Source organism: Gordonia sp. (in: high G+C Gram-positive bacteria), from assembly GCF_047600385.1.
Classification (GTDB): Bacteria; Actinomycetota; Actinomycetes; order Mycobacteriales; family Mycobacteriaceae; genus Gordonia.
This window is the reverse complement of record NZ_JASGKZ010000001.1, coordinates 1,609,134-1,664,267: the sequence shown is the minus strand read 5'-3', so window position 1 is coordinate 1,664,267 and position 55,134 is coordinate 1,609,134. Positions and strand designations below refer to the sequence as shown.

The following is a 55,134-nucleotide window of genomic DNA, read 5'->3' as shown; positions in this document are numbered from 1 at the left end:
AGCTTCCGGATCTCGTACAGCTCCTTGGCCGAACACTTCGTGATGTCGGTGCCGTCGATGTAGACCGAGCCCTGCTCCGGGTGCAGCAGACCGATCAGGTTCTTCAGGAACACCGACTTACCGGTGCCCGACGGACCGAGAAGCGCGTTCACCTCGCCGGAAGGCAGCGTGAACGTCACATCACGCCAGATGTTCTGTGAGCCGAACGACTTGGTCAAGCCCTCGACTGCGACCTCTACTCCCACTGCGTCCCTCCAGACGTGTCGTGTACACCGAGAAGCCCGGTGCGCTGTGTCCGGACCGTTCATGGAGCCACGCTCCGCGCGATGCGTCGTTGTGGCTGGGGTCACTGTAACCCAGGGCCGCATCCGACGACACCCTGCACCCGCGCATCCGGCGGGCGACGAGGACCGGACCTTACCTAGCGGTAACTTCCCGATTTTCTGAGAGTACCCAAAGAAGTCGACTTACCCAAAGTGAGACCGACGACGCCCCCGAACCCGACCGAGACCCCGCTCACATCGTCCCGCCCGGAGGATCGGCGAAGGCCGTGCACGACAACGGGATGCACGACGCAGGGGCGCGCGGAGCCGCGGATGCGCGAAGACCCGCGGGGAGTTCCCCGCGGGTCTTCGTCATGCCGTGAAGGCAGGTGCTCGCACGAGGCGAGCAGGTCTCACTTGAGCGAGACGGAGGCGCCGGCGCCCTCCAGCTTGGCCTTGGCGGCCTCGGCGTCTTCCTTGCTGACCTTCTCCAGGAGAGCCTTCGGAGCGCTCTCGACGAGGTCCTTGGCCTCCTTCAGGCCCAGGCCCGAGACGACCTCGCGGACGACCTTGATGACCTGGATCTTCTTGTCGCCCGCGCCCTCGAGCACGACGTCGAACTCGTCCTGCTCGGCAGCGGCCTCGGCGGCGGCGGCCGGAGCACCGGCGGCGGCGACGGCGACCGGAGCGGCGGCGGTGACCTCGAAGACCTCTTCGAACTTCTTCACGAACTCGCTGAGCTCCAGCAGGGTCAGTTCCTTGAACTGCTCGATGAGCTCGTCAGCGGTGAGCTTCGCCATGATGGCGTCCTTCCTATAAGTCCCTGTGTGGGGAGGCCCGCATCCCATTGGTTCGGGGGATGCCGGCCGGGTCGGTGATGCGACCGGTTCTCCGGCCGCGGGTGGTGGACGAGAGGCCTACGCGGCCTCCTCGCCCTCCTGCTTCTCCTGCAGGGCCGCGGCGAGACGCGCGACCTGCGAAGCGGGCTGGTTGAACAGCCCGGCGGCCTTAGCCAAGTTGCCCTTCATGGCACCGGCGAGCTTGGCCAGGAGCACCTCACGGGTCTCCAGGTCGGCGATGGCCTCAACTTCGGCGATGGACAGCGCACGGCCGTCCATGTAGCCGCCCTTGATGACCAGGGCCTTGTTGTCCTTCGCGAAGGTCTTGATCGCCTTGGCGGCGACGACCGGCTCACCTTCGATGAAGGCGATCGCGGTCGGACCAACGAAGAGCTCGTCGAGCCCCTCCACGCCTGCTTCGGCAGCAGCGCGCTTGACGAGGGTGTTCTTGGCGACGGAGTAGGTCGCGCCTTCGCCGAGCGAACGACGCAGCTCGGAGATCTGCGGGACGGACAGGCCGCGGTATTCGGTGATGACCGCCGCGGTCGCGCCCTTGAACTGCTCGGTGATCGTCGCGACGGCGTCGATCTTGTCCTGGTTTGCCATACTTCGCCTCCTCTCGTGTCTTAATCCTTGACGCCCTCGCGGGCGTCACGACCCAGCTTCCGTCGCCCGCTGCGAGCGGTGCGATCTTCCGGCCGGAGAAACACGAACGCCCCGTGCAGGAAGCACGGGGCGATGTCGGCGCACGGGCATGCCGCGGCGAAGTCTCCTCGTTCATCCTGCGTGGGCCGCCGAGTGTGACTCGGGCCTTCGATCGGGATCACTCCCGACGACCGACGGTCTCTGGTTGAACTCGATGCATCGGACCGGAATCCGATGAACCGCGCTCTAGGCTAGCGGTCATGACCGCTGAAGTCGAATCGCCCCGCTCCCCCGACCCCGGCACCGCCTCGATCCGGCGCGCCGAAGCCGCCGTCGACGCCCTGCGCGACCGGCATCTCCGCCGGATCGGCCACGTGGTGCCCGGCACCCGGATCGGCGTGATCACCTGGCCGCCGCCCGGCCGGATGTTCTCCAAGCAGCGGCTCACCGCATCGTGGCACTACTGGTGGCAGGCCCACCTGATCGACGTCCTGGTCGATGCCGCGCGCTTCGGCGACGCCCGCGCGGCCGGAGAGGCGAACGGGGTGGCGCGCGGGCTGCGGATCCGGAACGTCGGCCGGTGGACCAACCAGTACTACGACGACATGGCCTGGCTCGCGGTGTCCCTGGAACGGGCGGGCCGACACCTGTCCCGCGGCCGGCGGCGGCGCGCCCAGGAGAAGCTGACCGGAGTCCTGTACGACGCCTGGACGCCCGAGCTCGGCGGCGGCATCCCCTGGCGCACCACCGATCACTTCTTCAACGTCCCCGCCAACGGTCCGGCCGGCATCGTCCTCGCCCGGCGCGGCCGGGTGGAGCGGGCGGTGGCCACGGCCGACTGGATCGCGTCGAACCTGGTCCTGCCGAGCGGCCTCGTCGCCGACGGGTTCTGGCCGAACCCGGACGGGACCCGCCGGGAGGAGAACAACACCTTCACCTACTGCCAGGGCGTGGCGCTCGGGCTCTGGCTGGAGACCTACCGGCTCACCGGCGAAGAACGACATCTGGCGAACCTGTCCGCGCTGCTCGACGTCGTCGCCCGGCGGCAGGCGAGCGACGACGGGGTGCTGATCGGCCACGGCGGCGGCGACGGCGGCCTCTTCACCGGGATCCTGGCCCGCTATCTCGCGCTGATCGCCACCGATCTGCCCGACACCGCGCCCGACGGCGACCGGATCCGCGACGTCGCGGGCGGACTGGTGACCGCCTCCGCCGATGCCGCGTGGGCCGCGCGGGCCGAGGTGGACGGTCTCCCCGTCTTCGGACCGAACTGGCGCAAGCCCGCCGTCGTGCCGGATGCCCGGGGCCGAGGTCCCGAGTTCATCGCCGGCGCCGTGCGCGCGTCGCAGACCCCCGAACGCGACCTCTCGGTCCAGCTGTCTGCGGCGATGCTGATGACCGCGGCCGCTTCGGTCACGAATCGGTTGCCCGAACACACCGTGTGAGACACCCCGCTTGCCGATCTGGAACGCAGAGATGCTTAATTGGTGGTAAGAATCTCCGTGGGCTGAATCACAGCCCACGAGTCGGGGATGAGCGCCGTGGACAGCGGCGGGAAAGTGGAGAAGGCACGTGAGTGTTCATCTCGATCTCGACGGCCACGGTCCGGTACCGCACGGACGCTTCGGTCACCAGCGTGAACCGGGCCTCACCACCCCGCGGTACCGCGATCCGTCCGGCGGTCACCGTGCGGCCGTCTGGCACGAGGCGGTGTACGGCCGCAAGCCGTATCCCCGCGTGCACATCGACCGCAACGTGACCGTCACGATGTCCGACGGCGTCCGGCTCCGCGCCACCGTCGTCCGACCGGCCGATCGACTCGGGCAGGCCAGCCGGGCGCCGTTCCCGGCGATCCTGAACGTGAACCCGTACAACCGGGCGGTGCTCGACGGCTTCGACTTCTCGCTGCACGGACCCGGGATCGGCCGGATCGTCCGAGGCGCCGCGGGCACCATGACCCACGAGAAGGGCCCGCTGACCGGTATCTCGCGCCTCACCCGCACCTTCGACCGCGGCCTGTTCGACGTCTTCGGCATCAACCGCAACCTGGTTCAGGCCGGGTACGTGCAGGTGCTGGTGGACGTCCGCGGCACCGGGGCCTCGCACGGCAAGTGGGAGATCCTGAGTGCCCGCGAACAGCAGGACTCGGTCGAGCTGATCGAGTGGACGGCGGCGCAGCGGTGGTGCGACGGCAGCGTGGGCATGGTCGGCTGGAGCTACTCGGCGATCAACTCGCTGCAGGCCGCGGCGCTGCGCCCGAAGGCCCTCAAGGCGATCTTCGCCGTGGAGGGCAGCCAGGACGTGGTCCGCGACATCTACATCACCGGCGGCATGCCGTCGGCGTTCATCCCGATGTGGCTGGCGATGGTCAACGCGGTCAAGTGGGCCCCGAACCCGGCGACGGTGCTCTCGGACCTGTTCACCGGCGACTTCTACCGCTGGGCGCGGGACCGGGTCAAGAGCCCGGCCACCGAGATGCCGTCGCTGCTGTGGGGCTTCCTCACCGCCCGCGACCACCGCATCTTCGACCACCCGTACTTCATCGAGCGTTCCCCGCAGATCGCCGACATCGAGGCGGCGACCTTCACCGTCGGCGCCTGGCACGACCTGTTCGGGCGCAGCGCCACCGGGATCTACGACCAGCTCCAGATGGAGCCTGGCCGCAAGCAGATGCTGGTCGCCGACGGCTACCACCTGGATCCGGGGTGCGATCACGGCGGCGCGCACCAGCCGCCGCAGCTCGACGTCCTCGAGCGGGCCTGGTTCGACCGGTGGCTCAAGGACGTCCGCAACGGAGTCGAGGAGTACGGCCCGGTCACCATGGAGCAGCAGGGCGGGCAGTGGTCGTGCAGCGACGTGTTCCCGCGCGCCGAGGTACGCACCCGGCGACTGTTCCTGACCCCCGACTCCTCCGGCACCGCCGAGCACGCCCGGCACGACGGCGGTCTGGGCCTCGAGCCGGATCTGCGGGTGCACTCCTTCAAGACCCACCCCGACCTGCGCGGCATGCTCTCGCGGGACGCCTCGCAGGTGTTCGCCGGCCTGCCGATCGCGCTGGGCCGCAAGTTCAGCCACGACGCGTCGTTCCAGGAGCGCGGTGCGCTGAGCTTCACCAGTGAGGCGGTCGCCCGGCCCACCCAGATCTCCGGGTCCATGAACCTGCGGCTGAACGTCTCGACCGACGCGCACGAGGGCATCTGGGCGGTCACCGTGAACGACGTCGCCCCCGACGGCACGTCGACGGTGCTGACCAACGGCGCGCTCACCGTGTCGAACCGGGCGCTCGACGTCTCCCGGTCCACCTACTCCGAGGAGGGCGCACTGCTCGACGCCGTGCACTACCTCTCCCGCGAACGCCGGCTGCCGGTGCCCGCCGACGAGCCGGTCCGGATCGACGTCGACCTGGTGGCCACCGATGCGGTGCTCAAGACGGGCCATCGCCTGCGCGTGGACGTCTACGCCGCGAGTCTGCCGCGCTACCTGACCATCGTTCCCGACCTGATCAAGGCGCGCGGTCGTCGCCAGCACCTGGTGCTGGATCCGAACAAGCCGAGCTACCTCACCTTCCAGTCGGACGGCGACCTGGGCACCGAACCGGTCCCGGCCCGGACCCAGCTGCACCCGGTGTAGCCTCCCGGCTCCCGACGAGAGAAGAGCGGCCCGCCGGACGGTGGGCCGCTCTTCTCGTCTGCGCCGGTCTCCGGCGGGTCAGGCGCTGGTGGCCTGGTCGTCGAGCATCGCCTGTTCCCGCGCCCGCGTCTGGAAACACTTGACCGCGAAGTTCGCCATCGCCCGGATCGCCATGCGCGACTCCGGGAGCACCTCGATGAAGGCCTGGAAGACGTGGACCGCGCCGCGGTAGATCTCCAGGCGCGCGGGCACACCGGCTCGGGCCAGCGCGGCGGCGAAGTCCTCGGCGTCGACCCGCAGCATCTCGTGCGAGCCCACCTGGATCAGCGCGGGCGGCAGCCCGGAGAGGTCGCCGTCGAGCGGCGCCACGGTGTCGCCGTTCGGCTCGGTGTCTCGGATCATCTTGTCGAACTGGGCGAAGGCGCGGTGCGGGAACAGCGGGTCGGCCGTGCGGTAGGCGCTCTCGCGGCGCCGGGACGGCGTCGGATCGATCAGCGGGTTCTCGTAGATCATCCCGGCGGGCGGCTCCATCCCGGCGTCCCGGATGGCGATGCACGTCATCGCGGCGAGGAAGCCGCCGGCCGAGTCGCCGGCGACCACGATCTCACCGGGGGCGAAACCGCGGTCCAGGAGCCAGCGGTAGCCGTCCAGACAGTCCTGGACCGACACCGACGGCGGATGATCGGGCAGCTTGCGGTACTCCACCGCGAGGACCTGGGCGTGCGCCGCGGCGCCGATGGAACCGCACAGTCGGCGATGCGAGGCGATGCCGCCGACGACGAAGGCGCCGCCGTGCAGGTAGAGGACGGCGCGGCCCGGGACCACGTCGTGGGGGATCTGGAGTTCGGCGGGACAGTGCGGGAGTCGCACCGGTTCGCGGAAGTTGCCCGGCAACGGCGGCACCACCTTGCCCGCGACGTCGTCGAACAGATGGACCGGCCAGTTCAGGTCGGGTTTGTGCGACCACGCGGCGATCACCGGATACGCGGTGGCGCGCAGGCCCAACCACGACATCCGGCTGCGGAAGCTCCGCGTGTAGTACTCGACCCGTTCGACCTTCACCTGCTTCGACGCACCCATCGATCAGTTCCTCCTCGTACCGGACGGTCCCGGCGGACGCTCTTCCGCTTGTTGCGGAACCATTTCAGAGTAGACCCGCGTCGGTCAGCAGCACCCGGTACACCAGCGCCGCCTCCGGTCCGACGACGATGCCCGCCAACTCGATCAGCGTCTCCCGGAACTCCCGTCCGTGCACCGGTCCGGTCCCCTCGTCGAGGTGGTGAGCCAGCTCGTGCAGCACCACCAGTTCCCGCATCGCCCAGCGCGTGGCGTCGTCCGGGACGGCGATCTCGCAGGTAGGGCGCGTGTAATGCGCGGCGGCGTGTCCGCGCCGGGCCCGCACCGACACCGGGATCGACGCCCGGGCGAAGCGCTCGGACACCGCCGGCAGCGCGAGCACCCGGTCGACGTAGGCCTGGATCGACTCCACCGAGGCGAAGCGGATCTCGGCCGGAACGGTGAGGCGGGTCCCGGCCAGCTCGACGGTGTGCGATCGGCCACCCGGCCGCGCCGTCAGCGCCAGGATCAGCCGTTCGGCCTCGTAGAAGCGGGTGCGCTCGGCGTCGCGGGCGCGGGCGGTCGTCGCCTCCCGTTCGACGTCCCGCGTCACCGTTCCAGCGCCCCGCGCGCACCGCCCAGGGGCCGGTCGACGCCGATCTTCGCACGCCGTCCCGCGGTGTCGCCGGCCTTCCGCGCCGCGGACGAGTAGCCCGCGCTCGCCCGACTCGGCCGCCAGGTCCCCCGCGCCTTCGACTCGGCCCGATGGAAGTCGGCCACCTCCACGGCCTTGTGCCGCAGTGCGAGCGCCGTCGACGACGACCCGCCCGGAGCCTCCTCCCGCATCGCGTGCCGCCGCTGCTCGTCGCGCGCCCGCATCAGTCGGGCTCCGATCCGTTCGGCGAACGCGGACTGGAAGTTGAGCCGGGCGGTGATCGGCGAGAGCGTCTTCTCCTCCACCACTCGGCGGCGCCGCGGCCCGTCACCGGTGACGACCACCCGCTGCGCGGTCTCCGACCGGTAGGCCCCGGACTTGAGGTAGGCATCGCTGGCCGCGACCATCTGCACCACCAGCGACGCGTAGAGCGCCTCGACGGCATCGATGTCGGAGGCGAATCCGTAGGCGATCACATAGGTGGAGTTCGATGCGACGTCGACGGTCAGATCGTTGGCCCGGCCGATGTGGACGAAGAGCTGGACGTAGGTCCGCAGCCCGCGCTTGCCCGCCGCGCCGACGGTGATCTGCCGGGTGATCGGTGCGGCCCGACTCTTGAGCGCCGGATCGTGGTCGCGGGCGACGGCGAGATCGATCGACGCCGCGGTCGCCAGGCGTTGCGCCGCCGCCAGGAAGGCCTCGGCCTCGTGCTCGTTGTCGGTGCCCTCGGCCTGCCGGAGGAGTCCGGCGATCCGGGTCAACAGCTTGTCGTCACGCATGGTTCTCACCGTAGCCGCGCGTCGCGGGGGCACCGCCCGCGGACGGGGCGGCTTCGACACACTCGCAGACCCCTGAGCCGACGGCGAACGCAGTGAGTCGTCGCGTCGAAGGGCCTCCGCCTCCGGGCGCGACGAGGCGCGCCCGGGGTCAGAAGCCGAACCGGCGCTGCATCGCCTGCAGGGTCGCCGCGGAGGCGCGCAGCCCGGCCAGTTCGTCGGCCGAGACGGCGATCGGCAGCGTCGGCCCGACGCCCCGACGGTCCACCGGGGACGGCAGGGACAGGCAGACGTCGGAGATCCCGTGGAAGTCGGTGTGCAGCGACGACACCGGGAGCACGCGGTGTTCGTCGTTCAGGATCGCTTCGGCGATGCGCGTCGAGGCGAGGCCGATCGCGTAGTTGGTGGCACCCTTGCCCTGGATGATCCGGTAGGCGGAGCCGACCACCTCCTGGTGGATCCGGTCCCGGGAGGCGGCGTCGAGCAGCATCCGACCCTCCAGCGGCTCCCAGTCGAGCAGCGGGACCCCGCCGATCGTCGCCGACGACCAGAGCGGGATCTCGGTGTCGCCGTGCTCGCCCGCGATGTAGGCGTGGACGTTCTGCACCGCCACCCCGCAGTGTTCGGAGAGCAGGAAACGCAGTCGCGAGGAGTCCAGCACGGTGCCGGAGCCGAAGAGCTGGTTCGGCGGCAGCCCGGTGATCTTCAACGCCGCGTAGGTGATCACGTCCACCGGATTGGTCACCATGACGAAGCGTGCGTCCGGCGCCGCCTCGACGATGGGCGGCAGCGCCTTCCGCATCAGTTCGACGGTGGCCTCGGCGAGTTCGAGTCGACTCTGCCCGGGCTTCTGCTTGGCGCCCGCGGTGAAGATCACCACGTCCGAACCCGCGCACACCGACGGGTCGGTCCCGCCGATCACGTGCGCGCGCGAGACGTATTCGAGGCCGTGCGAGAGGTCGAGGACCTCGGCATCGACCTTCGACTCGTTCACGTCCATCAGTGCGACGGTCCGCGCGACGCCGCGGATCAGGGCGGCGTAGGCGATCGACGTGCCGACCGCGCCGGCGCCGATGATGCTGAGCTTGCTTCCCACGGGTTCCATACGACGACGCTAGCGCGCACCGGCGCACCCCGCAGGGCCTCTCCGGCGACGATCCGGAGAACCTTCCGCGACCGTCGGCGAGGTCAGAGCAAGGCCAGGAGGAGGACGTAGCTCAGTGTTCCGAGTACGACGCTGAGCAGCGTGCGCCGGCCGAAGGCGAGGTGCACCGCCGCGGTCACCGCCGCCGCCACGATCGCCGGGAGCACGTGGGCCGCGTCTCCCGCCGCGTCGCGGAAGGTCGCGGCGGCGAGGATCGCCAGGATCCCGGCGGGCATCCAGGCCGCCATGACGAGCACGAACCGGGAGCGACGCAGCGGTTTCAGCACGGCGAACGGCAGCGCGCGCAGCGCGAACGTGATCACCAGGGCCGTCGTCAGGACCCCGATCAGGTAGCCGGTCTCAGGCATCGTCGAGTCTCCTTCCGGTCGCGACGTACCGGACCACGAGCAGTCCGACGAACAGCAGCAGCGCGGTGAAGAGCACCGCGTCCGGGGCCAGCAGCAGCGCCGCGCCGAAGGCCACGACCGCCAGGGCGAGCGACGGCAGCTCCCGCCGGGTCCGGCAGGCGTCCAGGGTCAGGGTGACGAACAGGGCGCACAGGGCGAACTCCAGTCCCTCGATCGGACCGGGCAGCAGACCGCCCAGCAGCACCCCGGTCAGCCCGCCGCCCACCCAGTAGCACTGGAACGCGATCTGGGTGGCCAGGAGTCTGGGCTGCGTCCAGGTGCCGGGCGAGGCCGCGGTCACCGCGTACGACTCGTCGGTCAGCGCGTAGACCGAATACAGCCGCGCGAGACGGTTCCGCACCGTCGGCAACGGGAACGAGAAGGCGTAGAAGACGTGCCGGAAGTTCACCAGGAGGGTGGTCACCGCGATCGTCGCGAGCGGGGTCGCCGTCGCGATCATGCCGACCAGCAGCAGTTCGAGCGACCCCGCGTAGGCGGCGACCGACAGCGCCGGCGCCAGCCACCACGGCAGTCCGTGCTGGATCACCAGCAGGCCGAAGGCGATGCCCAGCGGATACATGCCCAGTCCCGCGGGCAGCGACAGTCGCAGCCCGGCCCGCACCTCGTCCCGGACACTCGATCCCCGCTCGGCCGCGGAATCCGTCGTCGTACTCACGGATCCAAGATTCGCACACTCGGCCGCGGCGGCGATTGCTGATTCTCTCGGCCGAACGGACTATCGTGCAACGAATGCAGCTGGATCGGATCGATCGCGCAATCATCGACGAACTGGAGTCCGACGGACGCCTGCCGAACGTGACCCTGGCCGACCGGGTGCACCTCACACCCGGGCCGTGCCTGCGCCGCGTCCAGCGGCTCGAAGCCGAAGGGGTGATCCTCGGGTACGCCGCACGAGTCGATCCCGCCGCGGTCGGACGCGGTTTCGAGGTGATCCTGGAGGTCTCCCTCGCCCGCTTCGACAAGGCCACCGTCCAGCGTTTCGAGGAGACGATGTCGGCGTACGACGAGGTGACCGAACTGCGCCGGATGTTCGGCACCCCCGACTACTACGCGAAGGTCGCCGTCGCCGATCAGACTGCCTACGAGGTGTTCCTCACCGATCGGGTGATGACGCTGGACGGCATCGCGACGGTGTCGTCGAAGTTCGCGATGAAGGTCCTCAAACCCGCGCCCTAGCCCCGCGCGAGCGCGCCGGTCGGCCGCTCTCGGGGCCCCTTCGACACGGGCCTCGGCCAAGGATCGAAGGCCAACGCCTCGGCCCGGTTCGGGGATCGAAGAGGATGGAGGACGGATGCGAGGAGGGGCACCGCCTTCCGGCGGTGCCCCTCGTCGTCGTTCTCGTGTTCTCTGCGGCGTCGACTCGGTCCGCTCACCGGGTGAGCGGACCGACTCGGCCGACGGGAGGTCAGGCCTGCGCGACCTCGGTGAAGTTGCGCGTGACCGACGGGTCGACCGGGATGCCCGGGCCCGTGGTGGTCGAGACGGTGACCTTCTTCACGTAGCGGCCCTTGGCGGCCGACGGCTTGGCACGCATGATCTCGTCGTACGCGGCGCCGTAGTTCTCGGCCAGCTGCTCCGGCGTGAACGAGGCCTTGCCGATCACGAAGTGCAGGTTGGCGGCCTTGTCCACGCGGAAGTTGATCTTGCCGCCCTTGATGTCGTTGATCGCCTTGGTGACGTCGACGGTGACGGTGCCGGTCTTCGGGTTCGGCATCAGGCCGCGCGGGCCGAGGACACGTGCGATACGACCGACCTTGGCCATCTGATCCGGGGTGGCGATGGCGGCGTCGAAGTCGAGCCAGCCGCCCTGGATCTTCTCGATCAGGTCTTCGGCGCCGACCTCGTCGGCACCTGCGGCGAGGGCCTCGTTGGCCTTGTCGCCGGCGGCGAAGACGATGACCTTGGCGGTCTTGCCGGTGCCGTGCGGCAGGTTGACGGTGCCGCGCACCATCTGGTCGGCCTTACGGGGATCGACGCCGAGGCGGACGGCCACCTCGACGGTCGAATCGGTGTTCTTCGAGGAGGTCTCCTTCGCGAGGTTCACAGCCTCCAGCGGGCTGTAGAGCGCTTCGCGATCGACCTTCTCGGCGGCGGCCTGGTAGGCCTTGCTCTTCTTGCTCATCTGCTCTGTTCCTTCTTCTCGATCCGTCCGGATCGGGAGTGAGTGGTTAGTGGGCCGAGCACGGCCCTCCCACGACGGGTGTCGACGTCGCCGACCGGCGGACCGGGTACGCGGCGTCGAACGGTTCGGGTGTCAGCCCTCGACCACGATGCCCATCGAACGCGCGGTACCGGCGATGATCTTCGCGGCGGCGTCGATGTCGTTGGCGTTCAGGTCTTCCTGCTTGGTCTTGGCGATCTCCTTGACCTGCTCCAGGGTCACCTTGCCCACCTTCTGGGTGTGCGGCACGCCGGAGCCCTTCTGCAGACCTGCGGCCTTGAGCAGCAGCTTCGCAGCGGGCGGAGTCTTCAGCTTGAAGTCGAACGAGCGATCTTCGTACACGAAGATCTCGACCGGCACGACGTTGCCGCGCTGGCTCTCGGTCGCGGCGTTGTACGCCTTGCAGAACTCCATGATGTTCACGCCGTGCTGACCAAGCGCCGGGCCCACGGGCGGCGCCGGGTTGGCCGCGCCGGCCTGGATCTGGAGCTTGATGATCCCGGCGATCTTCTTCTTCTTGGGAGGCATCTCTCTTGTCCTTTTTCTTACAGATCCGCGCACGCTGGATACGCGGAAGCCTTGACGGAGGTGGACGGCTGCCGGCCGCCGGGTCCCGACCGGGACCGCACGGGAGGCTAGAGCTTCTCCACCTGGTTGAAGCCCAGCTCGACCGGGGTCTCGCGACCGAAGATCGAGACCAGCACCTTCACCTTGCGCTGCTCGATGTTCACCTCGCTGACCGACGCGGGCAGGGTCGCGAACGGGCCGTCCATGACGGTGACCGACTCGCCGACCTCGAAGTCGACCTCCACCAGGTTGGCGGCGGCGGCCGCGGCGGCCTCGACGCTCTCCCCCACCTCGGCGGCGGCCTTGGCGGCCTTGGCCTTGCGGACCTCGGCCTGCGGCATCAGGAACTGCAGGACTTCCTTGATCGACAGCGGCGACGGCACGTTGGGGGTCACGCCGACGAAGCCGGTCACACCCGGGGTGTTGCGGACCGCGCCCCACGAGGCGTCGTTGAGGTCCATGCGCACCAGGATGTAGCCGGGCAGCACCTTGCGGTTGACCTTCTTGGGCTGGCCGTTCTTGATCTCGGTGACCTCTTCGGACGGCACGACGACCTCGAAGATGTAGTCGCCCACGTCCAGGTTCTGCACGCGGGTCTCGAGGTTGGCCTTCACCTTGTTCTCGTAACCGGCGTACGAGTGGATCACGTACCAGTCGCCCGGCTGACGGCGCAGTTCCCGCTTCTTGGCCTCGAGCGGATCCTCTTCGATCTCCGGCTCGGGCTCAGCCTCTGCTTCGACCTCGGCGGTCTCGGTGTCGTCGGCCTCGGCAGCCTCCGGAGCGTCGTCGTCCGACGGTTCCTCGACGACGTCGAACTCGGTCTCGACAGTCTCGTCGCCGGTCTCCGGCGTTTCGATCTCGTTGTCCGGGGTGCTCATCGCAGCCCACGCTCCTTCACTGCACTGTGCTTATTTCACCGCAATGTGCTTTTCACTGCCGTGTTCGTCCGCCGTCGCTCTCGCCGGACTCGATGCCCGAGGGCGTCGTCAGCCGAACACCAGGAGCATCAGCTTGGCGAAGCCGACGTCCAGGCCGGTGATGACCGCGGTGACCAGCGCCACGAACACCAGCACGCCGATGCCGTAGACCACCATCTCGCGGCGGGTCGGCCAGATGACCTTCTTCAGTTCGCCGACGACCTGGGTCAGGAAGACCCAGATGCGGACGAACGGGTTCTTGCTCGCGGAACCGGACTCCTCGCCCGCGGCGGGCTTGGCGACGCCCGCGGCGCCGGATCCGGTCCGTCCGTCGGCACTGCGGCGCTCGCGCGCACGACGCTTGCCTTGAGGCTTCAGCTCGTCGGCCTCGATCACATCGACGTCGATCCCGGCGTCGTCGCCGGTCGTCGGCTCCGCGTCGTCGTTCGGAGCCTTGCGATCACGCTTGGCCACGTGCCACCGATCCCTTCGTCTGCGTAGGCCCCCTCAGGGAGGCCGTCCCCGGTCCGCATGGCCGGGGACGTCGGGTGCAGGGGCGACAGGACTTGAACCTGCAACCTGCGGTTTTGGAGACCGCTGCTCTGCCAGTTGAGCTACGCCCCTTTGCGCCGGAGGTGAATCCGGCACGACGTCGAGCCTAACAAAACCAACGCGCCACCCTCCGGGCGGCGCGCAAGTCCAGGTAGAACCTCGACTTCACTAGTGTAGAGCACACCCGGTGCCGACGACAAAACGTCTCGGCCCCGGCGGCCCCCACTCGCGCGATCGATGCAGGTCAACGGGCCTGTATCGAGGTCTTCGGCCGGGCGGGTCCCCGCCGGGCCGCACTCAGTTGAACTGCACGACGACGTTGGCGCGCCCGAAGATCTTGCGGCCGTCCTGCTTGGCGACCAGCGCGATGGTGCCGCGCCGGGTCTCCGGGTCCAGCGACTTGATCTTGCCGGTGAACTCGAGTTCCGCGCAGGTGTCGGCGGGCACGTAGACCGGGCTGGTGAAGCGCACGTTGTACTCGCAGAAGGCCGACGGGTCACCGATGAACTCCGAGACGTAGGTGGCGCCCAGGCCCATCGTCTGCATGCCGTGCGCCACGACGTCGTCCATGCCGCCGGACGCCTCGATGACGTGGTCGGAGAAGTGGATCGGGTTCGGGTCGGCGGCCACGCCCGCGTAGTTCGCGAGGTTGCCGCGGCTGATCCGGAAGGTCTTGGGCGGCAGCTCCTGCCCCTTCTCCAGGGTGTCGAACGAGACCGCCGCGTAGGCGGCGGGCCGCTCGGTGGGATCGGGGAGCTCGTACCGGCCGCCCTCGCGGAAGACGGTCTTCCCCGGAACGCCGGTCTTGTCGATCTTCATCATCACGTGGTCGAGCGAGGCCTCCAGCTCCGGCGGCACCTGCAGGCCCGGGCGGGCCGCGAGGGACGTCCAGGTGGTCATCACCGGCTCGTCGTGCTGGTTCCAGATCACGTTCTTGGTCACCATCAGGTCGATCACCTCGGGACCGGTGCCCGCCTCGGCGTCGGCCGGCTTGGTGATCCGGCGGAACGCGTCGAGCGAGACGTCGCAGATCAGCTGGTCGCCCACCTTCATCGGCCGGTGGTACACCAGGCGCTGATCGGACTGCATGATCTGCCACAGGTCGTAGCCGGTGACGACCTCCTCGAACAGCTTGCGCTGCGCGATGATCCCGAGCACCGACACGTAGGTCGGATGCGCGACGAGGGTGTCGTGTCCCATCTCGGCGGCCGCGGCCTCGCTCCAGTGCACCGGGTGCGCCGCCTGCACCGCGGTGGCGTGCTTGCGCACCTCCTCGCGGCCGACCTCGTAGTAGTCGTCGACCGTGTAGTGGTAGCCGACCATCGACCGCGTGTGTTCGAGCAGTTCGTCGCCGGTCGGGGCGGGTTCCGCCGGCACCTCGAGGGGCTCCTGGCGGACGTCGTCGTTCAGCTCGGTCATGTCGTCTTCCTCCACACTGCGCCGGGACGGCCACCGGGCTGCGGTGGCGCCGGACCGGGCCTGGCGCGATCTGGCCTCAATCTTGGCGGTTCGGCTTCCGTTCACACATCAAACCCGTCAGATTGTCCTCGTACCACAGTGCCGAGACAAATCGAGCGGGCCATCTCACAGTGGAGATGGCCCGCTCGATGAAGCTCATCGGGTCGTCGCTGCCGACCCGGTGGAACCGATCAGCGCGATTCCTTGTGCGCCTGGTGGGTTCCGCAGTTGGGGCAGAACTTCTTGATCTCGAGACGATCGGGATCGTTCCGGCGGTTCTTCTTGGTGATGTAGTTGCGGTGCTTGCACACCTCGCACGCCAGGGTGATCTTGGGGCGCACATCCGTCGAGGAAGCCACTTCGTTGCCTACTTTCGATTCTTGCTCTGTCTTCGCACCGCTTGGGCCCACGCTCACGGGCGGGCTCGCGGGAGCGGCCGAATTGTGTAGCGGTGGGGGGACTCGATCCCCCGACCTCACGATTATGAGTCGTGCGCTCTAACCAGCTGAGCTACACCGCCCTGTTTGTTGCGGGCCGTCCTCGCGGACGTCTCGCACCAAGCGAGCCCCCTGACGGAATCGAACCGTCGACCTTTTCCTTACCATGGAAACGCTCTGCCGACTGAGCTAAGGGGGCGTGTCCCGGTTCCCGCCTCGCGGCGTGATCCAGAAGCCTTCACGAGATTACACACACGATCTCCGATTAACCAAATCCTGGTTTTCCGTTGTCCGTGAGGTGGATCCTCATGGTGGCAGATGTAGGATTCGAACCTACGTAGCTTGCGCGACGGATTTACAATCCGCTCCCTTTGGCCGCTCGGGCAATCTGCCGTCGTCGCCCTTGTGGGGCAACGCGGAATACCATACAACGGGACACCCCCGTACAACCAAATCCGCAGTTCGCATAGGGTGGAGGGCATGGCTGATTCTTCGTTTGACGTGGTGAGCAAGGTCGACCGGCAAGAGGTCGACAACGCCCTCAACCAGGCCGCCAAGGAGCTCTCGCAGCGCTACGACTTCCGCGGCACCAACACCGGCATCGAGTGGTCGGGCGAGGACAAGATCGTCCTCACCTCCGACGCGCAGGAGCGCGTCCAGGCGGGGCTGGAGGTGTTCCGCGAGAAGCTGATCCGCCGGGACATCTCGCTCAAGGCGTTCGACGCCGGCGATCCGGTGCCGTCCGGCAGGACGTTCAAGATCACCGGCGAGATCGTGCAGGGCATCGACTCCGAACACGCCAAGAAGATCGCGAAGAAGATCCGCGACGAGGGCCCCAAGGGCGTCAAGGCGCAGATCCAGGGCGACGAGCTGCGCGTCTCGTCCAAGAAGCGCGACGACCTCCAGGCCGTCATCGCCCTGCTGAAGGGCGAGGACTTCGGGATCGCGCTCCAGTTCGTCAACTACCGCTGATCGCGGTCCGGGCCCCCGAGCCCGGACCGACCGAGAACGCCCGCCAGAAGCGTTTCTGGCGGGCGTTCTCCGGCGTCTGAGGGCCCGGAGGAAGGGGCTCAGCGATAGGTCTGGCCGCCGCGGTGCGCCATCTCGTACAGGCGGGAGATGCGGTCGGCGGTCGGCGGATGGGTCGAGAACAGTCGACTCAGTTTCTCGCCCGCCCGGAACGGGCTCTCGATCATCATGTGCTGCTGACTGGTGAGCTCCGGGGTCGGCGGCAGCGGAGCCAGTTCGATCCCGCCGGAGATCTTGTTCAGGGCGTTCGCCAGGCCGAGCGGGTCGCCGGTCAGTTCGGCGCCGGACTCGTCGGCCTGATACTCGCGGGCCCGGGACACCGACATCTGGATCACCGTGGCCGAGATCGGCCCGAGGATCGAGATCAACATCATCCCCAGCGGGTTCACTCCCCCGTCCCGGTTCCCGCCGAACATGCCCGCGAACATCGCGAAATTGGCCAGACCGCTGATCACCGCGGCCATCGCCCCGGCCACCGAGCTGATCAGGATGTCCCGGTTGTAGACGTGACTGAGCTCGTGTCCGATCACCGCGCGCAGCTCACGGTCGTCGAGCAGGTCGACGATGCCCGTGGTGCAGCACACCGCCGCGTTCTTCGGGTTGCGGCCGGTGGCGAACGCGTTCGGGGACTCCGTGGGGCTCAGATACAGCGCGGGCATCGGCTGGTTGGCCTTGGTCGCCAGCTCGCGGACCATCGCGTACAGCTTGGGCGCCTGCACCTCGGTGACCGGTACCGCGCGCATCGACTTGAGCGCGAGCCGGGCGCTGTTGAAGTAGGCGTACGCGTTGGTGCCGATCGCGAGGAGCACCGAGCCGACCAGGATCGCGGTGTTCTGGAACACCGCCCCGATGCCGACGATCACCGCCGACATCAGCCCCATCAGGGCGGCGGTCTTCACTCCGTTGAACGAGTGCATGTCACCTCTCTCGTCTCGCTCGATCCCGGCACGGCGGGGTGCGGGGAGCACCGCGAGGGGATCCGCGAGGACCTCGGCGGGGAGATCCCCGTACGATCAACGCCCCGGACCCGCCGAAGCGTTCCGAGGTCGCCGAGAAGTGTGACTCAGCCCACTCTGTCGACGGTGTAGGAGACCAGCGACTCGAACGCATCGCGGGCCGGGCCCTCCGGCAGCTTGGCCAGTTCGGCGCGGGCCTCGTCGGCCATCTCCTCCAGACGGCGGCGCGCCGCCGTCATCCCGTCCGAGGCCACCAGCAGGTTCAGGGCCTCGGTCACCTCGTCGTCGTCCGTGAGAGGCCGGGCCGCCCCGGTCTCCGGGTCGAGCAGCAGTTCGCGCAGTCGGACGGCATCGGGTCCCTCGCCGCCCAGCGCGTAGAGCACCGGGAGGGTGTGGACGCCCTCCCGGAGGTCGGTGCCGGGGGTCTTCCCGGAGTCGTCGGTGACCGAGGCGATGTCGATCACGTCGTCGGAGACCTGGAAGGCCACGCCGACGATGTCGCCGATCTTGGCGAGGATCTCGATGCGTTCGGGGTCCGCGCCGGACGTCATCGCGCCGAAGCGGCCGGCCGCGGCGATCAGCGAGCCGGTCTTCTCCCACACCACGCGCAGATAGTGGTCCACGGCGTCGCCGCCGCGGGCGCCGACGGTCTCGCGCATCTGGCCGGTCACCAGTTCGGCGAAGGTCTCGGCGATGATGCGCACCGATTCCGGGCCCAGCGTGGACACCAGTCGCGAGGCGCGGGCGAACAGGAAGTCGCCGGCCAGGATGGCGATCGAGTTGCTCCACCGTGCGTTGGCGCTCTGGGCTCCGCGGCGCAGCGGGGCCTCGTCCATCACGTCGTCGTGGTAGAGCGTGGCCAGGTGGGTCATCTCCACCACGGTCGCGGCGGTGATGACGTCGTCGCTCACCGGCTCCGGGCCGAAGTTCGACGCCAGGATGGCGAACATCGGGCGGAACCGCTTGCCCCCCGCCTTGGCCAGGTGGGTCGCCGCCTCCAACAGGACCTCGTCACCGGACGAGAGCTCCGCGATCAGCAGATCCTCCACTCGGTCCAGGGCGTCGGCGACTTCGGCGGCGAACTCCTCGCTACCGAGTTCGAGTCCGGCGAATGTCGTCTTCACGTGTGGCGTCCCCTCTGCTGCGGCCGCACCGTGCGGCCGGTGCGTGTCCGGCGGCGCCGCCCGGACGGAAGATCGCAGGCGAGACGTGCACGCACCTGGAGATTTCGGCCCTACGGCGACACCAGAAGCCTAGCCGGAACTCCACGGCGACATAATCGATGGGTGACAAGTCCGACAGACGACGCCGTTCTCCCCACATCCGCCGACGTCCTGGTGGTCGGCGCGGGCCCGGCCGGTGCGGCCGCGGCCGCGCACGCCGCCGCTTCCGGGCGCCACACCGTCCTGCTCGACGCCGCGGTGTTCCCCCGGGACAAGACCTGCGGCGACGGCCTCACCCCGCGGGCCGTCAGCGCGCTGCGCCGGCTCGGGATGCCGTCGTATCTGGACGACCGCCCGCGGATCCGCGGACTCGACCTGCACGGGTGGGGGCACCGCCGACAGGTGCCGTGGCCCGCCTCCCCGTTCGGCCCGTTCGGCAGCGCCGTGGCCCGCTCCGAGTTCGACGACGACCTGCGCCGCTTCGCGCTGAGCCGGGGCGCCGAGATGGTGTCCGGCGTCAAGGCCGTGGACGCCGACCTCGACGGCGGACGGATCACCGGCGTCGTCGTGCGGGGGCCCGCGGGACCGGTACGCATCCGCGCCGACGAGGTGATCGTGGCCGACGGCGTGAAGTCGACGCTGGGCAAGAAGCTGGGCAGGCAGTGGCACCGGGACACCGCGTACGGGGTGGCCGGGCGGTCGTACGTGGACTCCGGGCGCTCGGACTCGGAGTGGATGGGCTCGCACCTGGAGCTGCGCGACCCGGACGGTGCGCTGCTCCCCGGCTACGGGTGGGTGTTCCCGCTGGGCGACGGCACGGTGAACGTCGGCGTGGGTGCGCTGGCGACCGCCGAACGCCCGGCCGCGCTGCAGCTGCGGCCGGTGCTGGAGCACTACGCACGCATGGTGACCGACGAGTGGGCGCTGACCTCGCCGCCGCAGCGCGTCGCCTCGGCGCTGCTCCCGATGGGCGGAGCGGTCTCCGGGGTGGCCGGCCCCAACTGGATGCTCATCGGCGATGCCGCCGCCTGCGTGAACCCGCTCAACGGCGAGGGCATCGACTACGCGCTGGAGACCGGTGCGATGGCCGTGGAACTGCTCGACTCCAGCCGCGACCACACCCGCGCCTGGCCGGCGATCCTGCAGCGCGAGTACGGCACCGCGTTCGCGGCCGCCCGCCGCGCCGCGGGCCTGCTCACCATGCCGAACACGGTGCCGCTCCTGGGGCGCCCGGGGATCCGGTCCGCGGCGCTGATGCACGTCGTCGTGCGGGTGATGGGAAATCTGCTGACCGACGACGACGCCGACCTGATCGCGCGGGCGTGGCGCTCGGCCGGCCGGGGGTTCCAGCGCTTCGAGGAGCGTCCGCCGTTCAGCTGACGGCGTCGACCGGCACGCGCGGTGCGCCGTCGGTTCCGGAGGCCGGCGCGGAGTCCAGGAAGTCCCGGCTGCGGATCAGGACCGCGGCGAGCACGCCGCCGACCAGCGCCACCGCACCGCTCGTCACCAGCAGGGTGTTCATCGCATCCGCCATCGCGGTGTGCGCCGCGTGTTCGAGCAGGCTCCGGTCCCCGACCGGCAGCCCCGCCGTCGCCTCGCCCGTCGCGCCGCTCCGGATCGCTCCGGCGAGCTCCTCCGCTCGTCCGGCCAGCGGCGACCCGGCGAGCGAGTCGGCCATCGACGACCGCAGGTGCGAGGAGAAGAGCGAACCGTAGACGGCGATGCCCACCGCGATGCCGACCTGCCGGAAGGTGTTGTTGGCCCCGGAGGCCATCCCGGACCGCTGGATCGGCACCACGCCGACGGCGGTCGAGGCGAGCGGCGGATTCACCAGGCCGCTGCCGATGCCCGCGATCAGCAGCCCCGGGACGAGATGCGTCCACGACGAGTCCGCCGAGAGCCCGGTCATCACGGTCAGGCCGACGCCGACCAGGAGCAGGCCCGGGCCGATCAGCCAGCGCACCGGGACCCGACTGGAGAGCCGGCCGGCTGCCGTCGCGACCACCATCGTCGTGCCGGACATCACCAGCAGCCGCACCCCGGTCTCCATCGCCGAGTAGCCGAGCGAGTTCTGCAGGTAGATCACCAAGTAGATGAGCATGGCGAACAGCGATCCGTTCATCGCGAACGCGGCCACGCTCCCGCCGAGGAAGGTGGGCACCCGCAGCAGCGACAGATCGAACATCGGTTCGTCGGCGCTCCGCTCGATCAGGACGAAGGCGGTCAGCAGCACGGCGGCCGCCGCGAAGGCGCCGAGGACGATTCCTGCTCCCCACGACTCCTCCCCGGCTTCGGTGAGCCCGTACACCAGGGCCGCCAGGCCGAGGGTGAAGGCGGTCATGCCGAGCCAGTCGATGCGGCGGGCGTGCGAGGCCCGCGTCTCGCCGACGGTGAGCACGGTCAGGACGACGGCGAACACCCCGACCGGCACGTTCACGACGAAGATGCCGCGCCAGCCGATCCCGGTGGTGATCAGGCCGCCCAGGATCGGTCCCAGGGCCGTCGCGATACCGGTGACCGCGCCCCACACGCCGAACGCCACGCCGCGCTCCCGCCCGTGGAACGTCCCGGCCAGCAGGGCGAGCGAGGTGGCGAACAGCATGGCGCCGCCGATGCCCTGGATCCCCCGGCTGACGATCAGCAGCGCCGGATCGTGCGCGAGGCCGCACAGGAGCGAGGCCGCGGTGAACACCACCAGTCCGGTCAGGAACACCCGGCGCCGACCGAACCGGTCGGCCAGGGCTCCGGACGTCAGCAGGAGCGAGGCGAGGGCTAGCGCATAGACGTCGGCCACCCATTGGAGTTCGCCGAACGACGCCCCCAGGTCGCGCTGGATGTCCGGGAGCGCCACCGACACGATGGTCACGTCGAGCAGCAGCATGAACGTCCCGGTGCTGACCGCTGTCAGCGTCCACCATTTCTTCGCCATGACGGCCTCCTTACTGAAGCGATGCTCCGTGCATGAATCCGCACCCAAGGCTCCTCCGAGCAGAGGATTCGAGCATCACCACCGCGGACGAACGTACGATTTCATCTGTGGAATCGACTTCTGCACATGATCCGCTCGACATCGACGGACTCGACAGGAGGATCGCTCAGGCGCTCCAGGTGCGGCCGCGCGCCTCGTTCAGCGACATCGGGGCCGTGCTCGACGTCGCCGAGCAGACCGTGGCCCGGCGATACCGGAGGCTGCGGCGCGAAGGACTGCTGCGCGTGACCATGGTCTACGAGCCGGTCGCCCTCCGCTCCACGCCGTGGCAGATCCGGCTGCACTGCCGACCGGACGGCGCCGACGCGATCGCGAAGGCGCTCGGAGCCCGCCAGGACGTGTCGTGGGTGGTGATCCAGGACGCCGGTTCGGAGGTCGGATTCGGTCTGCGCGCCATCGACGACGCCCACGCCGACGAACTCCTGGGCCGGCTGCTGCCCAAGGCCGCACCGGTCCTGGAGGTGTCCGCCCACGCCGTCCTGCACACCTTCGTCGGCGGCTCCCGCGGGCACTACTGGAAGGGCTGGGACGACAGGCTCTCGGAGACGCAGATCCACCTGCTGCGCTCCCGCGACGATCTGCCCGGACCCGACGGGAGCTCGGCGCCCGCACTCACCGCCGAGGACCGGCGGCTGGTGACCGAGCTCGCCCGCGACGGCCGCATCCCGTTCGCATCGCTGGCGCGCACCACCGGCATGACCGTCGGCCGGGCCACCCGGCGGGTCGAGGCCCTCCTGCGCTCGGGGGCGGCCTACCTCGACGTCGACATCGCGCCCGCGCTCAGCGGTGCGGGGACCACCGCCACCTTCTGGATGACCGTCGCCCCCGCCCGGCTCCACGCGGTCGGCGAGGCGCTGGCCCGGCATCCGGCGATCCCGTTCGCGGCGGCGATCACCGGGTCGGCGAATCTGGTCGCCACCCTCGTCGTCCCCCGGCGCGCCGACGTCTACCGGTTCCTCACCGGCGCGCTGGCCGACATCGACGGGATCCTCGGCTACGAACTGGTCCTGCAGTGGCGGCGCACCAAGTTCGCCTCGGCGCTGCTCGACGGCGACCGGCTGGCCCCGCCGCTGCCGCCGCGGTCGTGACGCGCCGCCCCGACCGTCGGTGCGGCGCCCGGGCCGTCAGCTCGCGAAACCGGTGTGGATCGCCGCGATGCCGCCGGAGAGGTTCTGCCAGGCCACGTGCTCGAAACCGGCCCGGCCGATCTGCTCGGCGAGCCCGGCCTGGTCGGGCCACGCACGGATCGACTCGGCCAGGTACACGTACGCGACCGGGTTGCTGGCCACCCGGGTCGCGACGGCCGGGAGCGCCTTCATCAGGTACTCCATGTACACGGTGCGGAACGGGGCGACCGTCGGCGTGGAGAACTCGCAGATCGCCAGGCGACCGCCCGGTTTCAGCACGCGGCGCAGCTCGGCGAGGCCGCGGTCGACGTCGTTCAGGTTCCGCAGCCCGAAGCTGATGGTGGCCGCGTCGAAGCTGTCGTCGGCGAAGGGCAGGTTCAGCGCATCGGCGGCGACCTTCGGGACCAGCCGGGAGACGCCGGCGCGCAGCATGCCGAGCGAGAAGTCCGCGGCGATCACGGAGGCTCCGGACGAGGCCAGTTCCAGGGTGGAGACGGCGGTGCCCGCGGCGAGATCGAGCACCACGTCGCTCGGACGGAGCGCCAGCGCGCGGCGGGTGGCCTTGCGCCAGCGGCGGTCCTGCGCGAAGGACAGCACCGTGTTGGTGAGGTCGTAGCGCTTGGCCACGCCGTCGAACATCTCCGCGACTTCGGAAGGATCCTTCTCCAGGCTGGCGCGGGATCCGTGGTCGGCGTTCGGTGTCATGCGTCCGAGTCTACGAGAACCCGCGCCGCGGCCTGCCTGCGGCGCATCATGCGACGGCTGACCTGCACCGTCGTCAGCATCAGGAGGATCACGACGATCCAGCCTAGCCCGATCACCGAGAGTCCGGGCATGATCGCCAGGCGCGCATCGCGTCCGGCCGGGCGGGCGAAGTTGTCCGGGTCGGCGGCGTCGTAGTCGACGAGGATCCGCTGCCCCGTCTCGAGCCGCGTCGGGTAGAGCAGGCCGAGCGTCGGATTGCGGAGGACGCCGTCGGGCGTGACGAAAGTGACGGCGGCGTGCAGCCGGTCGGCGGAGATCACCTCGGCCACCGCGGTGGCTCGGTTCGCGTCGATCTTCGCGTCGTTGCGGTAGGCGCCCAGGATGATGACGGTGCCGATGAGCGTCATGATCACGGCCAGCGCCACGAGACCGATCTGCACGCGCCGCACACGCCGCTGAATCACCGGGTCCATGGGGACGAGGATAGACGGCCCCCGGCGGCGCCCGGACGCGACGACCCGGACGCCGTGCTCACTCGCGCCCGGCGTCCCACGCGGCGATGCGGGCGGCGATCCGCTCGTGGATCCGCCGCAACGACTCGCGGTGGGTGGCCACCTCGACGACCTCGATCCCGCCGACCGGGGCCGGGGCGGCGAGTGCGGCCGGGAGGTCGTCGATCGTCACGCGCGCGAACGGGAGCCCGAAACCCGCGCAGAGCGACGCCAGGTCGGTGTGGTGGGGCGTGCCGAAGATCCGCTCGTAGGCACCCGAGTAGGCGTCCCCGCCGAACCGCGGGGCGCCCTGTTCCAGCAGACCGAAGATGCCGCCGCCGTCGTCGTTCGCGACGACGATCCGCAGCGCCCGCGGCCGCGGCTCGTCCGGCCCGATGATCAGACCGGTGGCGTCGTGGACGAAGGTGAGGTCGCCGAGGAGCGCGACGGTCTGCCCGGTGTCGCCGCCGCTCAGCGCGGCGCCGATCGCCGTCGAGTTGATGCCGTCGATCCCGGCGACCCCGCGGTTGGAGAGCACCCGGACGCCCTCGGCGACGCTGCCGGTCAGGGCCACGTCGCGGATCGGGTTGGACGGTCCGACCACCAGTTGATCGCCCGGCCGCACCGCGGCGGCCACCGCGCGCGCGACGTGCAGGCCGGTGGTCTCCGGGCAGGCGGCGAGTTCCGCGGCCACCGCGGCCCGGACCGCGTGATCGGCCGCCGCGCAGTCGGCGAGCCACGGCTCCGGCGGCGTCCCGGCGGTGACCGCCCGGGTCCCGGTCGCGTACACGTTGCCCGACACGTCCGGCCAGCGCGGGCCGGTGGTGAGCGCGTAGACGCGCACCTGCGGATCGGCCAGCAGCGTGGAGACCGAACGGTGCAGGGTGGGGCGCCCGCAGATGATCGCCTGCCTCGGCGCGAGGGTCTTCAACGCCAGCGGGTGCAGCGGCGTGGCCGGGGCGGGCGCGGTCGGCTCGGCCACGGTGGGGACGTCCGCCAGCTCCGGATGGGTGCCCGCCCCGTGCCCGGAGACGACGACGGTGGGCGCGGACAGGTCGATCTCGATGGGGACGTCGAGCCGCCCGACCGGCGCCTGCGTCCACGGGAGCCCGTCCGGGCGGCCGGCGAACCGCCCGCCCAGCACCTCCTCGAGCGGTGCGCCGGGCAGCTCGTCGCCGTCGGGAACCAGCGGTTCGCGCAGCGGGATGTCGAACTGGACCGGGCCGGCGTTGCCCGTCCGCGCACCGCGCGCGGCGGCCAGGACGCGGCCGACGGCGCTGCGCCACTGCGAGTTGGTGTCGAGGTCCTCCTCGGCCAGCCCGAGGCTGATGGCGGCGCGCACCTGGGTGCCGAAGATGCCGAACTGCTCGATGGTCTGGTTGGCGCCCGAACCGAGGAGCTCGTACGGCCGGTTCGCGCTGATCACCACCAGCGGCACCCGCGCGTAGTTGGCCTCGAACACCGCCGGACTCATGTTGGCCACCGCCGTCCCCGACGTCATCACGATCGGGACCGGCGTGCGCGACGCCGACGCCAGCCCCAGAGCCAGGTAACCGGCCGACCGCTCGTCGATCCGGACGTGCAGACGCAGGCGTCCCTCGACGTCGGCGGCGTGCAGGGCGAACGCCAGCGGCGCGTTCCGCGATCCGGGGCAGAGCACCGCCTCGCGGACCCCGCCGCGGATCAGTTCGTCGACGATCACACGGGCCTGAACAGTCGACGGATTCATGAGTCAAAGACTAGTGACCCCTCGATACCGCGAGACATCGGGTGCGACGACGGGGACCTCCGCCCCGTCGGCCTACCGGAAGTAGCCGTCGACGGTCCGCATGGTGTCGGCCAGGGACGTGAACATCACCTCGTTGTGGTCACCCGGGTAGGGGAAGGTCTCCACCTTCGCGCCGCCCTTGCGCAGCTGCGCGGTGAGCAGCGCGGTGGTCGGCGGCAGCACCACCAGGTCGGCGACGCCCTGGTTGATCCGGATCGGCCGGGCGCGTTCCCAGCCGACGGACGGGATCGCAGCGTAGTCGCGCAGCGCGTCGCCGATCGGCGGATCGCCCAGGCCGCGCCGGAACAGGGTGCCCGGCGCCACGTTCTGCAGGCCCGCGGACATCTCGGACACGCACAGCACGCGGGCCCGGCGCAGCCAGTAGCGGCCCTTCGGGGTCAGCCGGTCGAGCACCCGCAGGTCCGGGCGGGCGTTGTCGAGACCGTCCATCAGGTACAGCGCGAAGGTCACCGTGCGGTTGAGCGGCCCGATGTTCGGCACGGCCGGCTGACCGATCAGCGGCATCACGGTCTCGAGCTGGTTCGCCGGCGCCAGTGCGACCGTGCCGACGTTCTGCAGTTCGGGTGCGTAGTCGTCGGCCAGATAGCTGGCCCAGAGCGCGGCGTGCCCGCCCTGCGAATGGCCCAGGGAGGCCCAGCGCGCACCGATGGACCGGTCCTGGTCCCGGGCGGCGCGCACCATGTCGATCACGTTGTAGGCGACGGACCGGCCGGCCAGGTACTCCGTGCCGGGGGTCCCGGACATGCCGATGTAGTCCGAGGCGGTCACCACGTAACCGCGTCGCAGGGCGGCGCCGATGTCCGGCTGCCACCGGGCCTGCTCGGCGGCGGTGTACCGGCTCGGCGCGCACGCCGGGGCGATGCCGTTGGTGCCGTGCGCCCACGAGACCACCTTCCAGCCGCCCCGCGGCGGAGTCGCGTGCGGGTAGTAGACGACCCCCTCGGCCTCCACCTGCCGGCCGGCCTGATTGCGCGTGACGTAGCGGACCTTGACCGCCCGGGCCGCCCCGCCGGGCAGCATCGCCGCCGGCACCGGGGTGCTGGAGATCACTCGGCCGTCGCCGGTGGCCGCACCCGCCTCGGCCGCCGTCCCCCCGGAGATCAGCGCGACGACCAGCGCCAGCGTGGTGAGAAGGACGACGAGTCTGGACCGCATGCATGCAGACTAGGCCTCGGACCGAGGTCTAGTCACAAAACATCCGCCTCCCGCCCACTGCCGCAGGAGAGCTCGACCAAGAGGTACCGAGCGGTAGCCCCATGCCCTAGGGTCATCAGAATGAGTCGCGAATTCGATGTCATCGTCTACGGCGCCACCGGCTTCGTCGGCGAACTCACCGCCCGCTACCTCGCCGAACAGGCCCCGGACGGCACGAAGATCGCGTTGGCCGGGCGTTCGGAGACCAAGCTCGCCGCGGTCCGGCGCCGACTGCCCGCGCGCGCCGCGAGCTGGCCGCTGGTGATCGCCGACTCCGACTCCCCCGCCTCGCTCGACGCGATGTGCGCCCGCACCCGGGTGATCTGCACCACCGTGGGCCCGTACCTCCGCTACGGCGAGAACCTGGTGATCGCGGCCGCGAGCGCGGGCACCGACTACATCGATCTGACCGGCGAGGTCCCGTTCACCCGGTTCACCATCGACAAGGCCGACGCGATCGCCCGGGGCACCGGCGCGCGCATCGTGAACTCGTGCGGGTTCGACTCGATCCCCTCCGATCTCGGCGCGTACATGCTGTACAAGAAGGTCTCCGAGGACTCCGCGGGCACCCTCGGCGCGACCACCCTGATCCTCGAGTCGGTCCGCGGTTCCGTCTCCGGCGGCACCATCGATTCGGTGCGGGTGATCGCCGAGCAGGCCAAGGACCCCGAGCAGCGCCGTCTGCTGCTGAACCCGCGGGCGCTCTCCGGCGGTGCGGGCGAGGTGGAGCACGCCTCGCCCGGCGCCGAGCCGAGCGACATCACCCCGGTCGACGCCAAGAAGGTGGACCCGTCGTTGCGCGGCACCCTGGCGCCGTTCTTCATGTCGTCGTACAACACCCGGGTGGTGCGCCGCTCCAACGCCCTGCTCGACGACGCCTACGGCCCGGACTTCCGTTACCAGGAGACGATGAACGTCGGCCGGCTGCCCGTGGTGTCGACGCTGGTGGCCGGCGCGGTGTCGGTGGGCACCGGTCTCGGACTGGCCGCGATGAGCTTCGACCCGACCCGGAAACTGCTCGACAGGGTGCTGCCCAAACCGGGCAGCGGGCCCGGTGAACGGGCCCGGGAGGCCGGGCATTTCACCACCCGGACGTTCACCCGGACCAGCACCGGACGCCGCTACCGATCGCAGAATGCGCGCCGACGGCGATCCCGGATACAAGGCCACCGCGGTGATGCTGGGCGAGTCGGCCCTCGCCCTCGCGCTGGACCGGGATCGTCTTCCCGATCGCGCGGGCGCCCTGACCCCGGCCGTCGCCATGGGCGACGTGCTGATCGAGCGGCTCCGCGAGGCCGGATTCGTCCTCGAGGTCCACGAACTCACCTGAGCACCCGGCTCCACCCCGACCCCTGCGCCGCACACGAGCCACGACACCCGGCTCCGCCCCGCGCTCCCTGAGCCGCAGGCGAGCGCAACGAGTCTGCGTGTCGAAGGGGCTCGGCGATCGGGATGCCTACCCTGGGGAGCATGCATCCCGACGTCCGCGCCCTGATCAGCGGTGAGTGGTATCTCGACACGCCCGAACTGCGGCGGCTGCGCGACGAGTGCGCCGCCGCCGTCGACGGGTTCAACGCCGTGCCCGCCGCCGACCACGCCGCCCGCCAGGCGATCCTGCGGGAACTCTTCGCCGAGTGCGGCGAACGCGTCGAGGTGGTGCCGCGGCTGCGGGTGTCGTACGGGTTCAACACCCGGATCGGGAACGGCGTCTACGTCAACGCGAACGCGTTCCTGATGGACGACGGCCCGATCACCCTCGGCGACGACGTCCGGATCGGCCCGTCCGCGGTGCTGGCCACCGCGCTGCACCCGATCGAGGAGCACGGACTCCGGCGGGACGGCTACGAGCGGACCGCGCCCATCGTGATCGGCGAGAACTGCTGGCTCGGCTCCGGGGTGACGGTGGGGGCCGGGGTCACGATCGGCCGGAACACCGTGGTGGGAGCGGGCAGCGTCGTCGTCCGGGATCTGCCCGACCACGTGGTGGCCGTGGGCGTCCCCGCCGTCCCGATCCGGTCCCTCCCGGTCGAGGACTGACCGGCCGCTGAATCCACCGCCCGCCGACGACCGAGTCCGACCACCCGACGACCGAACCCACCATCCGACGACTGGCCCACCATCCGACGGCTGAGCCCCGTCGAAGCCTCCCCTTTTCAAGACCGGACACCGCCCACCCGACGGCTGAGCCCGAGTGCGAACGCAGTGAGTGCTCGGTGTCGAAGCCTCCCCGCTCTCGACGTCCGCGCGCCCGCCGGAACACGCGCCCCGGGCTTCGACACGGCTCGTCACTGCGTTCCTCCCCGGCTCAGCCTGCGGATGGCGGGCGCGGTCGGCGGATCATGGACTACGCGGCAGGTGGTGGACTCAGCGGCGAATCATGAACTCGACCGGCGGATGGCGGACTCGGCGAGTGGCGGGATCCGCCGACGACAGCCCTCGGCGCGAGGGTCAGGCCTGGCCCGGTTTGAGCGCGATGAACAGCGAGTCGATGTCGGCGCAGAGCCGGTCGCCGTCGTGCAACGTGCCCTTGACGAAGAGTTTGCGGCCCTCCCGGCGGTCCACCCAGGTCTTGATCACCAGCGAGGTGTTCAACGGCGTCAGGGAGCGGTAGTTCACGGTCAGATACGCGGTCCGGCACACGCCGCCGACGTGCAGGGCCGAGGCCAACCCGCCGAGCGAGTCGAACGAGAGCGCCACCTGGCCGCCGTGCGCCGCGGCGTTGCCGCCGAGGTGGTAGGGCCGGTAGACGGCGGTCGCCGTGACACCGTCGGCGTCGGCGGAGATCAGCTCGTGCGGCGGGAGGGTGATGTTGCCCGCCGAGGGCAGGTCGATCCGGGTGCCCGACGGGCTGGTCCACTCGTCCACCAGCATGGTGTCCAGCCGTGCGTTGAACTTCTCGAGGTCGGCGATGATCTCGTCCGCGATCTCCGGGGTGGGGCACGCGTACCGCATCTTGTCCATGAACAGCCGGACCTGCTCGACCAGTTCGCCGTATCGGGGTCCGCCGCGTTCGGTGGTGTAGTCGATCTTCGCGCGGAACCCGCCCGCGTGCGGCGACTCCCCCGTGTCGGCGTCGTCGCGGTTCTCGTCAGCACTGGCACCTGTCATCGATCCACCGTAACCCGACTCATACCTAGCGCTCGCTCGGGGCCGTCGATCACACGATCGGAGAGGCGGGGCATGCCCTACTGTCGGAGGCATGACTTCGCCGTTCGATCCCGCCCAGTGGAAGACCGTCCCCGGATTCGAGGACCTGACCGACCTCACCTACCACCGACACACCGGCGAGGGCCGTGAGAACGGCATCGTCCGGATCGCGTTCGACCGCCCGGAGGTCCGCAACGCCTTCCGGCCGCACACCGTCGACGAGCTGTACCGCGCTCTCGATCACGCACGACGCTCCCCCGACGTCGGCACCGTGCTGCTGACCGGCAACGGCCCCAGCCCGAAGGACGGCGGCTGGGCGTTCTGCAGCGGCGGCGACCAACGCATCCGCGGACGTTCGGGCTACCAGTACGCCACCAGCCACGACAGCGACGTCGAGGGCGCGACGGTCGACGGCGTCGACGAGGCCCGGGTGAAGGCCGAGGGCGGCCGCCTGCACATCCTGGAGGTGCAGCGCCTGATCCGCACCATGCCGAAGGTGGTCATCGCGGTGGTCAACGGCTGGGCGGCCGGCGGCGGCCACTCGCTGCACGTGGTCTGCGACCTGACGCTCGCCTCCCGCGAACACGCCCGGTTCAAGCAGACCGACGCCGACGTGGGCAGCTTCGACGCCGGCTACGGCAGCGCCTACCTGGCCAAGCAGGTCGGCCAGAAGTTCGCCCGGGAGATCTTCTTCCTCGGCGAGGCCTACGACGCCGAGACCATGCACCGCATGGGTGCGGTGAACCGCGTCGCCGACCACGCCGACCTGGAGACCACCGCGATCGAGTGGGCGCGGAAGATCAACGGCAAGTCGCCCACCGCGCAGCGCATGCTCAAGTTCGCGTTCAACCTGACCGACGACGGCCTGATGGGCCAGCAGGTGTTCGCCGGCGAGGCCACCCGCCTGGCGTACATGACCGACGAGGCCGTGGAGGGCCGCGACTCGTTCCTGGAGAAGCGCGATCCGGACTGGGACCGATTCCCGTACTACTACTGACCCGGGCGGTCTCGACGGAGACCCGGATCGAGCGGTGCCGAGATCTCGACCGGCGAGAGAACTCGACCGACGAGAGATCCGCTCGACCGACGAGAAGAGCACCGTCCGCACGACCCCGCCGAACCGAGGAATCCATGCGCCTGCGCGACAACCCCACCGTCGAAGTGACCCGCCCGCTCGACTGCAGTCCCGAGCGGGCCTGGGAACTGGTCACCGACATCGAGCTCCCGGTCCGCGCCGCGGGAGAGCTCCAAGGCATCGAATGGCTCGACGGCGCCACGGCCGTCGCGGTCGGCGCCCGGTTCCGCGGCCGCAACAGCAACGACGCCCTCGGCGAATGGCACACGGTCTCGACGGTGATCGAGGTCGAGGAGGGCCGCCGGTGGGTCTGGGCGGTGGGGCCGGACGACGACGAGCCGTGGGCGTACTGGGCCTTCGAGGTGGAACCCGCCCGCGACGGCTGCCTGGTGCGGCAGTGGGCCAGGATCGGCGACGGCCGCTCACCGCTCGCCGGGTTCGTCGAACGGATGCCGGAGAAGGAGGGCCGGATCGTCCAGCAGCGGCTCGAGGTCTGGCGACGCGGGATGGCGGCGAACCTGGCGGCGCTCGACGCATCGGACGACTGAATCCTTCGACGGTTCGGCCGAGCGATGTGAGGAGAATCAGCCTGAACACATCTGGTACTCACCAGTACTCTTAGTTTAGCCTAAGGAACCATGAGTCGCCGTTTTCTGAGAACCCGCGCCGTCGCGCTGACCTTCGCCGCCACCGCGGCCCTCGGTGCCGCCGTCACGACCCCGGCCGCGCACGCCGATCCGGCGGGCCGCCAGGACGTGGCCCGCCCCGCGCCCGCCGTGCCCCAGCAGGCCGGCTACCACATCCGCGGCTACACCGTCGGGAAGGGCAACTACCGCGGCGCCATCGACGCCCAGACCGGCGCCCTGTGGTTGACCAACGTCTCCCCGATGAACAACCCCTCGGAGTCGGCGATCCTCAAGCTCGACCCGAACACCATGGACGTCAAGAAGCGGATCACGGTCACTCAGAAGGCCGACACCCAGGGCCACGGCACCATCGCCGCCCAGTACGAGATCGGCGTCCCGAAGACCGGCAACACCCTGTGGACCACCGCGGCGGCCGCCAACGGCGGCGAGGCCAACGTCTGGGACAAGAACACCGGCAAGCGGCTCAAGAACCTGAAGGGCCTGTCGCACTCGCACGCCATCGTCTTCGCCGAGAGCATCCGTGTCGCGGCCATCACGGTGACCGACGGCATCCGGTTCTTCGACATGGACACCTACGAGCCGCTGGGCTCCGCCAAGTTCCCGAGCACGGGGAAGCAGCTGGGCGCCGGCGCGGTCGTCACCGAGGACGGCGACGGCGGTGCCACCATCACCACCACGTCGTACTACCGCGACCTCACCCAGTTCCGCATCACCCGCGACGGCAGCGGCAAGGTGCAGAGCAAGATCAAGTGGAACACCCGCCAGAAGATCAAGGAGGGCCACGGCAGCGTCGAAGTCGACGAGAAGCACCGGCACGTCTACGTCAACAACCTGTGGGACGGCCTCTCGGTCTACGACCTGTACACCGGCAAGCACATCAAGGACCTGGCCACCGGCACCGGCACCAATGCGATGACCGTGTTCCAGGGCAAGCTGTACGCCGCCAACTACTACCTCGGCTTCATCGCGGTGATCGATCAGAAGAGCCTGAGCGAGACCCGCCGACTGACCACCGGCCTGCTGCCGAACCAGCTGGTGCCGTGGAAGAAGGACACCTTCCTGGTGATCGACAAGGCGTCGTCCATCCTGGAACTCCCGTCGGGCGCCGCGGGCTCCCCCCTGCCGCCGGTCGGCGGCGACCACGTCTGGAAGATCACCAAGACCAGCTGACGGTCGGACTGCCGCACTCCGCACGACGAACACCCGCCCCGAGGGGCGGGTGTTCGTCTTTCGTCACGAGGTTCGAGCGCTCGTGTCGTCCGGGTCGGCGGGCGACGTCGTGCCGGGCGCCCGCCCGCCGTCAGTCGCTGTGCGCCTTGACCGTCAGCACCTCCATCGGCGCGTCGAGCAGCACGCGTTGCACGGTGCTGCCCAGCAGGAACTTCCCGGTCACGCTGCGACGACGCGTGCCCATCACCAGCAGGTCCGCGCCCACCTCGACGGCGAGGTCGACGATCGCTCCGGCCAGGTTCTTGGCCCAGGAGACCACGTGGACCTCCCACGGCAGTTCGCTCGTCGGCGGCAGCACGGCGGCCGCGCGCGCCTGGACCGCCACGAGGTGCTCGGGTTCGGGCGCGTCGTCGCCCTCGGTCACGTTGAGCACGGCGAGGTCCGTGCCCCGCAGGCGCGCCTCCCGCACCGCCGAGGCCAGCGCGGCCTCGCCCTCCGGGGTCTCGCTGAACACGACGGCGATGGTCATGACTCGTCCTTCCGTGCGTCCCGGACCGATGCCCGGGATCTCTCTCCGGTGAATATGTGAGAAGTGTTACACAGCAGTGTGATTTCATCGCAGAATCCAGTGAGACGAACTTCTCCGGAGGAAGGGATCCCCCGTGCAAGTCCCCAAAGCGGTCGGTTGGACGATCGCCGTGGTCTGCGTCGCAGCCCTCGTGGTGGTCGCGGCGATCAGCGCGCACGACTCCGCCGGGAGCGCCGACGCACGCTCCAAACTGACCGTCTACGCGCCGGCCGCCCCCGGCGGCGGGTGGGATCTGGTCGCGCGTGAGGCACAGCAGGCGATGCGCACCGACGGCATCGTCAAGAACGTCCAGGTGGTCAACGTCCCCGGTGCGGGCGGAACCATCGGCCTCGGTCAGCTCTCGCAGAAGACCGGCGACGGCGGCGCGCTCATGGTGACCGGCACCGTGATGATGGGCGGCATCGTCCGCAACGACTCCGCGGTCGACCTGTCCCAGATGACCCCGATCGCGCGCGTGGCAGAGGACTTCGAGGTGATCGCGGTGCCGGCGAACTCCGAGTTGAAGTCGATGGCCGACCTGGTCGCGGCGTGGAAGGCGAGCCCGCACACCTTCCCGATCGGCGGCGGCTCGGCCGGCGGCATCGATCACATGATCGCCGGGCTCCTCGCCCGCTCGGCCGGACTGCCCGCCGCGGACATCCGGTACGCCGCCTACGCGGGCGGCGGCGAACTGACCGGCAAGCTGCTCTCGGACGCGCCCGGCACGCCGGAGGTCGGGATCAGCGGCTTCAACGACTTCCGCGATCTGATCGAGGACGGCCGCCTGCGGGCGCTGATGGTCGTGGCACCGGAACGGCTCACCGGCGTCGAAAGCGTGCCGACCGCCGCCGAAGCCGGTTTCCCGGAGGTGGATCTGGTGAACTGGCGCGGCTTCGTCGCACCGCCCGGCCTGAGCGAGGACCAGCAGGGCACCCTGATCGAGATGGTCGAGGAGATGGTGAAGACCGAAGGCTGGCAGGCGGCGGTCACCCGCAACCGATGGAAAGAGAACTGGCTGGCCGGCGACCGGTTCCACACCTTCCTCGTCGAGGAACAGAAACGCATCACCGGAATCCTCCAAGACTTGGGGCTGGCATGAGTACACCGACGACATCCACCGACTCGCCGTCGAACGGCGACGCGCCCGCGACGCATCCCGCGTGGGCCGGCCGCAGCGCGCTGATCATCCCCGCGCTCCTGCTGGTCCTCGGCGTCTTCCTGCTGATCGGCAACGCCGACATGGACGTGGTCGGCGAAGCCGAACTGTTCGGGCCCAAGGCGTTCCCGTTGATCACCGCGATCGTCTGCTTCGTCACGGCGGCCTGGCTGACCTTCTCGATCTTCACCAACCCGGAGATCCCCAATGCGGTCGACGACGAGGGCGCCCCCCTGACGACCTACTCGAACTGGCGCACCACGGCGATCGTCCTCGGCTCGTTCGTGCTGTTCACGATCCTGCTCGAGCCGGTCGGCTGGATCATCGCCGGCGCCCTCGTCTTCTGGGGGATCACCGTCGGCCTCGGCAGCACCCGGTACGTCGCGAACCTGCTGATCGGTCTCGCACTCAGTTCGATCGTGCAGCTGGTCTTCGGCGGACTCCTCGGGCTGACCCTGCCCGCCGGCGTCTTCGGGATGTTCTGATGGACGCGCTCTCCGGTCTCCTCGGCGGTTTCGGCGACGTCCTGACACCGGTCAACCTCCTCTACGTCCTGATCGGCGCGCTGATCGGCACCGCGGTCGGCGTGCTCCCCGGCCTGGGTTCGGCGATGGCCGTCGCCCTGCTGCTGCCGATCACCTTCACCCTCGACCCGCTCGCGGCACTGGTCATGTTCGCCGGCATCTACTTCGGCGGCCTGTTCGGCGATTCGATCACCGGCATCCTGATGAACACCCCGGGCAACTCGACGGCGATCGCCGGATCGATCGAAGGCCACCGGATGGCGCGACGGGGCAGAGCCGCGCAGGCGTTGGCCACTTCGGCGATGGGCGCCTTCATCGGCGGCATGATCGCCACCGTCCTGGTCGTGTTCTTCGCCCCGGCACTGGCCGACTGGGCCACCAAGTTCGGCCCCGGCGAGTACTTCGCCCTCGCGATCTTCGCGTTCATCGCGACCTCGGTGGTGGTCTCCGACTCGGTCCCGAAGGGTCTCGCGGCGCTCGCGATCGGTCTGGGTCTGGCCATGGTCGGCACCGACCAGGTCTCGGGCACGCAGCGTTTCACCTTCGGCAGCGTCGCCCTGTTCGACGGCATCAGCATCGTGGTGATCACCGTCTCGCTGCTGGCCGTCGGCGAGGTGCTGCACGTGGCCTCGCGGATCGGCAGGCCCGACGACACCGGCCTGATCGCGACCGAGGGCCGCCCGTATCTGACCCGCGCCGAGTTCCGCGAGGCGCTGCCCGCCTGGCTGCGCGGCACCGCGTTCGGCGTCCCGTTCGGCGTGATCCCGGCCGGCGGCGCGGAGGTGCCGACGTTCCTGGCGTACGGCACCGAGCAGCGGCTCGATCGTCGTCGCAGCGATCCGCAGTTCGGCAAGGGCGCGATCCGCGGCGTCGCGGGTCCCGAGGCCGCGGGCAACGCGACGGCGGGCACCGCGATGGGCGCGCTGCTCGCGCTGGGCCTGCCCACGTCGGCCACCGCGGCCATGCTGCTCGCGGCGTTCCAGCAGTACGGCATGCAGCCGGGTCCGCTGCTCTTCGACCGCAACGCGGATCTGGTGTGGGCCCTGATCGCGAGCCTGTTCATCGGCATGGTCGCGCTGCTGATCCTGAATCTGCCGTTCGCCCCGATGTGGGCCAAGCTGCTCAAGATCCCGCGCGAGTACCTGTACGCGGGTATCGGCATGTTCGCGTGTTTCGGCGTGTACGCGGCGTCGTCGGCGATCGTCGACGTGTGGTTCATGGTGGCGCTCGGCGTGATCGGCTATCTGATGCGCCGCTACGGGGTCCCGCTCGCGCCGGTGCTGATCGCGGTGATCCTGGGCCCGCTGGCCGAGAGCTCGCTGCGCGAGGCGATGAACAACTCCGACAACGACCTCACGACCCTGGCGAGCACCCCGATCACCGTCACCCTGTACGTGCTGCTGGCGCTGATGATCGTGTTCGGCGTCTACACCAAGATCCGCGCGAAGCGGAGCGCCGACGTCTGACCCCGCCGGTGCACGACGGCGAGACGTCTCCGGCCCCGGCCCCGAAGATTCGGGGTCGGGGCCGGAGCCTCGTCGGCGGGCGGAGACCGTCGTGCGATCTCGCCGGGTGGCCTCTCAGCCGGTCGTCGCGCTGATCTCGCGGCTGCCGTCGAGGTGGTCCACCTCGATACGACGCGGTTTGGCGACCTCGGCCATCGGGATGGTCACCGTCAGGACGCCGTTGGCGTACTGCGCGGTGATCCGCGCCGGGTCGACGCCCTCGCCGAGCGAGACCTGCCGGCGATAGGTGCCGGAGAACCGCTCGGTGGCCAGCCACTGGGCGTTGTCCTCGGACATCCGCGCGGTGCGATGCGCGGAGACGGTGAGGACCCCGTTGTCGACGCTGACGTCGATCGAACCCGGGTCCGCGCCCGGAAGATCCGCGGTGAGCAGGTAGTGGTCGTCGACCTTGCAGAGGTCCATGGGCATGAATCGCGGTCCCGAGGCCGACGTCGTACGGTCGGCACCCTGCAGGTACCGGCTGAGAGCGTCGAGTTCGGTGAACGGGTCGAAACGAAGCACAGTAGACACCTCCTAGAACACGAGCCGCCTGATCACTGCGACCGGCAGCCATTCGATCTGTGCGTCAATAATATTAGCACTCGGCCGAGGAGTGTGCCAGATTTTTGTGCCGGAAAATCTGTGCGAGGCCTCCGGTCAGCGGCCGGTGAGCTTCGCGAACAGCCCGCACAGACCCGATGCGGGACGAAAACGTGCGCACGCGCCGTCGCCGCACAGGGCGCAGTCGCTGCCGTCGCGGTAGTGCCGATGCGCAGCCTCGTCGTGACCGCAGACACACTGTCGTCTCCCCATGCGCGAGACAGTACCTGCGACCGTCGGCACCCGGCTAGCAAGTGAACCCTTCGCTGCGGCGGATGCCGGCACCGGGCGGCGCCGACCCGTTCAGAAGAACCGCTTCTCGACCCTCTCGACCACGCGGTCGATCCCGTCCTCGATGCGCCGGAACGCCCTCCCGATGCCCTCGCCGGTGCGCAACATCGCCCGGCCGAGCACCTGCCGCTCGGCCGTCTCCTCGTGCAGCACCGCCCACACGTACCCCGCCACCGGAAGGCATACGACGACGATGATCGCCGCCGCGAGCAGGAGCACCTGGACGTTCGACACGGGTGCGGCCTCAGCCGACGAGTTCGGCGAGCACGCGCATGTCCTCCACCCGCTCGGCGTGCGTCGGCGCGGACGGAGCCGCCAGCAGGACCCCCACCCCGGACTCCCGGAAGGCCTCCACCCGCTCGGCGACGACGCTCTTCGGCCCGATCAGGCTCATCGCCCGGACCAGGTCCTCCGGCACCGCCGCGGCGGCCTCCTCCTTGCGCCCCGCCAGGTACAGGTCCTGGATCAGCTCGGCCTCGTCGACGTAGCCGTACCGCTGCACCAGCGAGTTGTAGAAGTTCTTCCCGCGCGCACCCATCCCGCCGATGTACAGCGCGGCGTGATGGCGCACGAGCGTGATCGCCAGCTCGGCGGCGTCCCGGTCCTCGGTGATCAACGCCGCCGCCTGCACGACGATCTGCAGCGGACCGAGTTCCGGATCGCGCTTGGCCGCGCCCGCGGCGAGCGCCGGACCGAAGGCCGCCTCGACGTGCTCCGGGTGGTAGAGGAACGGCTGGAACTCCTCGAACTTCTCCGCGGCCAGTTCGACGTTCTTCGGGCCGATCGCGGCGAGCAGCATCGGGATCCGCTCGCGCACCGGGTGGTTGATGATCTTCAGCGACTTGCCCAGACCGCTGCCGCCGTGCTCCGGGGTGAGCGGGAGGTGGTAGTGCCTGCCGTCGTACTCGAGCTTCTCCCGGCGCCAGACCTGTCGGCAGATGTCCGCGGTCTCGCGGGCCCGCCCCAGCGGGAAGTCGTACTTGACGCCGTGGAAGCCCTCGATCACCTGGGGACCCGAGGCGCCGATGCCCAGGATCGCGCGACCGCCGCTGATGTAGTCCAGGCCCGCCGCGGTCATCGCCAGATTGGTGGGCGTCCGGGAGTACATCGGCAGGATGCCGGTCTGCAGCTCCATCGTCTCGGTGCGCGCCGCGATGTACCCGAGCTGGGAGACCGCATCGAAGCTGTAGGCCTCGGGCACCGTCACCCGGCGCACTCCGACGTCCTCGAAGTCCTTGAGGTTGTCGATGGTCTCGCGGAAGTCTCCCGCGTAGTTGATGGGCATTCCGAGTTTCATCGTCATGCCGCGCATTCTGCCACCGCGGAGGACCCCCGGAACGGAAACCTTCAGGCCCCGTCTCCCGTACCACCGGAGACTCGATGTCACCGGGCAATCGCCGCCCGTTCACCTGCGATTCACGCGTGGCGAAAAGAGACGGGGACCACTCGGCGAACGTCGCGGGACACCGAGATGAACATTTCGTGAAATCAGTCAAGAAATAGTAAAATCAGCAGGTCAGGACCAAAGTCCCGAGCTGACTGAGAATTGACTGAACACACGCCGGAGGCCTCATAGTTGTCGGCATGAGCGCAGAAATGCTGATCCTCGTGCTGCTGATCGTGACAGCACTCGGATTCGACTTCACCAACGGCTTTCACGACACCGGCAACGCCATGGCCACCTCGATCGCGACGGGCGCCCTCAAGCCCAAGGTCGCGGTGACCATCGCCGCACTCCTCAACCTCGTCGGCGCCTTCCTCTCCGTGGAGGTCGCCACCACCGTCGCCAAGGGCATCCTGAACTTCCCCTCCGACCCCACCGAACTCAGCGAGCAGGTCGGCGGTGCGGAGGTGGCCCTGACCATCATCTCGGCCGGCCTGGTCGGCGCCATCCTCTGGAACATCCTCACCTGGCTCCTGGGCCTGCCCTCCAGCTCGTCGCACGCGCTGTTCGGCGGTCTGATCGGCTCGGGCCTGGCCGCCCTCGGCACCAGCGGCGTCGACTGGAACGGCATCCTCGGCAAGGTGATCGTCCCGGCGCTCCTCGCCCCGGTGATCGCCTGCATCGTCGCCTCGGTCGGCACCATGCTGATCTACGCCATCACCAAGCGGATCTCCGAGAGCCGCAAGGATCAGGGTTTCCGCCACGGCCAGATCGCCAGCGCCTCGCTGGTCTCGCTGGCTCACGGCACCGGTGACGCGCAGAAGACCATGGGCGTGATCGCGCTCGGCCTGATCGTCACCGGCCACCTCGACGCCGACATCGCCGAAGACGGCCTGCCCCTCTGGGTCATCGCCTCCTGCGCCCTCGCCATCGCCCTGGGCACCTACCTCGGCGGCTGGCGCATCATCCGCACCCTGGGCAAGGGTCTGGTGGAGATCAGCGCCCCGCAGGGCATGGCCGCCGAGGCCGCCTCGGCCGCGATCATCCTGACCTCGTCGGCCGCCGGCATGGCGCTGTCGACCACGCACGTCGCCACCGGTTCGATCCTCGGTTCCGGCCTCGGCCGCAAGGGCGCCGACGTCCGCTGGGGTGTCGCCGGCCGCATGGCCATCGCCTGGCTCACCACGCTCCCGGCCGCCGCCGTCGTCGGCGCGCTCTCGTACTGGATCGCCAGCGGGATCGGCGGTGCCGCGGGCGCCGTCACCATCTTCGTCATCCTGGCCGCCGCGTCGCTGTACCTGTGGTGGCGCGCGCAGCAGCAGAAGGTCGACTCCAGCAACGTCAACGCCGACTGGGACGACGAGACCAACTCTCCGGTCCCCGCCGACCTCAAGGTCGACGTCGAGCCCACCCAGCAGGCCTGAGCCGGTACCCGAGAAAGAGAATCAGAACAATGATCGATTTCGCTGACATCGCTCAGTCCATCGCCCAGGTGCTCGCCGTCGGCCTGGTGATCGGCGCCGGCCTGCCCGCCCTGTTCGCCTTCGGCATGCGGGCCATCGCCGCCGGCGAGGGCGGCACGGACGCGACCGGCGTCACCACCGCCCCCAATCCCGCACTCAAGTACCTCGGCTACTTCCTGTACGCCCTGGTCGCCGCGGTGATCCTGCTCGGGATCCTCTGGATCACCCGGCAGACCATCTCGCACCACCTCGACATCCAGATCTTCCCCGCCGGCGCCTACAAGTAGCCACGGCCCCACCACGAAGGAACCCCGACATGGCTGCCAATCCGTTCGAGAACGTCGTCAACTGGATCCGAACCGGGTATCCGGAAGGCATCCCGCCGACCGACTTCCCGCCGCTCCTCGCCCTGCTCACCCCCATCCTCGATGAGTCGGAGATGACCGACGTCGTCCTGACCCTGGCCCTCGAGCGCGACCCCGCCGCCCCCACCACCCGGGACGACGTGGCCGCGGCGATCGCCACGGTGAAGGAGGAGCACCCGACACCGGAGGAGATCAACCAGGTCGCCTCCCGCCTGGCCGCCGCCGGGTGGCCGCTCGACCGTCAGCTCGTCCGGCCGAACTGATCCCTCGATGACCGATCTCTCCGCCAAGCTCCAGTCCGTCGTCAACTGGCTGCGCACCGGGTACCCGAACGGCGTCCCCGAGCACGACTACGTTCCGCTCTTCGCTCTGCTGCGCCGCCAGTTGACCATCGAGGAGATCGGCGAGGTCGCCGTCACCCTGAGCAACGCCGCCGATTCGGACACCGTCATCGACCGCATCGACGCCGGGGTCGAGATCAGCCGGATCACCGAAGAGAAACCGCACGACGACGACATCACCCGGGTGCGCACTACTCTGGAGGCCGCGGGCTGGCCGTTCGACGACGCGCCGCTCGCCTCGACCTTCCCGACCAGTGCGAACCCGGAGGAAGAACCCTGACGCGGATACTGCGGCCGCTGCCGCTCACCTCGACTCCCGCCGTGCTCGACGCACGGCGGGAGTTGTCGTCTCTGCTCGACGGCGACGCCGCCTACCTCCCGGTGCCCGCCGACGACCCGCGGGCCGCCGAACTGCTCACCTCCGCGCTGGCCGCCGGTGAGCCCGTCGACGACCGCTGCGCCCTGGTGGTCTCGACCTCCGGCACCACCGGAACCCCCAAGGGCGCCATGCACTCCCCCGAGTCGCTGCACGCCTCGGCCGAGGCGACCGCCGCGGCGCTCGGCGGCCCGGGTGCGTGGCTGCTCACGCTGCCGCCGCACCACGTCGCCGGCCTCCAGGTGCTGTTGCGCTCCCTCGCCGCGGGGCACGAACCCGTCGTCGTGGACGTCTCGGCGGGCTTCGATCCGGCGGTGCTCCCGGATGCCGTCGACGCGCTGACCGGGCCGCGCCGGTACACCTCGCTGGTCCCCCTGCAGCTGCGCAAGGCCCTGAGCCACCCGGCGGCGACGCGCGCGCTGGCGTCGCTCGACGCGATCCTGGTGGGCGGTGCCGCCACCCCCGCGGCGCTGTCCGCGGCGGCCGAGGCCGCGGGCCTGCGCATCGTGCGCACCTACGGCATGAGCGAGACCGCGGGCGGCTGCGTCTACGACGGCGTCCCCCTCCCCGGCGTGCGGATGCGGATCGCCGACGCGGGTGCCGACGGCGCCGGCCGGGTGGTCCTCGGCGGCGCCACGACGGCCTTCGGCTACCGGAACCTGCCGGACCATCCCGCGTTCGCCGAGCCCGGATGGTTCCGCACCGACGACCTCGGCGCGATCGACGACGGCGTCCTCCGGATCACCGGGCGCGCCGACGAGGCGATCACCACCGGCGGGCTCACCGTGGTGCCGCAGGTGGTCGAGGCCGTGATCGAGACGCTCGACGGGGTGGCCGCCTGCGCGGTCCTGGGGCTCCCCGACGAGCGGCTGGGCGAGGCGGTGGTCGCGGTCGTGGTGCCCGAGCGGACGGCGCCGTCCGCCGAACAGGTGCGCCGCATCGTCGTCGAACGGCTGGGGCGGCATGCGGCGCCGCGCCGGGTGGTGATCGTCGACCGGCTGCCCCTGCGCGGTCCCGGCAAGGTGGATCGGCGCGGTCTGCGGCGAGAACTGCTGCGCGACTCCGCACCGGACCGACCCCTGTTACCTTGACCGCATGCCCTCCGACGACGCCGCCCGTATCCTCGTGACCAGCGCACGCATGCCGTTCGCCGTCGACGAGATCCACAAACTCGGTGACGAGAAGGGCCACCACCTGATCGCCACCGACACCTTCCGGGAGACGCCGGGCGGGCACTCGAAGGGCGTCGACGAGCTGATCCTCACCGCGCCGCCCACTCAGCAGCCGGACCGGTTCGTCGACGACGTGATCGCGATCTTGAACTCCGAGCGCATCGACTGGCTGCTGCCGATGTTCGAGGAGGTCTTCTATCTCGCGGCGCAGCGCGCCCGGATCGAGGCGGCGGCTCCGCACACCACGCTGTTCTTCCCCGAACTCGAGAAGCTGCTGCTGGTGAACGACAAGACCCGGTTCGCCGACCTCTGCAGGAGCCTCGGCCTCCCGGTCGCCGAGACCGTCGTCTGCACCACGCGAGAGCAGTGGGTCGAGGCGACGCAGCGCTGGGAGAACTGGTTCGCACGAGCCGCCCTCGGCCGCGGCGGACTGGACGTGGTGACCAACACCGGGCCGCTGGCCGGCGAGACCCCCGTCGACGCCGTGACCCCCACCGCCGCCGAACCCTGGCTGGTGCAGGAGTACCTGCGCGGCACCGACCGCTGCAGTTTCAGCGTGGTGCACGACGGCGAGGTGGTGCTCCACTCGTGCTACGAGCACCCGCTGACCATCGACGACCGCGGCGGCATCGTCTTCGAGTCCGTCGACACCGATGCCTCGCTCGCCGCGGTACAGAAGATCGCCGCGGAACTGGACTGGACCGGCCAGATCAGCATGGACTACCTGGTCGCCGACGACGGCACCCACTACATGGTCGAATGCAATCCGCGGCCGACCGCCGGCTGCTCGGTCGCCACCGCCGACGAGCTCGACACCGCGCTGTTCCGGCCGGACGGCCTGGTGACGGTGCCACCGGGCCGCAAGAAGATGATCAAGGCCGCCGTGCTGCGCGACGCGCTGAAGAACCCCCGCAGGGTGCGGGAGATCCGGGCGGCCGCGAAGGGCGCGGGCAGCGTCTACGTCCAGGACGGCGACGTGATGCCGCTGATCTACTCGGCGCTGAGCCTGCGGCACGTCCTGGCCTACCGCAAGGCCGCGGGGAAGGAGCGCAGCAGGGAGCAGCTGGTGGCCGCACAGTTCTTCGACATCCTGTACGACGGCTCCGACCTGACCGCAGGCCCCTCCGCCTGACCCCGGCCCACCCCCGACGCACCGCCCTCGCCGACCTCCGACCGCCGCTCATCGACGACGACCCGCCCTCGCTAAACCCCGACCGCCACCCATCGACGACGACCCGCCCTCGCTGGTTGAGCCGGACGAGGAACGCAGTGACGAGTCCGTGTCGAAACCACCTCGGCCCCGTTCTCACCGGTGAGAACGGGGCCGAGTCGGCGATTCCGAGCGCCTACCAGATCACCGCGATCGAGCAGATCGCGACGGCGAGCGCCACCGCGCCCCAGAACAGTCCGGCCGGCACCGGCTCACCCGTCTTCTTGGCCTTGGCCGAGCCCGCGCCGAGCAGACCGCCGAGCACCACCAGGAGCGCCGCCTTGACGGCGACCTTGGGCACGTTCGGCTCGTATCCGCCCCACGATCCGAACAGGAACACGCCGCTGACCAGTGCGACCACCAGCCCGTAGTGCCCGACCGCGGTGAACTCGTAGCGTTTCCGCCCCGCCGCGAGCAGCAGCGGCCCCAGGATCATGGCGAACCCGATCAGGTGCACGACGACTATTACGCTGCGTAGTAGTTCCATGATCCCAGCATACGACCGGCCGTGTCGTGACGCGGTCGCCGACCTGCCGACCGTCGACCCGGGTCACCGCCGCGCGGTACGGCGCGGCCTCGCTGATCCGGCACAGCGGGGACGGTCGTCGACGTCACCGGGATCCGGAGGCGTCCTCACTCTTCGGCGCCGCCTGCCCCCACGGTCGACTTCGACTCCCCACTCGCGGCCGACCCCTCGTTCGTAGCCGACCCCTCACCACCCGCGGTCGAGTCCCCACCCGCAGTCGAGTCCCCACCCGCAGTCGAACCTCCACCCGAGGTCGAACCCCCACCCGCGGTCGAACCCTCACTCGCGGCCGATCCCCCACTCGTGGTCGTCGGCTCCGGCTCCTGATCCCCGGGGAGATCGTCGGGGAGATCGTCGGATTCGGTGCCCTGCCCCCACTTATTCGAAAACGACCACTCCTGGTTCTCCTCGGTCAGCGTATGCCTGCCCTGCTTGGGCTCCGCCGGCGGCGCCGCCGCAGGGGTCTCGGCGATCGTGTCGTCCGGTGTCGTGGTCCGACTCGCGAGACGCTCCCCGGGCTCCGGTTCGGCACTGGTCTCCTGCACCGGATCGGTGACCTTCGTCCCGCCGCGCGTGTTGTCGGCGGTGATCTCCTCCATCGGATAGAACGTCTCGGCGTAGGTGTTCCACCGTTCGAGGTCGGACTGCTCGTACTTCAGTCCGAGGCTGTCGTAGACCATCGCGTTGAGCAGCGTGAGCGGGTGATAGGTGTCGTAGACCTGGTACGTGGTGTTACCGTCCGCGCTGGTGAGCGTGCGCGGCTCGCACTTCTCGCCCGCGTTGCGGATCAGCACGACGCCCTTCGCGTTCGGCGAGCAGTCGAGGTGCCCGTAGGGACCGTCGCCGGGCGAGTGGATCGCGAGGAATCCGGCACCGTTGACCAGCAACGACGACACCGGCCGCAGATCGTTCCACTGCCAGTCGGCGGCCGGATCGCCCTGGACGATCACCGAGACCACCTTGACGTCGCCGGTGTCCTTCGGGTCCCGGGCGCCGTTGTTGTCGACACCCGCGAGTCCGAGGATCGGCGTGACCCACAGGTCGCTCAGCGGCAGGTCTTTTCCCCAGCCCTTGATCCCCCACGGGCTGCGCGGATCGGAGACCAGCAGGACGACGGTGTTCGGCCCCAGGTACTCCTTCCCCTGTTCCGCGGCGTTGCCGAGCGCCTCGGCGCCCTGCGAGAAGCCGGTGAACACCACCGGGCCGTCGTAGTAGCGCAGGGCCTCCATCACCGCGAGGTTGTTGATCTCGGCCTGCGTCCGCGACTTCCGGTAGCCCGGTGCGAGCAGTGGAATCCCGAGGGGCGCGTCGCTCTTGCCCGCGATGATCGGTCCGAACGACTCGGGGTACTTGATGTACGCGGCGTCGCGCGAGCCGACGATCGGGTCGACCCGCGGATGCAGAGCGGTGTCGTCGGTCCCCGGGGTGACGATGATGATCGCCGGCCTGCCCGAATCGTCGCCGATCACCTGCTGCAGGAAGGTGTCGAGGTCCTTCTTGTCCGCGTCGCCGGGCTTCCATTCGCGGATCGTCTCGGAGGCCTGCAGTCCGTCGAAGAGGGCGTGGCCGGCGTCGGCGGCGAAGGCCTGCGGGACGGCGGCGCCCAGGCAGATCCCGCACGCGAGGGTGGTGGCGGCGACACGGGTCCGGGTCGTCGTTCGAGGATTCATGAGAGTCCTTAGCGGCGTTCGAGGGCTGAGCCGAATCACACGACGGCACTGTCGGATTCAGCGATGCATCCAGCAGATCACCGGCCTGATCTGCACATAAGCCCCCGTTTGGGGGACCGGAGCGAAATCATCCGGACGGATGTCACCAGAACTGGGGCCAGCCACCCGTCAGCGGCCGTGCAGTGGAAAGATGACCTCCGTGGCAACAGTGAGTCAGTGGATCGAAGGCGCCCGTCCGCGCACCCTCCCCAATGCGATCGCCCCCGTCGTCGTCGGCACCGGTGCGGCCTGCTACCTCGGCGAGGTCGTGTGGTGGAAGGCCGCGCTCGCGCTCACGGTCTCGATGGCGCTGATCATCGGCGTCAACTACGCCAACGACTACTCCGACGGCATCCGCGGCACCGACGACGACCGCGTCGGCCCCCTCCGCCTGGTCGGCTCGGGTGCGGCGAGCCCGGCCGCGGTGAAGACCGCGGCCTTCGTCGCCCTCGGGATCGGCGCGGTCGCGGGCATCGCGCTCTCCCTCACCACCGCCTGGTGGCTGCTGGTGATCGGCGCCGTCTGCATCCTCGGCGCCTGGTTCTACACCGGCGGCAGCCGTCCGTACGGCTACGCCGGATACGGCGAGATCGCCGTCTTCGTGTTCTTCGGCCTGGTCGCGGTGCTCGGCACGCAGTTCACGGTGGCCGGACGAGTCGACGCCACGGGTGCGCTGTGCGCCGTCGCGATCGGCTGCTTCTCCAGCGCGGTCCTGGTGGTGAACAATCTGCGCGACATCCCCACCGACACCGAATCGGGCAAGATCACCCTGGCCGTGCGCCTCGGCGACCGGCGCACCCGGATCCTGTTCACCGCGCTGCTGTGCCTCCCGTTCGCGCTCACCGTGGCGCTCGGCGCCACGGCCACCTGGTGGGCGCTGCTCGCCCTGGTCGCGGCGCCGCTCGCCGTCGTCGCCGTGCGGCCCGTGCTCACCGGCGCGCAGGGTCGTGCGCTGATCCCGTCCCTCGCGACCACCGGATTCGCCATGCTGGTGTGGGCCGTCGTCACCGCCGTCGCGCTCGGCCTCCACTGACCCGCGGCCCCGGCCGCACCGCACGGACATTCCAGACAGGGGTACGACGATGACCTACGGACAGCGCGCCGATCCGAGCCGGATCAACCATCCCGTCGCCACCGCGGTCGGCGTGCTCGTGATGATCGCGGTGATCGTCGTCGGCATCGTGCTGTGGACGCGCGGATCGGCCCAGGCGGTCCGGATCGGCGACACCCGGCTCGCCTCCCCGGTCCCGGTCGAGGCGAAGGGCGCCCGTGTCACCGCCTCCCCGATCGAGGTCGCCGTCAGCACCGAGAGCACCGATCCGCGCACCGCCGTATCGCTGAAGATCGAGGTCCTGCGGTCGGTGACCATCGAGTCGTGCTCGGCGGCGGTGTTCCCGGAGGTGCCGGTCGAGGCGTCGTACACCGCACCGCTCCCGGTCGATCAGGCCACCGCACTGCCGAGCGTCGCGACGTCGTCGGTCCCGCTGCATCACGAGGTGCCCGCACGGGGGCGGACGCAGATGGCGTTCACCGTCGGTCCCGCCACGCAGTCGGCGGGCCGGGTGGTGGTGAGCGTGGTGCGACCCGTCGTGGTGCTGAACGACGGCGCCGAACTCGGTGTCCAGTCGATCGCCCTCGCGACCACCCCGGAGATCGTGCAGGCCTACATCGACGGCGTGCACGCCCTGGATCCGACGGCCCGCCAGGAGCAGGACCGGTGCGCCGAGACCGAACTGGCCAAGATCGACGACATCATGAACACCTCGTCGATGGAGAACGAGCCGCTCCGGGACCTCCGCCGGGTCTACTCGGTCCTGGCCGGCGGCGAGGGCTGACTCGTCCCGTGACGTAGCCGCCGGCCGAGCCCTCCCTGATCGATCTCCCTTCGCCGGCCGAGTTCCCCTCCCTCGCCGGCCGAGCTCCCCCTCGCTGGCCGAGCTCCCCCTCGCCGGCCGAGCCCTCCCTCGCTGATCGAGCCCTCCCTCGCTGATCGAGCGGAGTCGAGATCACCCGGCGCTCGAACCCCTCCGCTGATCGAGCGGAGTCGAGATCACTCGCTGCTCGATCAGTGGTCTCGACTCCGCTCGACCACCGAGGGAGAAAGCCGACCACCGAGCGAGAAAGCCGACCACCGAGGGAGAAAGCCGACCACCGAGGGAGAAGGCCGACCACCGAGGAGACCTGCCGGCGAGGAGCCGGGGTCTACGTCGGAGCGGGGTCGGATGCCGGTTCCAGCCGGATCACCACCGCCTTCGAGGCCGGGGTATTGCTCTCCAACGCCACCGAGTCCAGCGGCACCAGGACGTTCGCCTCCGGGAAGTACGCCGCCGCGCAGCCGCGCGCGGTCGGATAGGCGACGGTCCGGAGTCCGCGCAGGACCCGGTCCGGCTGCCCGGGCCACTCGCTGAACACGTCGACCCGCTGCCCGTCGGAGAAGCCCAGTTCGGCGAGGTCGTCGGGGTGCACGAACACCACCGAGCGCCCCTTCTTGATGCCCCGGTAGCGGTCGTTGAGGCTGTAGACGGTGGTGTTGAACTGGTCGTGCGAGCGCATGGTCTGCAGCAGCAGGCGGCCCGGCGGGCATCGCACCGGTTCCAGGTGGTTGACGGTGATCCGGGCCCTGCCGGTCGCGGTGTCGAAGCGTCGTTCGTCGCGGGGCCCGTTGGGCAGCACGAAACCGTCGCGGCGACGCGTCTTGGCGTTGTAGTCGGCGCAGCCGGGCACCACGCGGGCGATGTGCTCGCGGATCACGTCGTAGTCGTCGATCATCGCCTGCCAGTCGACGTCGACGTCCGGCCGGTCGAGCGCCGCGAAGGTCGCGCGGGCCAGCCCCGCGACGATCGCCGTCTCCGAGCGCACGTCGGGCGAGATCGGCGGGAGCCATCCGTGCGAGGCGTGCACCGCGCACACCGAGTCCTCCACCGTCACGTACTGCGGCCCCGACTTCTGCAGGTCCACCTCGGTGCGCCCGAGCACCGGCAGGATCAGCGCCTCCTCACCGGTGACCACGTGCGACCGGTTCAGTTTTGTCGAGAGCTGCACCGACAACCGGGTGCGGCGCATCGCGGTCTCGGCGAGTCCGGTGTCGGAGATCGCGCCGAGGAGGTTGCCGCCCAGCGCGATCCACACCTTGAGCCGCCCCTGCGCGAGCGCGCGGATGCCGTTCACCGCGTCGTATCCGTGGTCGCGCGGCGGAGCGAAGCCGAACTCCGCGCCGAGCGCGTCGAGGAAGGCGTCGGGCATCTTCTCCCAGACGCCCATCGTGCGGTCGCCCTGCACGTTGCTGTGCCCGCGGATCGGTGACGCGCCCGCACCCGGTTTCCCGATGTTCCCGCGCAACAGCAGCAGGTTGACGATCTCCTTGACGGTGTCCACGGATTTGCGGTGTTGGGTGATGCCCATCGCCCAGCAGATGATCACCCGGTCGGCGGCGAGGTAGCGTCGGGCGAGTTCGTCGATCTCGGTGGCGGGCACCGCGGTCGCCCGGGCCACCTCGTGCTCGTCGACGTCGGCGATGTGCTCGGCGAACGCCGCGAAACCGTCGCAGTGCGCGTCGAGGAACCCGTGGTCGAGCACCGTGCCGGGAGCCGCGGCCTCGGCCGCGAGCACCCGCTGCGACACCGCCTGCAGCAGCGCCATGTCGCCGCCGAGCCGGACCTGGACGAACTGGTCGGCCAGCGCGGTCGCCTTCCCGAGGTAGCCGCGCACCTTCTGCGGATCCTTGTAGCCGATCAGCCCGGCCTCCGGGAGCGTGTTCACCGCGACGATCTGCGCGCCGTGCTCCTTGGCCTCGGCCAGCGCCGTGAGCATCCGGGGATGATTGGTTCCCGGGTTCTGCCCCATCACGACGATCAGATCGGCGCGCGCGAAGTCGTCGTAGCTCACCGTCGACTTGCCGAGGCCCAGGGTCTGCGACATGGCCGTGCCGGTCGACTCGTGGCACATGTTGGAGCAGTCCGGCAGGTTGTTGGTGCCGAAGGCCCGGGCGAAGAGCTGGTAGACGAACGCCGCCTCGTTCGAGGCCCGGCCGCTGGTGTAGAAGGCGGCCTCGTTCGGATCGTCGAGCGCGGCGAGGTGCTCGGCGACCACCTCGTACGCCCGATCCCAGCCGATCGGCTCGTAGTGGTCGGACCCGGCGGCCTTGTAGACCGGTTCGGTCAGCCGCCCCTGCTGCCCCAGCCAGTACTCGCTCTTGTCCTCCAGGGAGCTCAGCGGGTGCGTCCGCCAGAAGTCGCGTTCGACGACGAGCGGCGTCGCCTCCCAGGTGACCGCCTTCGCGCCGTTCTCGCAGAACTCCGCGACCTTGCGCTTCCCCGGATCGGGCCAGGCGCAGCTCATGCAGTCGAAGCCGTCCTTGTGGTTGATCCTGGTCATCAGGCGTGCGGTGCGGACCGGTCCCATCTCGGTGAGCGCGGGCTTCATCGAGTGGTAGACGCCGCCGATCCCGGCCGCGTACCGCTTGGGTTCGCCGACCGTCATCTCGGCGTCGGAACGGTCGTCCTCGGGCGGTCGTCGCGTCACGATCCCACCGCCTCGGCCAGGGCCGGACGCGCCACCCGCTGCGCCCCGCTGTACACCACCATCGACGGCCCGCGGAGGAACCCGACCAGGGTCAGCCCCGCCTCCTCGGCCAGTTCCGCGGCCAGCGACGACGGCGCCGACACCGCCGCGAGCAGCGGGACCCCGGCCATCAGCGCCTTCTGGGTGAGCTCGAAGCTCGCGCGGCCGGACACCATCAGCACGGTCTCCCGCGCGGGCAGCAGTCCCTGCAGCAGCGCTCGGCCGAGCACCTTGTCGACGGCGTTGTGCCGTCCCACGTCTTCGCGCATCACGAGCAGGTCGCCGGTCCGGCCGTCGAACAGCGCCGCGGCGTGCAGCCCGCCCGTGCGCTCGAACACCTTCTGCCGGCGCCGCAGTTCGTCGGGGAAGCCGGCGAGGAGTTCGGGATCGATGCGCAGCGGGTCGTCGTGCACGGGGTGCCGGGTGACGGAGGTGACCGCGTCGATGCTGGTGGCTCCGCAGACCCCGCACGCGCTGGTGGTGAGGACGTTGCGTTCCAGTCCGGGTTCCGGCGCGGGGACGCCGTCGGCGAGCGTCACGTCGAGCACGTTGTAGGTGTTCTCGCCGGACTCCCCGGTCGCCCCGGCGCAGTAGCGTGCGACGGCGAGGTGGCCGGGATCGGTGATCACCCCCTCGGCGTGGAGCAGCCCGGCGACCAGCTCGACGTCGTTCCCCGGCGTCCGCATGGTGACGGTGAACGGCCGACCCCCGATCCGCAGTTCGAGTGGTTCTTCGACGGCGAGGAGGTCGGCGCGCGACCGGGCCGGATCGCCCACGGTGATCCGGGTGACGCGCCGACGCGCTGTGATGCGGGTCATGATTCCTGAGTAACACCGATCACACCGGCGCGCACCGGGGTGCCGGGTTTACGTCCGGAAGTCGGACGGTGCGAGTCGGAAGTGCCTGCGACGGCCCCCGGGTACGGCGGACGACTCGACCGGCCCCGAGGCGGTCTCTTCGGCAGAGCAGGCGGAGAAGGTCGTCGAGCACCCGCGATGGATCGTCGCTCTGCGCGATCCATCGGCGGCAGCGCCCCGGCCTGCCGGCCTCGCCGGGTTTCCGGTGATTCATCCGATCAGGTGAACTTCGGGCGAAGTGTCCTCTCCGAGGGAATCGCACTGCGATGATTCGCACACGCAGCCGCACAGGCAGGAGGATTCCCGTTGCGATTCAACCCGCCGCCGAACTGGCCTCCGCCACCGAGTCCGGAGTGGAAACCCGAACCCGGCTGGTACCCCGATCCGGCCTGGGGTCCGCCTCCTGACGGGTGGCGGCTCTGGACTCCCGAACCCGGTGACGATCCCGACGCGATCGGTCCGACGCCTCCGTTCCGCCCGGGGGAATCCGCCGAGTCGAACGGTGTCGTCGGCACCGTTCTCCGGAGTCGCCCGTGGCTTCCCCTCGGTGCGGTCGTCGGCATCGTGGTCCTCGTCGTCGCGATCTACGCGCTGATGCGAGACGACTCCTCCAATGCCCCGGTGGAACTCGCGGCCGTCACACTCGGCCCGGTCATCGAATTGACCGGCGAGTTCGGCGGTCCCGGAGTGGTCGACGAGGAATCGCAGGACGTCGGTGTCGTACCGATCGACGTCACCCTGAAGAACAACGGCGACCGACCGATCCGGGTCACCTCGATCGAGGTCGAGGTGATGCAGGGGGACCACGTCGAGCAGTGTCACCGTGGCGGCGCGGGCCCCGGCCGCATCACAGCGGACTTCACCGTCAAACTGCCTCTGGTCACCGAGAACTACACCACGCGCACGAGACTCGGACCGACCTCGTCACCCGTGGACTTCCACGTCGGCCCCAAGGACACCGATCGGATGGTGATCACCGTCGGCCCCGAGTACCAGAGCCATCTGTTCGTCGAATTGATCGCATTCAAGATCGCGCTCGCACTCGACGACGGCACCCGTCTCGGTCTGCCCTCCGTCGCGGCCGCCACCGCCGCCGAGACCGTCGACATGTACATCGGAGGCGCTCAGGGGGAGACCTCCGACAGCCTCGACCAGCACAAGAGCCGCTGCTATTCGGAGATGGGCGCGCTCTTCGACACCGCCGTCGAGCAGACCGAGTTGCAGACCGAACCGCTGAAGAATCTGAGAGACGCCTACGCGAGCACCGCGGCGAAGTCCTGACCATCGGGGCCGCCGACCGACGCCCAGCGAGATCAGCCGCCAGGGGGTGGTCTGATCAGAGGAACTTCGCAAGAAGCGGCCTCACCGACGACGCACCGCGGCGATGATTCGCGCACGCAGCCGCACGAGCAGAGGACATCCGTTGCGCTTCAACCCGCCGCCGAACTGGCCGCCGCCGCCCAGCCCGGACTGGCGACCGCCCCGGGGATGGCACCCGAATCCGGAATGGGGACCTCCGCCTCCCGACTGGCCGCTGTGGATTCGCGAATCCGGCGCCCCCGGAACACAGTCCCCGAACGGCTCGACGCAGCCCGAGCCGCCCGAACCTGCGCAGAAGCGGGGACTCGTCGCCGCCCTCCTCCGACGCCCCGTGTGGGTCGCCGCCGGCCTGCTCGCCGTCGTCGCCACGCTCGCCCTCACCCTGGTCGTCCAGAACTCCGCCGACGACTCGTCGGCCGAGGTGGAGATCGCCGCGGCGACATTCGGCGACGTCATCCAGCTCATCGGATCCGCTTCCCTCTACGGTTCCAGCAAGACCGAGCCGATATCGATCGGTGTCACGCCGATCGACCTCACCTGGAAGAACGGCGGGGGCTCGGCGCTGAAGATCACCGAGATCGTCACCACCGTCACGACGTCGGAACGGCTGAACTGGTGCCGGGGCGGTGGTTTCGGCCAGACCAAGGTGTCCGCGAGCTATTCGGTCGTGCTTCCGATCGATCAGCAGGGCCTTCCGACACTGACCACGGTGACCTCACCAGCGGATTTCACGGTCGCTCCCCGGTCGACCGACCGGATGTCGATCACCCTCGGCTATGAAGGCCAGACGTCGCTCGGAGCGCATGCGACGGTGCTCGCGGTCTCGATCACATTGAAGTCCGGTGACGGACAGAGGTTCGACGGCGGCGCGTTCGCCACCGTCGCAGCGCAACAATCAGTCGACCGACAGCGTCAAGATCTCGAGAAGGGGCCGGAGAGCAACGAACCGGATTACGTCACCTCGTGTGTCACCAAGAACCTGGCGTCCCTCAAGAAGGCATCCGAGAACGCGAAGACCTCGAAGAGCTTCGATCGGCTGCGCACAGCGTACGAAGACTTCGCATCACGCATGTGAGAATCATCGTCCCACCGCGATGGTTCCCCAGACATCCATCCGAAACCGAGGAATCCCGTCCACTCTCCCTACCTCCCCGAACCGGTCTCGATCTACCGGAACGTCACCTGACCCGGTAGATCGAGCGGCACGGCAAGAGGTCAGACGGCGGCCGGCACCTCGGGAAGCGACGCCAGCACCGCCTCGCGCAGCGCGTCGACCGTGGTCGCCGACTCGATGAGGGCCGTCGACGCCGGGTCTCCCGCGTCGAGGATGCCCAGGAGCACGTATTCGGGCCGGAGCGTGCGGTCACCGCGCTCGCGGGCCGCCGTCACGGCCGCGCGCATCGCAGTGCGGGTGGCCGACCCCATGCGGGCCCGTCCACGCCGGCCACGCGGACCGCGCCGACCGCGGCCGCCCTCCCACGGCCCCTCGCCCGCCTGCCGCGGATCGGGCCCGGCCCCGAAACCCGCCGGACCGAAACCCGCCGGTCTGAAGCCGCCCGGTCCGAAACCCGCCGGGCCGGGACCGAAGGGCCCCGCCTCTCCGGGAGCGAAACCCGGCCCGAACCCGGGGCCGAAACCTGCGCGTCCCGGACCCGCGTGGCCGTCGCCCCTGCCGTACTCGCGGCCGTGGTCGTGGTCGCCGTGACCACGGTGTCCGCGCCGGTGACCACGCTCGCCGCGGTCACCGCCTCGTCCGCGGCCCTGCGCACGACCCCGACCACGGCCGGGGCGCTCGCCCCAACCGTCGGCGAGGTCTTCGTCGAACCGCCCCCCGACCGCCTCGCGCACCTTGTCGAGGTCGATCCCGATGCTCTTCAGCGCCTCGCGATCCTCCTCATAGCGGTCCGCGGCTGAGGCGGCCTCGGCGTCGTCGGACTTCTCCGCATGTTCCTCGTGGAACCGGCGGACGGTCTCGCGCGCGGCGTCGAGCGTCAGCCCCTGCGCGCCGAGCAGCGCGAACAGCGGGCTGCGCGCATTGCCGAGCATCCCGAGGATCAGGTGGTCGTTGCCCAGACTCCGGTGTCCGAGGTCGTGGGCCTCCTGCATCGCGAACATCATCGTGATGCGGTCGTCTGTGGTGAATCGATCAGGCATCGTCGCCTTCCTTTCCGGCCTCGACGGCCGAGTCGGTACCGCG

The 55,134-nt window shown here is 70.0% G+C and carries 57 protein-coding genes, 4 tRNA genes and 1 pseudogene (2 of these 62 running past the window's edge); 24 read left to right on the top strand and 38 right to left on the bottom strand.

Annotated elements, in window-relative coordinates; all coding sequences use genetic code 11:
• The 3 genes from QM809_RS07420 to rplJ form a co-directional block, all read right to left on the bottom strand.
• Positions 1-245, bottom strand: the 5' portion of a protein-coding gene (locus QM809_RS07420; RefSeq protein ID WP_415045160.1) for an ABC transporter ATP-binding protein. 991 nt of this gene lie to the left of the window's left edge; only the first 245 of its 1,236 coding nucleotides appear in the window; its start codon is at positions 243-245; the stop codon falls past the left edge of the window.
• A 431-nt stretch (positions 246-676) separates the two neighbouring features.
• Positions 677-1,063 carry a 50S ribosomal protein L7/L12 gene (gene rplL / locus QM809_RS07415; protein WP_415045159.1) on the bottom strand — a complete coding sequence of 129 codons (387 nt, stop codon included), beginning with the start codon at positions 1,061-1,063 and terminating at the stop codon, positions 677-679.
• A gap of 117 nt (positions 1,064-1,180) precedes the next feature.
• Positions 1,181-1,708: a 50S ribosomal protein L10 gene (gene rplJ, locus QM809_RS07410; protein WP_415045158.1), complete on the bottom strand. Its 528-nt coding sequence runs from the start codon at positions 1,706-1,708 to the stop codon at positions 1,181-1,183.
• Between the two features lie 299 nt (positions 1,709-2,007).
• Here rplJ and QM809_RS07405 point away from each other — a divergent pair, with 299 nt between their 5' ends.
• Together QM809_RS07405 and QM809_RS07400 are read left to right on the top strand one after the other, a co-directional pair.
• On the top strand, positions 2,008-3,192 hold the full coding sequence (locus QM809_RS07405; RefSeq protein ID WP_415045157.1) for a glycoside hydrolase family 76 protein: 1,185 nt from the start codon (positions 2,008-2,010) through the stop codon (positions 3,190-3,192).
• A gap of 127 nt (positions 3,193-3,319) precedes the next feature.
• A complete protein-coding gene (locus QM809_RS07400; RefSeq protein WP_415045156.1) occupies positions 3,320-5,377 on the top strand; it encodes a CocE/NonD family hydrolase in 2,058 nt (685 codons plus the stop codon).
• A gap of 78 nt (positions 5,378-5,455) precedes the next feature.
• Here QM809_RS07400 and QM809_RS07395 read toward each other — a convergent pair whose 3' ends face one another.
• The 6 genes from QM809_RS07395 to QM809_RS07370 form a co-directional block, all read right to left on the bottom strand.
• Entirely contained in the window at positions 5,456-6,457 is a 1,002-nt protein-coding gene (locus QM809_RS07395) for an alpha/beta hydrolase (RefSeq protein WP_415045155.1), read from the bottom strand.
• 64 nt (positions 6,458-6,521) lie between these two features.
• Positions 6,522-7,046: a TIGR04338 family metallohydrolase gene (locus tag QM809_RS07390; RefSeq protein ID WP_415045154.1), complete on the bottom strand. Its 525-nt coding sequence runs from the start codon at positions 7,044-7,046 to the stop codon at positions 6,522-6,524.
• Positions 7,043-7,867, bottom strand: coding sequence for a DUF2786 domain-containing protein (locus tag QM809_RS07385; RefSeq protein ID WP_415045153.1), 825 nt, complete (start codon positions 7,865-7,867; stop codon positions 7,043-7,045). Before QM809_RS07385 ends, QM809_RS07390 begins: the two co-directional genes overlap by 4 nt.
• Before the next feature lie 148 nt (positions 7,868-8,015).
• Entirely contained in the window at positions 8,016-8,969 is a 954-nt protein-coding gene (locus QM809_RS07380; protein WP_415045152.1) for an L-lactate dehydrogenase, read from the bottom strand.
• 83 nt (positions 8,970-9,052) lie between these two features.
• Positions 9,053-9,376, bottom strand: a complete 324-nt coding sequence (locus QM809_RS07375; RefSeq protein ID WP_415045151.1) for an AzlD domain-containing protein — start codon at positions 9,374-9,376, stop codon at positions 9,053-9,055.
• Entirely contained in the window at positions 9,369-10,091 is a 723-nt protein-coding gene (locus QM809_RS07370) for an AzlC family ABC transporter permease (RefSeq protein ID WP_415045150.1), read from the bottom strand. Before QM809_RS07370 ends, QM809_RS07375 begins: the two co-directional genes overlap by 8 nt.
• An 80-nt stretch (positions 10,092-10,171) precedes the next feature.
• Between QM809_RS07370 and QM809_RS07365 the strand changes: the two genes are divergently transcribed.
• On the top strand, positions 10,172-10,612 hold the full coding sequence (locus tag QM809_RS07365; RefSeq protein ID WP_415047031.1) for an Lrp/AsnC family transcriptional regulator: 441 nt from the start codon (positions 10,172-10,174) through the stop codon (positions 10,610-10,612).
• Positions 10,613-10,841: 229 nt separating this feature from the next.
• On the opposite strand, the gene rplA is transcribed toward QM809_RS07365, so the two are convergent.
• The 10 genes from rplA to QM809_RS07315 form a co-directional block, all read right to left on the bottom strand.
• Positions 10,842-11,558, bottom strand: coding sequence for a 50S ribosomal protein L1 (rplA, locus tag QM809_RS07360; RefSeq protein ID WP_415045149.1), 717 nt, complete (start codon positions 11,556-11,558; stop codon positions 10,842-10,844).
• A gap of 132 nt (positions 11,559-11,690) precedes the next feature.
• Positions 11,691-12,125 carry a 50S ribosomal protein L11 gene (rplK, locus tag QM809_RS07355; protein WP_415045148.1) on the bottom strand — a complete coding sequence of 145 codons (435 nt, stop codon included), beginning with the start codon at positions 12,123-12,125 and terminating at the stop codon, positions 11,691-11,693.
• A gap of 107 nt (positions 12,126-12,232) precedes the next feature.
• Positions 12,233-13,042: a transcription termination/antitermination protein NusG gene (gene nusG / locus QM809_RS07350; protein WP_415045147.1), complete on the bottom strand. Its 810-nt coding sequence runs from the start codon at positions 13,040-13,042 to the stop codon at positions 12,233-12,235.
• Positions 13,043-13,150: 108 nt separating this feature from the next.
• Positions 13,151-13,555 carry a preprotein translocase subunit SecE gene (gene secE, locus QM809_RS07345; RefSeq protein ID WP_415045146.1) on the bottom strand — a complete coding sequence of 135 codons (405 nt, stop codon included), beginning with the start codon at positions 13,553-13,555 and terminating at the stop codon, positions 13,151-13,153.
• 77 nt (positions 13,556-13,632) lie between these two features.
• Positions 13,633-13,705 (bottom strand) — tRNA-Trp (locus tag QM809_RS07340).
• A 225-nt stretch (positions 13,706-13,930) separates the two neighbouring features.
• A complete protein-coding gene (locus QM809_RS07335) occupies positions 13,931-15,052 on the bottom strand; it encodes a fused (3R)-hydroxyacyl-ACP dehydratase subunits HadA/HadB (RefSeq protein ID WP_415045145.1) in 1,122 nt (373 codons plus the stop codon).
• Positions 15,053-15,282: 230 nt separating this feature from the next.
• Positions 15,283-15,450, bottom strand: coding sequence for a 50S ribosomal protein L33 (gene rpmG / locus QM809_RS07330; protein ID WP_005188102.1), 168 nt, complete (start codon positions 15,448-15,450; stop codon positions 15,283-15,285).
• An 87-nt stretch (positions 15,451-15,537) separates the two neighbouring features.
• Positions 15,538-15,611 (bottom strand) — tRNA-Met (locus tag QM809_RS07325).
• A 43-nt stretch (positions 15,612-15,654) separates the two neighbouring features.
• Positions 15,655-15,727: transfer RNA gene (locus tag QM809_RS07320), tRNA-Thr, on the bottom strand.
• 110 nt (positions 15,728-15,837) lie between these two features.
• A tRNA-Tyr gene (locus QM809_RS07315) sits at positions 15,838-15,921 on the bottom strand.
• Positions 15,922-16,008: 87 nt separating this feature from the next.
• On the opposite strand from QM809_RS07315, the gene QM809_RS07310 reads away from it, so the two are divergent.
• Entirely contained in the window at positions 16,009-16,500 is a 492-nt protein-coding gene (locus QM809_RS07310) for a YajQ family cyclic di-GMP-binding protein (protein ID WP_415045144.1), read from the top strand.
• A gap of 98 nt (positions 16,501-16,598) precedes the next feature.
• Here the strand turns inward: QM809_RS07310 and htpX are convergent, their stop codons facing one another.
• Positions 16,599-17,474 (bottom strand): zinc metalloprotease HtpX, encoded by an 876-nt coding sequence (gene htpX, locus QM809_RS07305; protein WP_415045143.1) that lies wholly within the window; start codon positions 17,472-17,474, stop codon positions 16,599-16,601.
• A gap of 146 nt (positions 17,475-17,620) precedes the next feature.
• Entirely contained in the window at positions 17,621-18,637 is a 1,017-nt protein-coding gene (locus QM809_RS07300; RefSeq protein WP_415045142.1) for a polyprenyl synthetase family protein, read from the bottom strand.
• Between the two features lie 162 nt (positions 18,638-18,799).
• On the opposite strand from QM809_RS07300, the gene QM809_RS07295 reads away from it, so the two are divergent.
• Entirely contained in the window at positions 18,800-20,056 is a 1,257-nt protein-coding gene (locus QM809_RS07295; protein WP_415045141.1) for a geranylgeranyl reductase family protein, read from the top strand.
• Here QM809_RS07295 and QM809_RS07290 read toward each other — a convergent pair.
• A complete protein-coding gene (locus tag QM809_RS07290; RefSeq protein WP_415045140.1) occupies positions 20,049-21,605 on the bottom strand; it encodes an MFS transporter in 1,557 nt (518 codons plus the stop codon). The two genes, QM809_RS07295 and QM809_RS07290, sit on opposite strands and share 8 nt — an antisense overlap.
• Before the next feature lie 107 nt (positions 21,606-21,712).
• Between QM809_RS07290 and QM809_RS07285 the strand changes: the two genes are divergently transcribed.
• Positions 21,713-22,753, top strand: coding sequence for an AsnC family transcriptional regulator (locus QM809_RS07285; protein WP_415045139.1), 1,041 nt, complete (start codon positions 21,713-21,715; stop codon positions 22,751-22,753).
• 36 nt (positions 22,754-22,789) lie between these two features.
• Here QM809_RS07285 and QM809_RS07280 read toward each other — a convergent pair whose 3' ends face one another.
• From QM809_RS07280 to QM809_RS07265, 4 genes are all read right to left on the bottom strand, one after another.
• Positions 22,790-23,497 carry a demethylmenaquinone methyltransferase gene (locus tag QM809_RS07280; protein ID WP_415045138.1) on the bottom strand — a complete coding sequence of 236 codons (708 nt, stop codon included), beginning with the start codon at positions 23,495-23,497 and terminating at the stop codon, positions 22,790-22,792.
• Positions 23,494-23,970, bottom strand: coding sequence for a hypothetical protein (locus tag QM809_RS07275; RefSeq protein WP_415045137.1), 477 nt, complete (start codon positions 23,968-23,970; stop codon positions 23,494-23,496). The genes QM809_RS07280 and QM809_RS07275 overlap by 4 nt, the downstream gene beginning before the upstream one ends.
• 58 nt (positions 23,971-24,028) lie before the next feature.
• Positions 24,029-25,717 (bottom strand): 2-succinyl-5-enolpyruvyl-6-hydroxy-3-cyclohexene-1-carboxylic-acid synthase, encoded by a 1,689-nt coding sequence (gene menD / locus QM809_RS07270; RefSeq protein ID WP_415045136.1) that lies wholly within the window; start codon positions 25,715-25,717, stop codon positions 24,029-24,031.
• 72 nt (positions 25,718-25,789) lie between these two features.
• Positions 25,790-26,932, bottom strand: a complete 1,143-nt coding sequence (locus QM809_RS07265) for a lipase family protein (protein WP_415045135.1) — start codon at positions 26,930-26,932, stop codon at positions 25,790-25,792.
• Positions 26,933-27,052: 120 nt separating this feature from the next.
• Between QM809_RS07265 and QM809_RS07260 the strand changes: the two are divergent.
• Positions 27,053-28,301 (top strand): annotated as a pseudogene (locus QM809_RS07260) (saccharopine dehydrogenase family protein).
• A gap of 140 nt (positions 28,302-28,441) precedes the next feature.
• On the top strand, positions 28,442-29,008 hold the full coding sequence (locus QM809_RS07255; RefSeq protein ID WP_415045134.1) for a sugar O-acetyltransferase: 567 nt from the start codon (positions 28,442-28,444) through the stop codon (positions 29,006-29,008).
• Positions 29,009-29,419: 411 nt separating this feature from the next.
• Here the strand turns inward: QM809_RS07255 and QM809_RS07250 are convergent, their stop codons facing one another.
• A complete protein-coding gene (locus QM809_RS07250; RefSeq protein WP_415045133.1) occupies positions 29,420-30,079 on the bottom strand; it encodes a PaaI family thioesterase in 660 nt (219 codons plus the stop codon).
• A 91-nt stretch (positions 30,080-30,170) separates the two neighbouring features.
• Here QM809_RS07250 and QM809_RS07245 point away from each other — a divergent pair, with 91 nt between their 5' ends.
• The 3 genes from QM809_RS07245 to QM809_RS07235 all read left to right on the top strand — a co-directional run bounded on the left by QM809_RS07245 (position 30,171) and on the right by QM809_RS07235 (position 33,010).
• Entirely contained in the window at positions 30,171-31,115 is a 945-nt protein-coding gene (locus tag QM809_RS07245; RefSeq protein ID WP_415045132.1) for a 1,4-dihydroxy-2-naphthoyl-CoA synthase, read from the top strand.
• A 134-nt stretch (positions 31,116-31,249) separates the two neighbouring features.
• Positions 31,250-31,741: an SRPBCC family protein gene (locus QM809_RS07240; RefSeq protein WP_415045131.1), complete on the top strand. Its 492-nt coding sequence runs from the start codon at positions 31,250-31,252 to the stop codon at positions 31,739-31,741.
• 90 nt (positions 31,742-31,831) lie between these two features.
• Entirely contained in the window at positions 31,832-33,010 is a 1,179-nt protein-coding gene (locus QM809_RS07235; protein ID WP_415045130.1) for a YncE family protein, read from the top strand.
• A gap of 130 nt (positions 33,011-33,140) precedes the next feature.
• Here the strand turns inward: QM809_RS07235 and QM809_RS07230 are convergent, their stop codons facing one another.
• A complete protein-coding gene (locus QM809_RS07230) occupies positions 33,141-33,539 on the bottom strand; it encodes a universal stress protein (protein WP_415045129.1) in 399 nt (132 codons plus the stop codon).
• A gap of 133 nt (positions 33,540-33,672) precedes the next feature.
• On the opposite strand from QM809_RS07230, the gene QM809_RS07225 reads away from it, so the two are divergent.
• The 3 genes from QM809_RS07225 to QM809_RS07215 are packed head-to-tail and all read left to right on the top strand — an operon-like array spanning position 33,673 to position 36,724.
• Positions 33,673-34,677, top strand: a complete 1,005-nt coding sequence (locus tag QM809_RS07225; RefSeq protein ID WP_415045128.1) for a Bug family tripartite tricarboxylate transporter substrate binding protein — start codon at positions 33,673-33,675, stop codon at positions 34,675-34,677.
• A complete protein-coding gene (locus tag QM809_RS07220) occupies positions 34,674-35,219 on the top strand; it encodes a tripartite tricarboxylate transporter TctB family protein (protein ID WP_415045127.1) in 546 nt (181 codons plus the stop codon). Before QM809_RS07225 ends, QM809_RS07220 begins: the two co-directional genes overlap by 4 nt.
• Complete coding sequence (locus QM809_RS07215) at positions 35,219-36,724, top strand: tripartite tricarboxylate transporter permease (RefSeq protein WP_415045126.1); 1,506 nt, start codon at positions 35,219-35,221, stop codon at positions 36,722-36,724. The genes QM809_RS07220 and QM809_RS07215 overlap by 1 nt, the downstream gene beginning before the upstream one ends.
• A 114-nt stretch (positions 36,725-36,838) precedes the next feature.
• Here the strand turns inward: QM809_RS07215 and QM809_RS07210 are convergent, their stop codons facing one another.
• From QM809_RS07210 to QM809_RS07195, 4 genes are all read right to left on the bottom strand, one after another.
• Positions 36,839-37,285: an Hsp20/alpha crystallin family protein gene (locus QM809_RS07210; RefSeq protein ID WP_415045125.1), complete on the bottom strand. Its 447-nt coding sequence runs from the start codon at positions 37,283-37,285 to the stop codon at positions 36,839-36,841.
• A 135-nt stretch (positions 37,286-37,420) separates the two neighbouring features.
• Entirely contained in the window at positions 37,421-37,576 is a 156-nt protein-coding gene (locus tag QM809_RS07205; protein WP_415045124.1) for a hypothetical protein, read from the bottom strand.
• A gap of 90 nt (positions 37,577-37,666) precedes the next feature.
• The gene (locus QM809_RS07200) at positions 37,667-37,888 is read right to left on the bottom strand and encodes a hypothetical protein (RefSeq protein WP_415045123.1); all 222 of its coding nucleotides are present in this window, start codon (positions 37,886-37,888) and stop codon (positions 37,667-37,669) included.
• 10 nt (positions 37,889-37,898) lie between these two features.
• Positions 37,899-38,951 carry an LLM class F420-dependent oxidoreductase gene (locus QM809_RS07195; RefSeq protein ID WP_415047030.1) on the bottom strand — a complete coding sequence of 351 codons (1,053 nt, stop codon included), beginning with the start codon at positions 38,949-38,951 and terminating at the stop codon, positions 37,899-37,901.
• Positions 38,952-39,238: 287 nt separating this feature from the next.
• On the opposite strand from QM809_RS07195, the gene QM809_RS07190 reads away from it, so the two are divergent.
• Genes QM809_RS07190 through QM809_RS07165 form a run of 6 tightly spaced genes read left to right on the top strand, consistent with a single transcriptional unit; the run spans position 39,239 to position 43,887 of the window.
• On the top strand, positions 39,239-40,462 hold the full coding sequence (locus tag QM809_RS07190; RefSeq protein WP_415045122.1) for an inorganic phosphate transporter: 1,224 nt from the start codon (positions 39,239-39,241) through the stop codon (positions 40,460-40,462).
• Between the two features lie 29 nt (positions 40,463-40,491).
• Complete coding sequence (locus QM809_RS07185) at positions 40,492-40,788, top strand: hypothetical protein (protein ID WP_415045121.1); 297 nt, start codon at positions 40,492-40,494, stop codon at positions 40,786-40,788.
• Between the two features lie 29 nt (positions 40,789-40,817).
• The gene (locus tag QM809_RS07180) at positions 40,818-41,129 is read left to right on the top strand and encodes a DUF3349 domain-containing protein (protein ID WP_415045120.1); all 312 of its coding nucleotides are present in this window, start codon (positions 40,818-40,820) and stop codon (positions 41,127-41,129) included.
• Between the two features lie 7 nt (positions 41,130-41,136).
• Positions 41,137-41,487, top strand: a complete 351-nt coding sequence (locus tag QM809_RS07175) for a DUF3349 domain-containing protein (RefSeq protein WP_415045119.1) — start codon at positions 41,137-41,139, stop codon at positions 41,485-41,487.
• Positions 41,488-41,528: 41 nt separating this feature from the next.
• A complete protein-coding gene (menE, locus tag QM809_RS07170; RefSeq protein WP_415045118.1) occupies positions 41,529-42,674 on the top strand; it encodes an o-succinylbenzoate--CoA ligase in 1,146 nt (381 codons plus the stop codon).
• 4 nt (positions 42,675-42,678) lie between these two features.
• The gene (locus QM809_RS07165) at positions 42,679-43,887 is read left to right on the top strand and encodes an ATP-grasp domain-containing protein (protein WP_415045117.1); all 1,209 of its coding nucleotides are present in this window, start codon (positions 42,679-42,681) and stop codon (positions 43,885-43,887) included.
• A 214-nt stretch (positions 43,888-44,101) separates the two neighbouring features.
• Here QM809_RS07165 and QM809_RS07160 read toward each other — a convergent pair whose 3' ends face one another.
• On the bottom strand, positions 44,102-44,452 hold the full coding sequence (locus tag QM809_RS07160; protein WP_415045116.1) for a Fe-S protein: 351 nt from the start codon (positions 44,450-44,452) through the stop codon (positions 44,102-44,104).
• Between the two features lie 146 nt (positions 44,453-44,598).
• The gene (locus QM809_RS07155; RefSeq protein ID WP_415045115.1) at positions 44,599-46,161 is read right to left on the bottom strand and encodes a hypothetical protein; all 1,563 of its coding nucleotides are present in this window, start codon (positions 46,159-46,161) and stop codon (positions 44,599-44,601) included.
• A 199-nt stretch (positions 46,162-46,360) separates the two neighbouring features.
• On the opposite strand from QM809_RS07155, the gene QM809_RS07150 reads away from it, so the two are divergent.
• Both QM809_RS07150 and QM809_RS07145 read left to right on the top strand, forming a co-directional pair.
• Complete coding sequence (locus QM809_RS07150) at positions 46,361-47,233, top strand: 1,4-dihydroxy-2-naphthoate polyprenyltransferase (RefSeq protein WP_415045114.1); 873 nt, start codon at positions 46,361-46,363, stop codon at positions 47,231-47,233.
• A 49-nt stretch (positions 47,234-47,282) separates the two neighbouring features.
• Entirely contained in the window at positions 47,283-48,035 is a 753-nt protein-coding gene (locus QM809_RS07145; protein ID WP_415045113.1) for a hypothetical protein, read from the top strand.
• A gap of 367 nt (positions 48,036-48,402) precedes the next feature.
• Here the strand turns inward: QM809_RS07145 and QM809_RS07140 are convergent, their stop codons facing one another.
• Positions 48,403-50,721, bottom strand: coding sequence for an FdhF/YdeP family oxidoreductase (locus tag QM809_RS07140; RefSeq protein WP_415045112.1), 2,319 nt, complete (start codon positions 50,719-50,721; stop codon positions 48,403-48,405).
• Positions 50,718-51,578 (bottom strand): formate dehydrogenase accessory sulfurtransferase FdhD, encoded by an 861-nt coding sequence (gene fdhD, locus QM809_RS07135; RefSeq protein WP_415045111.1) that lies wholly within the window; start codon positions 51,576-51,578, stop codon positions 50,718-50,720. Before fdhD ends, QM809_RS07140 begins: the two co-directional genes overlap by 4 nt.
• Before the next feature lie 345 nt (positions 51,579-51,923).
• On the opposite strand from fdhD, the gene QM809_RS07130 reads away from it, so the two are divergent.
• On the top strand, positions 51,924-52,898 hold the full coding sequence (locus QM809_RS07130; RefSeq protein WP_415045110.1) for a hypothetical protein: 975 nt from the start codon (positions 51,924-51,926) through the stop codon (positions 52,896-52,898).
• Between the two features lie 460 nt (positions 52,899-53,358).
• Positions 53,359-54,012: a hypothetical protein gene (locus QM809_RS07125; RefSeq protein ID WP_415045108.1), complete on the top strand. Its 654-nt coding sequence runs from the start codon at positions 53,359-53,361 to the stop codon at positions 54,010-54,012.
• A gap of 140 nt (positions 54,013-54,152) precedes the next feature.
• Here the strand turns inward: QM809_RS07125 and QM809_RS07120 are convergent, their stop codons facing one another.
• Positions 54,153-55,091: a Clp protease N-terminal domain-containing protein gene (locus QM809_RS07120; protein WP_415045107.1), complete on the bottom strand. Its 939-nt coding sequence runs from the start codon at positions 55,089-55,091 to the stop codon at positions 54,153-54,155.
• On the bottom strand, positions 55,084-55,134 hold the 3' portion of the coding sequence (locus QM809_RS07115; RefSeq protein WP_415045106.1) for a helix-turn-helix domain-containing protein. The gene runs 264 nt beyond the window's last position; only the last 51 of its 315 coding nucleotides appear in the window; the start codon falls outside the window, past its right edge; the stop codon is at positions 55,084-55,086. The genes QM809_RS07120 and QM809_RS07115 overlap by 8 nt, the downstream gene beginning before the upstream one ends.

What these genes read in the sequence shown, in the direction of transcription:
- QM809_RS07275 (WP_415045137.1), bottom strand. Translation starts at nt 23,970, where the DNA reads ATGGACCCGGTGATTCAGCGGCGTGTGCGGCGCGTGCAGATCGGTCTC.
- QM809_RS07380 (WP_415045152.1), bottom strand. Translation starts at nt 8,969, where the DNA reads ATGGAACCCGTGGGAAGCAAGCTCAGCATCATCGGCGCCGGCGCGGTC.
- QM809_RS07165 (WP_415045117.1), top strand. Translation starts at nt 42,679, where the DNA reads ATGCCCTCCGACGACGCCGCCCGTATCCTCGTGACCAGCGCACGCATG.
- QM809_RS07245 (WP_415045132.1), top strand. Translation starts at nt 30,171, where the DNA reads ATGACTTCGCCGTTCGATCCCGCCCAGTGGAAGACCGTCCCCGGATTC.
- QM809_RS07180 (WP_415045120.1), top strand. Translation starts at nt 40,818, where the DNA reads ATGGCTGCCAATCCGTTCGAGAACGTCGTCAACTGGATCCGAACCGGG.
- QM809_RS07195 (WP_415047030.1), bottom strand. Translation starts at nt 38,951, where the DNA reads ATGAAACTCGGAATGCCCATCAACTACGCGGGAGACTTCCGCGAGACC.
- QM809_RS07265 (WP_415045135.1), bottom strand. Translation starts at nt 26,932, where the DNA reads ATGCGGTCCAGACTCGTCGTCCTTCTCACCACGCTGGCGCTGGTCGTC.
- htpX (WP_415045143.1), bottom strand. Translation starts at nt 17,474, where the DNA reads ATGCACTCGTTCAACGGAGTGAAGACCGCCGCCCTGATGGGGCTGATG.
- QM809_RS07405 (WP_415045157.1), top strand. Translation starts at nt 2,008, where the DNA reads ATGACCGCTGAAGTCGAATCGCCCCGCTCCCCCGACCCCGGCACCGCC.
- fdhD (WP_415045111.1), bottom strand. Translation starts at nt 51,578, where the DNA reads ATGACCCGCATCACAGCGCGTCGGCGCGTCACCCGGATCACCGTGGGC.
- QM809_RS07120 (WP_415045107.1), bottom strand. Translation starts at nt 55,091, where the DNA reads ATGCCTGATCGATTCACCACAGACGACCGCATCACGATGATGTTCGCG.
- rplK (WP_415045148.1), bottom strand. Translation starts at nt 12,125, where the DNA reads ATGCCTCCCAAGAAGAAGAAGATCGCCGGGATCATCAAGCTCCAGATC.
- QM809_RS07280 (WP_415045138.1), bottom strand. Translation starts at nt 23,497, where the DNA reads ATGACACCGAACGCCGACCACGGATCCCGCGCCAGCCTGGAGAAGGAT.
- QM809_RS07175 (WP_415045119.1), top strand. Translation starts at nt 41,137, where the DNA reads ATGACCGATCTCTCCGCCAAGCTCCAGTCCGTCGTCAACTGGCTGCGC.
- QM809_RS07250 (WP_415045133.1), bottom strand. Translation starts at nt 30,079, where the DNA reads ATGACAGGTGCCAGTGCTGACGAGAACCGCGACGACGCCGACACGGGG.
- rplJ (WP_415045158.1), bottom strand. Translation starts at nt 1,708, where the DNA reads ATGGCAAACCAGGACAAGATCGACGCCGTCGCGACGATCACCGAGCAG.
- QM809_RS07190 (WP_415045122.1), top strand. Translation starts at nt 39,239, where the DNA reads ATGAGCGCAGAAATGCTGATCCTCGTGCTGCTGATCGTGACAGCACTC.
- QM809_RS07375 (WP_415045151.1), bottom strand. Translation starts at nt 9,376, where the DNA reads ATGCCTGAGACCGGCTACCTGATCGGGGTCCTGACGACGGCCCTGGTG.
- rplL (WP_415045159.1), bottom strand. Translation starts at nt 1,063, where the DNA reads ATGGCGAAGCTCACCGCTGACGAGCTCATCGAGCAGTTCAAGGAACTG.
- QM809_RS07205 (WP_415045124.1), bottom strand. Translation starts at nt 37,576, where the DNA reads ATGGGGAGACGACAGTGTGTCTGCGGTCACGACGAGGCTGCGCATCGG.
- nusG (WP_415045147.1), bottom strand. Translation starts at nt 13,042, where the DNA reads ATGAGCACCCCGGACAACGAGATCGAAACGCCGGAGACCGGCGACGAG.
- rplA (WP_415045149.1), bottom strand. Translation starts at nt 11,558, where the DNA reads ATGAGCAAGAAGAGCAAGGCCTACCAGGCCGCCGCCGAGAAGGTCGAT.
- QM809_RS07255 (WP_415045134.1), top strand. Translation starts at nt 28,442, where the DNA reads ATGCATCCCGACGTCCGCGCCCTGATCAGCGGTGAGTGGTATCTCGAC.
- QM809_RS07235 (WP_415045130.1), top strand. Translation starts at nt 31,832, where the DNA reads ATGAGTCGCCGTTTTCTGAGAACCCGCGCCGTCGCGCTGACCTTCGCC.
- QM809_RS07335 (WP_415045145.1), bottom strand. Translation starts at nt 15,052, where the DNA reads ATGACCGAGCTGAACGACGACGTCCGCCAGGAGCCCCTCGAGGTGCCG.
- QM809_RS07185 (WP_415045121.1), top strand. Translation starts at nt 40,492, where the DNA reads ATGATCGATTTCGCTGACATCGCTCAGTCCATCGCCCAGGTGCTCGCC.
- QM809_RS07160 (WP_415045116.1), bottom strand. Translation starts at nt 44,452, where the DNA reads ATGGAACTACTACGCAGCGTAATAGTCGTCGTGCACCTGATCGGGTTC.
- QM809_RS07155 (WP_415045115.1), bottom strand. Translation starts at nt 46,161, where the DNA reads ATGAATCCTCGAACGACGACCCGGACCCGTGTCGCCGCCACCACCCTC.
- QM809_RS07385 (WP_415045153.1), bottom strand. Translation starts at nt 7,867, where the DNA reads ATGCGTGACGACAAGCTGTTGACCCGGATCGCCGGACTCCTCCGGCAG.
- QM809_RS07395 (WP_415045155.1), bottom strand. Translation starts at nt 6,457, where the DNA reads ATGGGTGCGTCGAAGCAGGTGAAGGTCGAACGGGTCGAGTACTACACG.
- QM809_RS07290 (WP_415045140.1), bottom strand. Translation starts at nt 21,605, where the DNA reads ATGGCGAAGAAATGGTGGACGCTGACAGCGGTCAGCACCGGGACGTTC.
- QM809_RS07310 (WP_415045144.1), top strand. Translation starts at nt 16,009, where the DNA reads ATGGCTGATTCTTCGTTTGACGTGGTGAGCAAGGTCGACCGGCAAGAG.
- QM809_RS07145 (WP_415045113.1), top strand. Translation starts at nt 47,283, where the DNA reads ATGACCTACGGACAGCGCGCCGATCCGAGCCGGATCAACCATCCCGTC.
- QM809_RS07220 (WP_415045127.1), top strand. Translation starts at nt 34,674, where the DNA reads ATGAGTACACCGACGACATCCACCGACTCGCCGTCGAACGGCGACGCG.
- menD (WP_415045136.1), bottom strand. Translation starts at nt 25,717, where the DNA reads ATGAATCCGTCGACTGTTCAGGCCCGTGTGATCGTCGACGAACTGATC.
- QM809_RS07230 (WP_415045129.1), bottom strand. Translation starts at nt 33,539, where the DNA reads ATGACCATCGCCGTCGTGTTCAGCGAGACCCCGGAGGGCGAGGCCGCG.
- QM809_RS07240 (WP_415045131.1), top strand. Translation starts at nt 31,250, where the DNA reads ATGCGCCTGCGCGACAACCCCACCGTCGAAGTGACCCGCCCGCTCGAC.
- QM809_RS07215 (WP_415045126.1), top strand. Translation starts at nt 35,219, where the DNA reads ATGGACGCGCTCTCCGGTCTCCTCGGCGGTTTCGGCGACGTCCTGACA.